We start from the raw sequence: 56,708 nt of genomic DNA on the forward strand, positions 1-56,708 counted from the left end.
CAAAATCAATATACTGCGCATGGCCGAGAGCAATCTTGTCATAGTCGGAATATTGCAAAGCCATCTCATCGCCACCGAGATGCGAAAAGACATAATCACGGCCATATTCCCAGGCGCTGGTGGTGTTAAATATATTGGATAGCTTATTTACCAGGGTCGACTTACCGCTCGACTCGCCGCCGAGAATCGCTACCGTGCGCACGAAAAACGGCTTCACCTCGGTAGGAATATATTCCCAATAGCGGAACGGGTTTTCACGAATCTGACCACCACTGATGCTCATAAAGGTGCGTTTCGGATCGACAAGTACGGTTTCGATGCCCAGATGCTCCAGATACTGCGACGCATCGGCCTCTTCCGAGGTGTAGATCCAGTTTGGCTCGATACCCTTCTCGCTCATAAAGGCGCGGATCCCACGGCTCCAGACATCCCAGCCGTGCGGATAAGGCTCCATGCCCTCTTCATTAAAGGCATGGATGCGAATATTTTTCTGATACTTAAAGGTTTGCAGCAGCCAACGCAGGCGATCGGGGACGGTCGGCTGCTGCGACATCGCGCTCTTTTCAAACAGTTCACGATCGCGAGGATCGTCGTAACCCATAATGATATGCAGCTCATCGACCTGGCTACAGGCGCGCTGAATCAAATAAATATGCCCGGTATGCAGCGGATAAAATTTACCAAAAACCACGCCCACGCTTTTTTGCCGACGCGGAAATTCCAGCCCCAGAAACCGGTGCAGCGCTTCCAGCTTCTGCGCGCTCGGGCTTTTAATTTTGGCGTTCAGCAACTGGCTCAAATAGCCTTTTGTCATCCCGCTGGCGTCCGCCACCTGCTGTAGCGTACAACCCTTCTGCTTAATGGCGCTTTTTAAATAGTCAAATGACGACATAGCGAGTCTCCTTTTAACTTATTATATGTCTATAAGTCGTCAAAGACGCTAAGTGCGTCCGCAAGCTTCTTCACGCCAAAGATTTGCATCCCTTCCGGCGCTTTTTTCGGCACGTTGGCCGCCGGAACAATAGCCCGACGGAAACCATGTTTAGCCGCTTCTGAAATACGCTCCTGTCCGCTCGGCACCGGGCGGATTTCGCCTGCCAACCCCACTTCGCCGAAGACCACCAGATCCTGCGGTAGCGGTCGGTCGCGCAAGCTGGAAACCATCGCCAGCAGCAGCGCCAGATCGGCGCTGGTCTCGGTGACCTTCACCCCGCCGACAACGTTGACGAACACGTCCTGATCGGCCATCTGCAGGCCGCCGTGACGGTGCAGCACCGCCAGCAGGATGGCCAGACGGTTTTGCTCCAGCCCCACCGCCACGCGGCGCGGGTTAGACATCATCGAATGGTCGACCAGCGCCTGGATTTCCACCAACAGCGGGCGAGTACCTTCCCAGACCACCATCACCGAACTACCGGAGGTCACTTCATCCCCGCGACTCAGGAAGATGGCCGATGGGTTACTAATCTCACGCAGGCCCTGCTCGGTCATGGCGAATACGCCCAGCTCATTGACTGCGCCGAAGCGGTTTTTATGGCTACGCAGAGTACGGAAACGGGAGTCAGCATCACCATCAAGGAGAACAGAGCAATCGATACAGTGCTCCAGCACTTTTGGCCCGGCCAGCGAACCATCTTTGGTGACGTGGCCGACCATAATAATCGCCACACCGCGAGTTTTAGCAAAGCGCGTTAAATAGGCTGCCGTTTCACGCACCTGGGCCACGCTGCCCGGCGACGACTGCACGTCGGCCATATGCATCACCTGGATGGAGTCGATAACCATCAGTTGCGGCTTTTCTTCGTCAGCAATCTGGCAGATTTGCTCAATGCTGGTTTCAGACAACATATTGAGATTCGCAGTCGGTAGCGCTAAACGATGAGCGCGCATCGCCACCTGCTGGAGCGACTCTTCCCCGGTGACGTACAACGTTTTCATGCCTTCTGACAGCTTGCACAGGGTTTGCAGCAGCAGCGTCGATTTACCCGCGCCAGGGCTGCCGCCAATCAGAATCGCGCTGCCCGGCACCACGCCGCCACCGAGCACGCGGTCGAACTCTTTAAAGCCAGTCGAAAAACGCGGCAGCGCTTCCAGGCTGATCTCAGAGAGTTTCTGCACTTTAGAGACGCCAGCATTCCCGGCGTACCCTGACAGACGCTCATTTCTTGCCACCTGCGGCGAAGCGGCAATGCGCATCTCGGTGATGGTATTCCAGGCATGACAGGCGCTGCACTGCCCCTGCCAGCGCGGATAATCCGCACCACATTCATTACAGACAAATGCGCGTTTTGGAGCTTTCGCCACGTTAACCTCTTACTTTTGATTCATGCTGCCGGAGAGAATACAGAACACCCCCATCAGGTCAGCATGGCGGATTGTCACTTCCGCCAGTTCATTCACTTTTGGTTTCGCATGATAGGCGATACCGAGGCCTGCCGCTTTAATCATCGGCAAATCGTTGGCGCCATCGCCAATCGCCACGGTTTGCGCCGACGGGATCTCATACTTTTCCGCCAGTTTGCGCAGCGTATTGGCTTTAAATTTGGCATCAACGATATCGCCAAGGACGTTGCCGGTCAGCTTCCCGTCCATGATCTCCAGCTCGTTGGCAAACACTGCATCGAGATGCAGCTTATCGCGCAGATACTCGGCGAAGAAGGTAAAGCCGCCAGAGGCGATGGCCACTTTCCAGCCGAGACTTTCCAGCTTCAATACCAGCTGCGTCAGCCCAGGCATCAGCGGCAAAGTCTCACGTACCTGGAACAAAATATTGGCGTCGGCATCTTTCAGCGTCGCCACGCGCTGGCGCAGGCTGGCGGTAAAATCAAGTTCGCCGCGCATGGCGCGTTCTGTCACTTCCGAAACCAGCTCACCGGTTCCTGCCAGTTTGGCGATTTCATCAATGCACTCAATCTGAATCGCCGTCGAGTCCATATCCATTACCAGCAAACCCGGCGTGCGCAAATGGGGGATTTTGCCCAGCGGCGCGACGTCCAGCCCGGCGTCATGCGCCAGACGGGTCGCTCGTAACGTTAACGAACCAGCCAGACGAATCACCTGGTAGTCATCAACCGTCCAGGAGGCAACGATAACCAGCGCTGCGCCCAGCTCACGCTGCCATTCCGTCAGACGACGCTTGTTAAGGCCGCGGCCATACAGCAGCCAGCCGCTGCGTCCAGCATGGTAATCCAACGGCATGACCTCATCACCGCTCAGGGAAAGCGGCAATCCAGGCCACTGGGAAACATCTTCAGGCAGGTCGCACCAGGTCAAACTGTTTGGCATCACGGCTCCACATCACTTCATTCAGGCGAGGAAAATAACGCATGAGGCTACCTTGTAACCAGCGCTTCTGGCAACATTAAGCTGCAAATTTTCAAAGGTGGAATATGGTACGCGCAAAACTTAAATTCCGGCTGCACCGCGCTGTTATTGTTCTGATCTGTCTCGCACTCCTCGTCGCCCTGATGCAGGGTGCGTCGTGGTTCAGCCAGAATAGTCAAAAGCAGCGCAACCCGCAGTTAGAAGAACTGGCTCGCACGCTCGCTCAACAGGTAACGTTAAACCTGGCACCGCTGATGCGTAACGAAACGCCCGATGAAAAGCGGATTAGCCAGCTGCTGGAGCAGCTTACCCACAAAAGTCGGATACTGGACGCTGGCGTTTATGACGAACAGGGCGACCTGGTCGCGCGTTCCGGCGAAAGCATCGAGGTGCGCGATCGGCTGGCGCTGGACGGTAAAAAAGCGGGAGGTTACTTCAATCAGCAAATCGTCGAACCCATTCAGGGTAAAAACGGCCCCCTCGGCTATCTGCGCTTGACGCTGGATACCCATACGTTAGCCACCGAAGCCCAGCAGGTGGATAATACCACCAATATCTTACGCCTGATGCTACTGCTGTCGCTGGCCATCGGCGTGGTGCTAACGCGCACTCTGCTGCAAGGTAAACGTACCCGCTGGCAGCAATCCCCTTTCCTGCTCACCGCCAATAAGCCGGTGCAGGATGAAGATAAAGATGAATCAGAATAAGGAAATCGCTATGTCCACGCTGCGCCTGCTGCTCTCCGACTCCTACGACCCGTGGTTCAACCTCGCGGTTGAGGAGTCGATTTTTCGCCAGATGCCCGCCACGCAACGGGTACTGTTTCTGTGGCGTAATGCCGATACGGTGGTTATCGGCCGCGCACAAAACCCATGGAAAGAGTGCAATACCCGACGCATGGAAGAAGACAACGTGCGCCTGGCGAGGCGCAGCAGTGGCGGCGGCGCGGTGTTCCACGATCTGGGCAATACCTGCTTTACCTTTATGGCCGGTAAACCGGAGTACGATAAGACGGTCTCCACCAATATTGTCCTGACGGCGCTGAATTCGCTGGGGGTCACGGCGGAGGCCTCCGGGCGCAACGATCTGGTGGTGAAAACCGCCGAGGGCGACCGCAAGGTCTCCGGCTCCGCCTATCGCGAAACAATGGATCGCGGCTTCCACCACGGTACCCTACTGCTGAACGCGGATTTAAGTCGTCTGGCTAACTATCTGAATCCTGATAAGAAAAAGCTACAGGCAAAAGGGATCACCTCCGTACGCGGGCGCGTGGCGAACCTGGTCGAACTGCTGCCAGGCATTACGCATCAGCGGGTCTGCGAGGCGATTCAGGAGGCATTCTTTGCCCACTATGGCGAACGCGTTGAGGCTGAAATTATCTCTCCTGACAAAATGCCGGATCTGCCGAATTTTACCGATACCTTTGCCCGCCAGAGCAGTTGGGAGTGGAACTTTGGCCAGGCCCCCGCCTTCTCTCACCTGCTGGACGAGCGATTTACCTGGGGTGGCGTAGAGTTGCATTTCGACGTCGAGAAAGGCCATATCACGCGAACTCAGGTCTTTACCGACAGCCTGAACCCGGCCCCGCTGGAAGCGCTGGCCGCCAGATTGCAGGGCTGCCTGTATCGCGCTGATATGCTGCAGCAGAAGTGCGATGCATTATTAGTGGATTTCCCGGAGCAGGAGAAAGAGCTGCGGGAGCTATCGGCGTGGATTGCCGGGGCGGTGAGGTAACGACTCTTCCAGCATGGCACCTTCATTCCTTGTCAGTTCATCATTTCTCCCACTTAAAGGAATGGCTGCATGATTGACGCGATAAAACAAGAGCAAGCTGTTGCGCTCGTCATGGCTCAGCAAAAAGTATCGTGGCTTGCTGCGGTGCGTATCTATAAACACTTATCTCGTACTGATGCAGCAAAAATGTTGAACATCACCCCGGAATCACTTGCTCGTATTGAAAAAAAAGAACAAATAAGCACTGCTGTGAGAAGCCGCATGGCTGAAATTTATGGATGCCCGGAGGCCCTGCTTGTATGTCCATCATGGATGCAAGGTCGAACTGCATGAATAGATACCTGGATAGATATCTGAATAAATTAAAATCACATCACAATGAAAAGTATGGATAAATATTAAGAATGCGAAGATTTATGAATAAATACTTCGATAAAAAAAGCCGGATGACGGCTACGCCTTATCCGGCCTACAGGTTTTTGCGCAGGCCCGGTAAATGCAGCGCTACCGGGCGACACAATACTTACTCTTTATCGCCCAGCAGAACGGATTCCAGCGCGATTTTGATCATATCGTTGAAGGTCGTCTGACGCTCAGCAGCGCTGGTCTGCTCGTGGGTACGGATATGGTCAGATACGGTGCAGATAGTCAGCGCTTTCGCCCCGAACTCCGCAGCGACGCCGTAGATACCGGCCGCTTCCATTTCTACGCCCAGAATGCCGTATTTCTCCATCACGTCGAACATCTCGCCGCCGTCCGGTGCATAGAACAGGTCAGCAGAGAAGATGTTACCGACGCGCGCGTCGACGCCCAGCGCTTTTGCCGCATCAACCGCGTTACGCACCATACCAAAGTCTGCGATTGCCGCGAAGTCATGGTCTTTAAAACGCATACGGTTAACTTTAGAGTCGGTGCAAGCCCCCATACCGATAACCACGTCACGCAGCTTAACGTCCATACGCACGGCACCGCAGGAGCCGACACGGATGATTTTCTTCACACCAAAGTCGGTGATCAGCTCTTTCGCGTAAATGGAGCAGGACGGGATACCCATGCCGTGGCCCATAACGGAAATTTTGCGGCCTTTATAGGTGCCGGTGAAGCCCAGCATGCCGCGCACGTTGTTCACTTCACGTACGTCTTCAAGGAAAGTTTCTGCAATGTGCTTCGCGCGCAGCGGGTCGCCCGGCATCAATACGACGTCAGCGAAATCACCCATCTCGGCGTTAATATGTGGAGTTGCCATCTTCAGTTCCTTTTTTAATTTTTTTGCCGGGCGGCGGCGAGCCTTGCCCGGCCGACATTCTTTTCTCCCTCTCCCCGTGGGAAAGGGCCGGGGGTGAGGGCACCAGGCCTCACCCAACCTGACTCAGAACATAGCCTTACCATATTCCATGTCGGAAGTGCCAAAGTATTTAGCAAGGGTCTGCCCGATATCCGCGAAGGTTTCACGGTGACCAAGCGAACCCGGTTTCACTTTCGGGCCATAAACCAGCACCGGAATGTGTTCACGGGTATGGTCAGTACCGGTCCAGCTTGGGTCGCAGCCGTGGTCGGCGGTCAGGATCAGAATGTCATCTTCACCCACCAGCTCCATCAGCTCAGGCAGACGGCGATCGAACAATTCCAGTCCGGCGGCGTAACCCGCGATATCACGACGATGGCCCCAGGAAGAGTCGAAGTCGACGAAGTTAGTGAAGACGATGGTCTCGTCACCCGCTTCTTTCATCTCTTTGATGGTGGCGTCAAACAGCGCATCCAGGCCGGTCGCTTTCACTTTTTTAGTGATACCGCAGTTGGCGTAGATATCGGCGATTTTACCGACAGAAACGACCTGACCATTTTTCTCGTCGACCAGCTTCTGCAGCACGGTCGCCGCAGGTGGCTCAACAGCCAGGTCATGGCGGTTGCCAGTACGCTGGAAGTTACCCGCTTTATCACCGATAAACGGACGTGCGATAACGCGACCGATGTTGTAGCCGCCTTCGGTCAGCTCTTCACGGGCGATTTCACACAGCTCGTAGAGTTTATCGAGACCATAAGTCTCTTCATGGCAGGCAATCTGGAATACCGAGTCAGCAGAGGTATAGAAAATCGGCTTGCCGGTTTTCATATGCTCTTCGCCCAGTTGGTCGAGGATAACGGTACCGGAAGAGTGGCAATTGCCGAGATAGCCCGGCAAATTAGCGCGCTTAACCAGTTTATCCAACAACTCCTGCGGGAAGCTGTTTTCATGCTCCGGGAAGTAACCCCAGTCAAACAGAACCGGCACACCGGCAATTTCCCAGTGGCCTGACGGCGTATCTTTACCAGAAGAGAGTTCATGCGCCCATGCGTAAGCGCCAATCACTTCCGCATTACCGTCCATTCCGGCGGCAATTTTGCCGGTAGAACCTTCATGTGCTTTCACCAGACCCAGACGAGTCAGGTTAGGCAAATTCAGCGGGCCTTTGCGACCGTTATCAGCCTCGCCTTTGGCGCAGGCTTCTGCAATATGGCCCATGGTGTCTGAACCTACGTCGCCAAAGCGATCCGCATCTTCAGTCGCACCGATGCCGAAGGAGTCCAGCACCATAATAAATGCACGTTTCATATTATTCTCCGTACCTTTTGCGCTGCAAAAAAGCGATCAGATCAGTATATAACTATTCAGTGATACGACGATAGACCGTTGGCGTAATTTCAGGCGCTTTATCGTCGAGTTTAATAGCCGCTTTGACTGCTTTGGCGGCTTCCTGCCAGCTGTTTTCATCCTTAGCATGGATAACTGCCAGCGGCCGCTGCGTGTCTACGCTGTCGCCAGGGCGGACCATATCGGTGAAACCCACGCTGTAATCAATCAAATCCGATGCCTGACGGCGACCGCCGCCCATGGATACCACCGCCATACCGAGTGCCCGAGTGTCCATTTCCGCGACAAAGCCAGCACTTTCGGCGTAGACCGCTTTGCTCAGCATCGCGGTTGGCAGGTAGTTGTCGTAGTTTTCGATAAAATCGTTCGGCCCTTTCTGCGCGGCGACCATTCGACCAAAGACTTCTGCAGCTTTACCGTTATCCAGTACCGTCTGCAGTTTTGCCCTCGCATCGGCGTCGTTATCCGCCAGCTTGCCGGAAATCAGCATTTCAACGCACAGCGCCATGGTGACATCGAACAGGCGCGGGTTGCGGTATTCACCCGTCAGGAATTGTACCGCTTCACGCACTTCCACCGCGTTACCGGCGCTGGAAGCCAGCACCTGGTTCATGTCGGTCAGCAGTGCGGTGGTGCGCACGCCCGCGCCGTTGGAAACGCCAACGATCGCTTCGGCCAGCGCAGCGGAAAGCTCATAGGTCGGCATAAACGCGCCGCTACCGACTTTCACATCCATGACCAGCGCGTCCAGACCTTCAGCCAGTTTTTTGGCCAGAATCGAAGCGGTAATCAGCGGGATGGAGTCCACCGTCGCGGTAATGTCACGGGTGGCATAAAAACGTTTATCCGCCGGTGCGAGTGAGCTGGTCTGCCCAATAATCGCCACGCCGACGTCTTGAATAATTTCGCGAAAACGGCTGTCGTCCGGGAAGATATCAAAGCCCGGAATCGCTTCCAGTTTGTCGAGGGTGCCGCCGGTATGACCGAGACCGCGCCCGGAAATCATCGGCACATAGCCGCCGCAAGCTGCGACCATAGGCCCCAACATCAGTGAGGTAACATCACCTACGCCGCCGGTGGAGTGCTTATCGACGATCGGACCGTTGAGATTAAGGCTCTTCCAGTCCAGAACGGTTCCTGAATCCCGCATCGCCATGGTCAGCGAAACCCGTTCTGGCATAGACATATCGTGGAAAAAGATGGTCATCGCTAGCGCGGCGATCTGGCCTTCTGAGATGGTGTTATCGCGGATGCCGTTGATGAAAAAGCGAATTTCTTCATCGCTCAGCGCATGACCATCACGTTTTTTACGAATTATTTCTTGTGCGAGAAACACGGTAACCCCCGATTAATCAGGTTAAATGCAGCGGAAAACCCACTGCAATGAATGATTACTCTAAATAATTCGAGTCGCAGGAAGGCGGCAAGGGAACTCATCCCCAGGAGCTTACTACAGTAAGTGATTGGGGTGAGAGAGTGCAGCTAACGCACCTGCGGCTTGAAGTATGACGAGTAATTAGTAGCTGCTTGCGCTCTTGCCGTCGCCATGGCCCAGCGCTTTCAGCAGGCTTGCCAGCAGGCTGGATGCGCCAAAGCGGTAGTGGCGAGAGTCAGCCCAGTCGGCCCCGAAAAGTTCGTCGGCAATCGCCAGGAATTGCTGCGCGTCTTCTGCACTACGCACCCCGCCAGCCGGTTTGAAACCAACGGTTTTTTCCACGCCCATATCACGGATGACTTCCAGCATGATGCGAGCACTTTCCGGTGTGGCGTTTACCGGCACTTTACCCGTTGACGTTTTGATGAAATCCGCACCGGCCTTGATAGCGATTTCAGAAGCTTTGCGAATCAGCGCTTCTTCTTTCAGCTCGCCGGTTTCGATAATCACTTTCAGCAGCACGTTTGCCGCCGCGCAGGCTTCTTTACAGGCTTTCACCATGTCAAAACCAACCTGCTCATTGCCCGCAATCAGCGCGCGATAAGGGAACACGACGTCTACTTCATCGGCACCGTAGGCAATTGCCGCACGGGTTTCCGCCAGCGCGATATCAATGTCATCGTTACCGTGCGGGAAGTTGGTGACTGTCGCAATGCGGATGTCCGGGGTACCCTGCTCGTTCAGCGTCTTACGCGCAATGGGGATAAAACGCGGGTAGATACAAACCGCAGCGGTGTTACCTACCGGAGTTTTTGCCTGATGACACAGGGCGATCACCTTTTCATTAGTGTCGTCATCATTCAGGGTGGTCAGGTCCATCAATTTCAACGCGCGCAGGCTGCTTGCAGATAAATCTGTCATTTCATACTCCGACGGCCTATTGCCGATTTAAAGTTTGTTCACCTTGCGAGTCTGTTACTATTGTAACATCACCTCGCAGTCACACTTCGATATACATCACAGTTAATGAAAACTCATTACTAATTTTCATTATTGTAATGTGATAAAAATCACATAATAAAACTCAACAGATACATCACAAGCCCGAAACTCTCTTTAAGCATAATCAGGATTCTTGAGCCTGCGATAATGTTATTATAATAACATAACAACGCACTACAACTCGACATCGGTGCGCACATTTTGTGCGAAAAAATACCATTAAATCCATTATCAATTGATAATTAATGATTTTATTTCAATTAAAAAATGATGGAATTTTAACAATCAGAAGAGAGATGCCAGCGGCGACATTGCCGCTGGCATCCTGGGAGTTAACAGCGAAGTTATAACGCGAGGAATACGCCGGCAATTGTGGCGCTCATCAGGTTAGAGAGCGTACCCGCCGCAACGGCCCGCATGCCTAATTGAGCAATTTCCTGGCGGCGGCTGGGAGCCATACCGCCCAACCCGCCAATCAGAATCGCTATCGACGACAGGTTGGCAAAACCACACAAAGCAAATGAGATGATGGCCTTAGTTTGCGTTGAAATCACCTGCAAGCCAGCAGCGGCCACCTCGGCATCAGCCTTGAGATATTCGCCAAAGTTCATATAAGCAACAAACTCGTTAATGATCAGCTTCTGGCCGATAAATGAACCAGCCACGGTTGCCTCGCTCCACGGTACGCCAATCACCCACGCCAGCGGCGAGAAGACCCAGCCAAGGATCATTTGCAGCGACAGGTCCGGATGGTTAAACCAGCCACCTACGCCGGAGAGAATACCGTTGACCAGCGCGATCAGCGCGATAAACGCCAGCAACATCGCGCCCACGTTAAGCGCCAGCTGCATCCCGGAAGCGGCACCGGACGCGGCAGCGTCCAGAACGTTTGCCGGAGCCTCTGGATCGGCGTCATTTTTTTCCAGCGCCGGATCATCATGAGGCTGCTCGGTTTCGGGCACGATAATCTTCGCGAACAGCAGACCACCCGGTGCCGCCATAAACGAAGCGGCAATCAGATATTCCAGCGGCACGCCCATCTGGGCATAACCTGCAAGAACCGACCCCGCAACAGAGGCCAGACCGCCACACATCACCGCAAACAGTTCAGAGCGGGTCATGGTCGCAATATAAGGACGTACCACCAGCGGCGCTTCGGTTTGGCCGACGAAGATATTCGCCGTCGCGGAGAGCGATTCCGTGCGCGAAGTTTTCAGCACCGCACGCAGCGCCCCGCCGAGAATGCGGATGACAAACTGCATAATGCCGAGATAGTAAAGTACGGCGATCAGCGAGGAGAAGAAAACGATGACCGGCAGAACGCGCAGAGCAAAAACAAACCCACCGCCACCGAATACCTCAAACATCTTATCGGAAACCAGCCCGCCAAAAATAAAGCTGATGCCCTCGTTGCCGTAAGCAATGACGTTAGCAACGCCGTTCGACATGGCCAGCAGCGCCGTGCGCCCGGCCGGTACGTAGAGAATTAGCGCACCGATCCCCACCTGGAGGATCCATGCACCGAGGACAGTACGAAGGTTGATGGCTTTTCGATTACTGGAGAGGAGCACAGCGATGGCTAACAGCACCACCATGCCGATAAGTCCCATGAGAATTTGCATACAGAGTCCCTGTGTATTGATAGTTCAGCCTTAAAACCTCGCGATTATAACGACATGAAACCATCACGCTCATCTCAGCTCACACATTTTAAGCAAAACAATGAGATAAAAAGGTAAGAATGAGATCTAAATCACTCAGTAGAGCATCACAGGATAGAAAAAACCTCTTTTGTATTATGAATCAGAGCATTAGCGATTTCATTCGCAGACTCCTGGCGCAGCTCACACAGGGTGGCGAAAACGCGAGCAGCCTGCTCAGGCCGGTTCGGGTGCCCCTGAAAGCCATTTAATGGCATATCCGGCGCATCGGTCTCCAACAGCAGCGCCGAAAGCGGCAGTTGCGCCATAACGTCGCGGGTTTTACTGGCGCGCGGGTAGGTAATCGTGCCGCCCACGCCAATTTTATAGCCGAGTTGCACAAAACGCTCCGCCTGCTGCAAGCTGCCAGCAAAGCCGTGCACCACGCCGGTTCGCGGCAAGGCATGTTTTTTCAGCAACATCGCCAGCTTATCGTGAGTACGCCTGGAGTGAAGGATTACCGGCAGATCATAGCGTTTCGCCAGGCGCAATTGCGCCTCAAATACGCTAAGTTGACGTTCAAATTGTGGATCTTCGCGATAGAGATCGAGGCCAATTTCACCGACTGCAACCAGCTTGCTGGGACGTTGAGCCAAATAGACCTCAAGTTGCTCCAGGCTACTCTCGTCATGCCGCTCAATCACGATGGGATGTAAGCCGAGCGCGGCATAGAGCGCATTATGTTGCTCCGCTAGCGCCAGGACGCGCTCAAAGTTGTCTGCTTCTATGGCCGGAACCACAATCTGCGTGACCCCAGCCTGCACCGCTCGGGCAATGCTGGCGGTTTCGTCGCCGGTAAAAGGGGGAAAGTCGAAGTGGCAGTGGGTATCAATAAATCGCAAGGTCACGCCAGATCCTCATTATTAAAGCTGGGGTCATTGGCCTGCGGTGCCGCAACAATCGGAGCCTGAAGGACCTCATTTGCTACCGGAGCCGGCGGGACTACCACCGTTTTGGGCACGGCAATTCGCGCCGCATGACGCAGCAGCGGCGGCCTGTCGGCCAGCAGTTTACCAACCGTAGCGAGGAAATAACGTCCGCATTGGCGTCCGGTCTTATAGTCCTCCAGCAAAGCGGGAAGGCGGCTTCCCAATGCCATACTTTTCAGTGGCTTCTGCGGATAAATCTCCAGAATGCGCAGCTTGCCCGGCGGTTTCTCAATAAACTGCTGCGTGGAACGATAAGTCGATTCATGATGCTGCACCAGATTCACGAACGGCTGTAGGCTGCTTTCCCCAAGCCAGCGCTCCATACGTTTGAACCACTGCGGGGTATAGTACATCTGGGAAGGAACCGTGCGGATCACCACGATAGTTTGCGCCCCGCGGCGGGCTGCTTCCTGAACAGGGATCGCATCGCTGACGCCGCCATCAAGATAGCTCACTCCATCCAGCATCACGCCGCTACGATAAAAACCCGGAATGGCGCTGGAGGCGCGAATCAGGTCAAGCCAGGTCTGCTGGGTTGGCGCAAAATAATTCGGCGTATAGTCATCACCGCGGCAGGCACACATCCAGAACTGTTTCCCTTGGGCAAAACGATCTTCAGCGTAGGTCATCGCCAGCGGCATCTTTTTCGCGGTGCTGTCCACCAGCCAGTCGAGGTCAATAAGGTTACCGCCGCGCACAAAGCGCATCGGGTCGAAAAACTCGCGGGCAGTGGTATAACGCGTGATGACTTTGCGGGCATAGCCAGGCTGGTTGCACATATAGGCCGACAGATTTTGCGCCCCGGCAGAGGTGCCAAACATCATGTCGAAAGGGTTGAATCCCGCGCGCATAAATTCGTCCAGAACCCCGGCGGTAAAAATCCCTCTCTGTCCACCCCCTTCGCACACTAGCGCAAGTTTGCCCGGCTGAAAGGGTTTTACAGATAATGGCGTGATATTGCCCAGCGTTACGGGAATGCGATGTCCCACCCTGCTTTCCTGTCTTACTTATTATATAAAATAAAGGTAACGCAATTTTTAACGCCCTGAAACTGCGAAAGCCAGTCACATTGACTGGCTTTATGTAAGACGGTATTTCACGGGTTAACGTCTAGGGACGCCGACGCCCGGTAAAAAGGCTGACCAGAAACAGAATAATACCGACGATGAAAACAATTTTAGCAGCCCAGGCAGCGGTACCCGCCAGTCCACCAAAGCCCAGAGCAGCGGCAATTAACGCGATCACCAGAAAAATAATGCCCCATCTAAACATACGTCTCTCCTTACCATAGTTAATGACGGTCGATTTTCTGCGCACTCAGGCCGCGCATACACAACCCTGTGGTGCTACACATCCTGCGGAAAGGCCGCAGAATAAATTCTTTTAATAATGGATTTATTTAACGCTAACATCGTTCTTCACGCTTTTGACGCCGGAAACGGCTTTAGCGATATCTTCCGCGCGGTCTGACTGTTTGCTGGAAGCCACTGTGCCGGATAAGTGCACAACGCCATCAGTGGTTTCCACCGTCACATTTCGTGATGGCACGATATCGTCAGCTAATAGCTTAGCTTTAATCTCGCTGGTCACCGCCGTGTCACCGGCATAGCCCTTCAGTGAAGCAGACTTTTCATTCTGCACGCTAAGTTTGTCGTTAACCGAGGTCACGCCTTCAACCCCTTTCGCCACGCTAACCGCCTGCTCTTGCTGCGTTGTGCTATCGACCGTACCGCTCAGCGTGACGACTTTGTTCTCGGTCTTCACAGAGATATCAGTACTGCGAATATCTTTATGATCGATAAGCGCCGCCTTCACTCTGGCAGTAATGGTGCTATCGTCCATAAAATTCCCGACTTTGTTCATCGAGCTATCAACAGCTTGCCCCGCGCTACTGGCAGCAGATTTTGCGCTATCAACCGTCGAGCTTTCCGCATATGCCGAGGCGCTGATGATGGCTGAGCCTAAGAGGAGGGCCAGTGCTGTCCTGGCGTTCTTTGGTCTTGTCATTGTGAGTTCCTCGTTATTTCTAAACAGGTAAAGCAAAATAAGTAGTCTATTAAGCTAAGTTTCCAAAAATTACTTATTAAATGTAGTAGAAACACGAGAGAGTGCGGCGGGAGAGCGTAAAAAAACGCGCAAAACGGTAAGAATTAAGAACTTTCCAGAAAGGTCAAACAGAAGGAAAAACAACGTGGAGCGCGGTGAAAGCCGCGCTCCTGAGTCAATTAGTGCTCGCGAGTTTTACGGAACTGAACGTCAGGATAACGTTCCTGCGTCAGATTCAGGTTAACCATTGTTGGAGCGATATAAGTGAGGTTATCACCGCCATCAAGGGCTAACTGAATTTCGTTCTTACGCTTGAATTCCTCGAATTTCTTCACGTCTGAACACTCTACCCAGCGCGCCGTCGCCACGTTAACGGACTCGTAGATAGCCTCAACGTTGTACTCACTCTTCAGGCGGGAAACGACCACATCAAACTGCAGCACACCGACGGCACCCACTATCAGATCGTTATTGGCAATCGGACGGAATACCTGCACCGCACCTTCTTCAGAAAGCTGTACCAGCCCCTTCAGCAGCTGTTTTTGCTTCAGCGGATCTTTCAGGCGGATACGACGGAACAGTTCCGGGGCGAAGTTCGGGATACCGGTGAACTTCATCATCTCACCTTGCGTAAAGGTGTCGCCGATCTGAATCGTACCGTGGTTATGCAGACCGAGAATATCGCCCGGATACGCCTCTTCAACATGCGAGCGGTCACCGGCCATAAAGGTCAGCGCATCGGAGATAACCACGTCTTTACCGATTCGAACCTGGCGCATTTTCATGCCCTTTTCGTACTTGCCGGAAACTACGCGCATGAAAGCCACGCGGTCACGGTGTTTCGGATCCATATTGGCCTGAATTTTAAACACGAAGCCACTGAACTTCTCATCCTGCGCTTCGACCAGGCGGGTATCGGTTTTGCGCGGCATCGGCGCAGGTGCCCATTCCACAAGGCCATCCAGCATATGGTCAACGCCGAAGTTACCCAAGGCGGTACCGAAGAATACCGGAGTAATTTCACCGGCCAGGAACAGCTCTTTATCGAACTCGTTGGACGCGCCCTGCACCAGCTCCAGCTCGTCGCGCAGCTGCTGCGCCAGATCGTCACCAACGGCCGCATCCAGTTCCGGATTGTTCAGGCCCTTAACGATGCGAACTTCCTGAATGGTATGGCCTTTACCGGTCTGGTACAGGTAGGTTTCATCTTTATAAAGATGGTAAACACCCTTGAATAGCTTACCGCAGCCAATTGGCCAGGTGATCGGCGCACAGCCGATTTTCAGCTCGCGCTCGACTTCATCCAGCACTTCCATCGGATCGCGGATGTCACGGTCAAGTTTGTTCATAAAGGTCAGGATCGGCGTATCGCGCAGACGGGTAACTTCCATCAGCTTACGGGTTCGATCCTCGACGCCTTTCGCGGCATCGATAACCATCAGGCAGCAGTCCACCGCCGTCAGAGTACGGTAGGTATCTTCCGAGAAGTCTTCATGCCCCGGGGTATCTAACAGGTTCACCAGGCAGTCGTGATACGGAAACTGCATTACGGAGGTGGTAATGGAGATACCACGCTGCTTTTCCATCTCCATCCAGTCGGATTTGGCATGCTGGCTGGAACCACGGCCTTTAACAGTACCGGCAGTCTGGATCGCCTGTCCGAATAACAGCACCTTCTCGGTGATGGTGGTTTTACCGGCATCCGGGTGAGAAATAATGGCAAAAGTGCGGCGCTTGGCCACCTCCTGCAAAAAAGGAGACAACGTCATAGTTCAATCTTCTTGAGTAAGCACGGCTATGCGCCACGCATGTTGAATACGAAAAATTGCGGCTATTTTACTCATCAATGAGGGGGAGGCAATCAGTGTTTACACAGGAGTTGCTCCAGTTCGCTTAAAGAGGTCACCGTCCAGTCAGGCTGAAGATCCGCAGGCAGTTCGCGCTGATGAGGATTGAACCAGCAGGTCGCCAGACCGGCGTTCACGCCGCCGCGAATATCAGACTCCGCCGTATCGCCAACCATCAGAACCTGCGAGCGCTCCGGGTTGCCCGCCTGCGTCAGCGCATAATCAAAGATGCGCGCATCCGGCTTCGCCACCCCAACCTCTTCGGAAATAATCAGTAAATCAAAGTGATCGCGTAGCCCGGTTCGTTCGAGACGCGTCTGCTGCAGCGAGGTAAAGCCGTTGGTGATGATGCCCATTTTTACCTTTCCCTGCAGCGCATTGAGCAGCGACACCGCGCCCGGTAGCGGCGAGCAGATCTCCGCCATCGCATTCATAAAAGCGGCATTCAGCTCACCTGGCGGCACGCTCAGGCGTTCAGCCCAACCATCAAAGCGCTGATGCTGAAGCTGAAGGGATGTGATGGCACCGTTTTGATAATCCACCCACAGCGGCTTATTCACGGCCTGGTAATCCTGAAAATCCTCAGCGGAGAAGGTCACGCTATAGTCGAGAAACATCCGCAGTAAGCCGGTAAACGAATCAAACGTAAACAGCGTTTCGTCGGCATCAAAGAAAATCCAGTCCCACTTCATCATCTCACCTTGTCTTACATACTGATTGGCAGTGCCATAATTATTGCGTCCTCACGTCCGTCGACCGTGGGGTAATAGTTGCGGCGAATAGTCGCCTCGTTAAAGCCTAAGCTTTCATAGAGCGCGATGGCGGCGACGTTAGACGCGCGCACCTCCAGCCACAGCGTGACGACGCCGCGTTTTTCTACTTCATCAATCACATGTTCCAGCAGTTCCCGACCCAGGCCACGACGCTGAAAAGCGGGGTCAACGGCGATATTGAATAGCGTCGCCTCGTCGAGCACAATTTGCGTAATCGCAAAAGCCGCCATCTCGCCGTCCACCACTAACTGAAGGTTCAGATAGCGCTCGCCCTGATTGCTGGCAAACGTCTGCTCGCTCCAGGGAAAGGCATGGGCGCGTGTTTCTATTTGCCAGGCACGGGGCAAATCAGCCGTGTTGAGGGTAGAAATCGTTTTCATGTGTGCAGATTTGTTGCCAGAGCGCCTGGCGTGCGGGCGTGCTGGTCTGAAGTTCATCGAAAGCGGGCGAGGATATCTGTGCGCCCGCCAACAGCAACGGCGCATCAGTACCCAGCCGCCAGCTATTACAGCGGGCATCCTGCGGCAACATCGCCACGCGTTCAGGAGTCAGTTGCATAACCTGCTCCGGCGTCAGGGCCAGCGCACGTAAAATATCGCTGATTAGCGGCTCAGTCAGTGATGGCAGAGCTTCCGCCACCATCACCAGACGGATATGTCCAGGAAGCGAGATAGCGATTTCACCCTGTAACGCCCCAGGACGACGTAGCGACCACTGGGTAATACCCAGTTGCTGTAATTGCCAGTCTCGTCGGGATGTCATAGCGAAACACTCCTGTTAATCAAGCGCGCAATATAGCAAATCCGTCGTATCTGCGCCAACAATCACGTGCCCAGCGGATTGCATATCGCCCCAACAAAGAGGCAGCCTGAAAGATAACGTGTATAATCGCCGCCAGTCTCAATGAAGGAGTGTTTCATGTCTGCTTTTACCCCGGCAAGTGAAGTCTTGCTGCGCCACAGTGATGATTTCGAGTCCGCCCGCGTTCTGTTTGCCGGTGATCTGCAGGATGACCTGCCCGCCCGTCTGGATACGGCTGGCAGCCGCGTCCATACCCAGCAGTTTCACCATTGGCAGGTACTGAGCCGCCAGATGGGTGAAAATGCGCGTTTTAGCCTGGTGGCTGAAGCCAGCGACGTTGCTGATTGCGATACGCTGATTTACTACTGGCCAAAAAATAAGCCAGAAGCTCAGTTTCAACTAATGAATCTGCTTTCGCTGCTGCCAACAGGTATCGATATTTTCGTGGTTGGCGAAAACCGCAGCGGCGTACGCAGTGCGGAGCAGATGCTGGCCGAATATGCGCCGCTGAACAAGATCGACAGCGCACGCCGCTGTGGGCTGTATCACGGCCGCCTGGAAAAACAGCCAGCATTTAATCCAGAGCAGTACTGGGGCGAATATCCGCTGGAAAACCTGACGATTAAAACGCTGCCGGGCGTGTTCAGCCGCGATGGTCTGGACATCGGTAGCCAACTGCTGCTCTCAACCCTGACGCCGCATACCAAAGGCAAAGTGCTTGATGTCGGCTGCGGTGCTGGCGTGCTGGCAACCGTGCTGGCAAGCCATTCACCGAAGGTTCGCTTAACGCTCTGCGACGTAAGTGCCCCGGCGGTAGAAGCCAGCCGCGCCACCCTTGCCGCAAACAGCATTGAAGGTGACGTTTTTGCCAGCAACGTCTTCTCTGAAGTGAATGGTCGCTTCGATATGATTATCTCTAATCCGCCGTTCCACGACGGACTGCAGACCAGCCAGGAAGCGGCGCAAACGTTGATTCGCGGGGCGGTTCGACATTTAAATAGCGGTGGTGAACTGCGTATTGTCGCCAACGCCTTCCTGCCTTACCCGGATATCCTGGATGAGACCTTCGGTTTCCACGAAGTGATCGCCCAGACTGGCCGGTTTAAAGTCTATCGTACGGTTATGACTCGTCAGGCGAAAAAGTAACGTTCTCCTGCTCCGGCGGCAGGCGATGCTTGCCGCCGGGATCGTATCTTCCTAAGCCGTCCATTTTTGCAACAATCAATCCAGCCTGTACAATTAAGTATTGACGAATAGCTGAAAACCACTAGAATGCGCCTCCGTGGTAACGATACTTTCATAGTGTCGATGGTATGCGAAGGTGGCGGAATTGGTAGACGCGCTAGCTTCAGGTGTTAGTGTCCTTACGGACGTGGGGGTTCAAGTCCCCCCCCTCGCACCATAAACCACGTTGATATTGCTCGCACTGTGCGAAGGTGGCGGAATTGGTAGACGCGCTAGCTTCAGGTGTTAGTGTCCTTAGGATGTGGGGGTTCGAGTCCCCCCCCTCGCACCAACGAGGCAATATCAAAATTAAGAATACTGTGCGAAGGTGGCGGAATTGGTAGACGCGCTAGCTTCAGGTGTTAGTGTCCTTAGGATGTGGGGGTTCGAGTCCCCCCCCTCGCACCAATATTCTTACCCTTCTGCATTATCCCATCAGCTTAAAATTCATCATCATCAGCATAATTCCACTTATCAGTGCAACGCATGATGGCAGCAAAACGAAATGCCGTAGCTGGCGATGCCAAATCATCAGTGCTGACGTAAGCATTCCCAATGTGACTAACCCGCGCCAGGCGTCCACCGACAAATCGGCAAACCCAAGGGCGGCAATCAACACGCCAGGGATCAAAACACCCCACCCACTCCCTAAAGTTCGCTGCAACATGTTTTCACCTCTCACAACGATAATGATAACCAATATCATATGATAATTTTTATCATTTGTCATGCCCGGTAAAACGTGACTCATTATTCTTTACGTTCGTGGTAATGACATACATTCATGAAGGTGATAAATTAAGCAAACGAAAACTATATATTAAATTATCTGATAATTTCGCAAAAACCTTATTTTGCGCATTGCTTTTTATTATTCTTTTTTGACACACATCATATTGAATTTTAACGATTAATAATGACAATTCCAACATGACTGCACAATCCTGGCGATCTCATTACGAACAAAAATATCAGTATTCCTTACGGCTTTTTTTACTGCTTAATTTTGTTTCAGCCCTCTTATCCCTGGTCAGCCCACTCTTTACTGTCATTAGTTTTACCCTGCCCTGCTTCCTGATTGTTATCTGCAGTTCAGTCCTGCTGTTATGGCACTGGAAATTCTCGCAACGCAAAATAAATATTTCATTTATTTCTCTGATATTTGGCCTGTTTTGGGCATGGCACGTTACGTTAAAAGCCATGATGCTGGGGCCACCACATTTTAACTATCTGGTGATCGCCTTATTAAGCGTGTTGTTTATTGGCACCATTGCTTTTTCCAGCAATATCATTGCGTTCACCTTGCACTCATTACCGACATTCGGTGCCTGCTTGATCCTGGCCGAAGGAGAACAATGGCTGCGCATGTCTTATTGTTTTATCCTGCCTATTGCTGGTATCACCCTCCAGAGCTTAATTCAGAAGCGTAGCGATGTATTCACTCAGGGACTGATGGATAAGCTATTGAAGGAGCGTAATACCCTTAACGATCTCAGTATGTTGGATCCCCTCACCGGTTTGTACAACCGCCGCGGTTTACAAAATCGCCTGGACACGATCCTTTCATTAGACAGCACTGAACATTACGTCCTGCTGCTGGATATTGACCACTTCAAAGCCTACAACGACCACTACGGCCACATGATGGGCGATCAGGCGTTAATTCAGGTTTCCGCGGCAATTCGCAACGCCGTGCGCTCACGCGATGTTGTTGCCCGCTTTGGCGGCGAGGAATTTATGGTGCTTTTAACCAGCAGTACGGCTGAAAATGCCCTTCTGGCCGCAGATCGTATCCGCCAGCGCGTCTACGATCTAAAAATTCCGCATATGTTTAACGAAAGCGTCGCCACCAATGTGACGATTAGCATCGGCATGACGCCGCTGGTTGATGCCGACATTGATGGCGCGCTGAAACGTGCAGATAACGCGCTCTATGAAGCGAAAAACATGGGGCGTAATATTATCCTCGCCAGCTAGCTTTATACCGCGCAGCAGAAACCTGCCGCGCGGACAAATCTCTTGCCATTCGGATATCGAACAACTAGTATCAGAAATCATTATCATTTAGATTTGTATCTGACATCCGATGGCTTACCGTTCACTATCCTTCAGCGATGACATCATCTGGCGGGCTCCGCTCCCTTCGGCTGAGCGTGAACTGGCAAATGCAATCCGCGAAAAAATCACTACCCTACGCCCACATCTGCTGGATTTTCTCCGTCTGAATGAAGAAGCGCCCCATCATGCATTAACATTGGCGGAATGGTCTCAGCCAATGGCGCTGAGTTCCCTGCTGGCGACGTATTCCGATCATATTTATCGCAACCAACCCACGCAGGTGCGTGAGCAAAAGCCACTGCTATCCCTTTGGGCGCAGTGGTACATCGGTTTACTGATCCCGCCGTTAATGTTGGCTCTGCTGAGCGAAGATCGCGTCATCAGCCTGACACCGGAACATTTCCGGGTTGAGTTTCATGAAACGGGCCGTGCCGCCTGTTTCTGGATTGATGTCCATTGTGCACAAGCTTCATCAGAGCAGTCTGCTCAATCGCGAATGGAAACCCTGGTCACCTGCGCTTTACAGCCCGTCATTCAGGCGCTTGAAGCCACTGGTGATATAAACGGCAAGCTTATCTGGAGCAATACCGGTTACCTAATCAACTGGTATCTGGGTGAAATGAAAGCGTTGCTGGGAGATGAGCAGGTCACCCTTTTGCGTCAGCACTGTTTCTTTGAAAAACAGCTTTCCGACGGCCAGGATAACCCGCTGTGGCGTACGGTTGTTTTACGTGAAGGGCAGCTCGTGCGCCGCACCTGCTGCCAGCGTTATCGTCTACCGGATGTTCAGCAGTGCGGGGATTGCACGCTAAAATGACATCGATTTATAGAGCAACGGGCGGCTAATTAAGCCGCCCGTTTACGTTTACGCGGTCTGCTGGCTTTCTTGTGCCAAACGCTGCGCTTCTTCCGCCTCTTGTTCTAACAGTTGCTTCTCATACACTTTAAAGAACGGGAAATAGATAACTGCCGAGACGCATGCCAGGATAATCACCAAAATCGCCGCCCGGAAATCCCACCCCAAGGCCCACGCACCGCCAATCGGTGCCGGGGCGGTCCACGGAACGACAGATATAACCCGGCCAATCAAATCCAGCTTCATTGCCGCCCAGGCCAGCACGGCGTTAACCATTGGTGCCAGCAGGAATGGAATAAAGAACACCGGGTTCATGACAATAGGCGTACCGAAAATAACCGGCTCGTTAATGTTAAACAGGCTAGGCACAACACTCAGACGACCGATTGAGCGCAGATGTGCAGATCGACTGCGCAGGTAGCAGAATACCAGCCCCATCGTTGCTCCTGAACCACCGATTACAATAAAGAATGTCCAGAACGCCTCCATAAAGATATGTGGCAACGGTGCGCCCTGAGCCAGGGCCTGCTGGTTCATCCCAAGGTTAGTCAGCCAGAACATCTGCAGCATACCGGAAACAATAGCCGCACCGTGGATACCCGCGAACCACAGCAAATGACCAACCAGCACCGCCAGTAAAATTGCCGGTAATGAATCCGCCGCAGAAACCAGCGGCTTAAAGATGGCCATGATAGCCTGCGGGATCAGCATATCGAAATGATGCTGGATAAACAGGCTCAGGGGATAGAGCGTTAGGACTACGACCAATACTGGAATCAATAGATCGAAAGAGTTTTTGATCATTGGCGGCACCTGATCTGGCAGGCGAATACCAATATTGTGCGCCTTAAGGAAACGCATCATTTCAACGCAATAAACAGCCACCAGAATCGCGGTAAAAATCCCCGTCCCGCCCAGGCTATCAACCGGCAAATTGCCGTTTGTCTTCGGCGCCGCTACGAGCAGGAAAGCCATAATTGACAGCATCGCGCACATGAAAGGGTCGAGCTGATTCGTTTTTTCGTAGTGTTTACCCAGGTTGTAGGCAATGGCGGCACAAATGTAGATAGACATGATGCCCATCGTCATATCGAAAGGCGTTAAAATGCGCCCTTCAAACTCTTTTGCTAAATCCAGCCACGCGCGAGCAAATCCCCATGTGGTATCCGGCGAAAACGGCGGATAAGCAAATACCAGGAGAAAGGAGCCAACGATCATAAACGGCATTGCAGAGATAAAGCCGTCGCGAATAGCCATAACATGGCGCTGAGACGAAATGCGTCCGGCGACCGGGCTGATGTAATTTTCTACAAAGCGGAATATCAGATTAAATGCAGCATGGTTAGCAGACATAGCAGCCCTCCTGACAGGCTATAGAAACAGGCCCAACAATGATTATCTTGCCGTTGTGGTAAACCTAATTCGGTGAGTGGATTAGCACGGCGGATAACCCACTGGCTATACTGCTCAAATAGGTATGACTCATACACGGCTCTTTTGTTATAGATGACGCAGGGAAGTTACTATTTCAGTATTCATCGCATGACGGATAACTGCAACCGGTTACAGTAACCGGTTGCAGTGATTGTGAAGAAGATCCAGGAATTAGAAAGATTCTTGATTGTCTGCCAACAATATTTACACTTTGCGAAGCTTATTACAGATTTTTAACAGACACTCTTCAGGAGATCGCAATGAGTCTGCAGTCCGTGCGGCAATTTTTTGCTGACCACGCCCCCGATATCGAAATCATCGAACTTAACCAGAGTACGGCTACGCTGGCACTAGCTGCTGCAGCGCATAACGTTGAGCCCGGGCAAATAGCGAAAACCCTGTCTTTAAAAGTAAAAGAACGGGTTGTACTTGTTGTCGCAAAGGGCGATGCGCGTCTGGATAACAAAAAGCTGAAGGAAGCGTTCGGTGCGAAAGCACGTATGCTGAGTAGTGATGAGGTAGTTACGTTAACCGGGCACCCCGTTGGCGGGGTTTGCCCATTTGGCCTGGAAATTCCATTGGCGGTTTACTGTGACATTTCGCTGAAACAGTACCCGGAAGTTCTACCAGCAGCAGGGTCAATCCATAGCGCCGTTCGTATTTCACCCGAACGAATGGCGCGGTTGACTGATGCAACCTGGATTGACGTTTGTCTTTAATAAACGGCTAACGCTACAGGGCGAGCCGCATACCTCTGGTATCATCGTTATTCGCTGACAAGCGCATCAGAATATCTGCTGCGCTCAGGAGGCCCATATCTGAACTGACGCCAAGTTTGGTCATAGCGTTAAATTTATGAGCGCGAATAGTTTTGATGTTTCGCTCCAGCTGTGTCGCAATTTCAGGCAACGAATAACCGTAAGACATATAGCGCAGAATAGTATGTTCCGTCGGGCTCAGAATTTGGTTACATAAACCTTGTTTTTGGTTTACAACGCTCTCATTGGCCTGATGACTATGGTCGAGGAGCTGAAGCAACCGTTCCTGTAACTGTATACGACAAGCTGATTTATTAAAAATACCATGCAAACGGGAAGGCGTAAGGTGACTAATCAGTCGCATTTCCGCTTCATCAGTAGCTAAGACAATTCTCTGCATTTCAGGACAATAACGCGCAATTTCGTGGAGAAAAAGTAAACTCTCCAGTCGGGACCTGCGATTACCAGAAAGTGAAAAAATAATCGCAGTAAAATCTTTAGATTTAAGTTCTCGCTTTAATGCCTGAGTATCTTTAAAGAAGCGGACACTATAATTCTTGCCGCTTTCACGAGTTAATATGTGGCGAAGAGCCACTTCAGTCATCGCGCATTTTTCTACGACAGCGACATATCGTGTTGTGAGATCTTTTTCCATTCCGATTGGTCTCCATAGGCTGAATAAATATTCAGCTCCTTCATTCCCTGTGCACTATTAATCCAGGCATACATCTCTGCATTACTGCGCAAAGACAAACGGCGCATCGCACTATTTTTTTGCGCGCTTATGGTTTTATTACTTTTTTTCAATAACGCAGCAATTTGATTAATTCCCCACCCTTTGGCAAGAAGCCTCAGGACCTTACGCTCAGAAAGCGTCAGAATGACCAACTTTTGCTGCTCTTCGCCAATATTCGCCACCTCTGGTGAGAATAAGGTCTGACTAATTCTCTCGGCGGCAAGGCCACCAGCACGAACGACTTCAATTAAACGCTTCACTGGTTCGCTATCAGATATTAATGTGCTTTCAGGCCGCATTAATAACTCAACAGCTAATGGGAAGCAGGCGCTTCCAACCATGAAGACCCAGTGTATATCCCTGTACTGAGTCATTAAAGAATAGTAATGTTCACAAATATTTCTTGGCTGCTCAATTTCGCCAGATAAATCGGCGATGACCAACACTGCGCGACGTAATTGAAGTAGGGTTAACTCGTCCTGGGAACGACAAAAACTCAGTTCATAATCAGGGAGATGCTCCCCAACGATTGCTTTCAATCCGGACTGCATGACCGGTATTCTGCTGATAGTGATGCCGAACTTACCCTGTCCTGGTAACATAAACCCTCCGCTTCCTGTCGAAGATTCACGCCCGGCAGAAAAATAACCTGATAGATAATTGAGTATCCATCTTAATTATTTTGCCAAAATGAATCTTTATCGTCCCTGGCAAGCGTGTTGACATCACGCTCTAAAGCCAATGTAATATTATGGTGAGCAACATATTGCTGTTATCCATGCCAATGATTAACATTAACACAGGTGATTGTCAGCAATAAATTAGAAATGATTAAAACCTTCGTTAGTTACACTAACTTAAGATAAATTAAATAAAGGTTTTTTTATTTTATATTTTTCCTAAATGCTTTAGGCGATTCACCGTTATAGCGCCGAAAAAAACGGGAGAAATAAGCGGCATCAGTAAATCCTAAATAATCAGAAAGTTGCGCAATAGTCATGCTGGTGTATTGCAGGTTACGGCGCGCCTCAAGCATCAACCTTTGATGTAAAACCCCCAGCGCGCTGCAGCCGTAAAATTCACGGCATAAATAATTCAGGTGAGTCGCAGAGAGCCCCACCAGCTTGGCATACTCTATTAAAGGCATATGTTCACGATAATGGCTTTCAATGAGGCGAGAGAAATGGCGCATAACGCTACGCTTACGTTCAGCTTTGTCCTCCGCTATCCGCGCTGGGAGATACTGTCGGTTCAGCCATACCAATAATGCACCCAGCAACGAATGCAGCATCATTTCGCGCGCATCATGATCCTCGCTGTACTCTTCCCGTAAAGCAGTAAACAGCGCCCGGATATGACTCCGGGACTCTTTCACCGACACGCATTGTGGCTGACCGAGTACATCCAACTGACGACCAAACTGGTTTTCAAAACGTCTGAGCAGCGGTAGCGCCAGTGACAAAACGTATCCTTCCGTGCCCGGAGAAAACCGAAACCCGTGAATACAAAGCGCAGGAACAACCTGAATGCAGGCTTCAGTCATCACCGCGGTTGCCCCTTCGATTTCGATTTCCGCCCGCCCTTTATGCAGATAAAGCAGCTGCACCAGCTCAGCATGCTGATGCACGCGGATATGCCATTCATACAGACGACTACGCTGAAGTATCGATTCGCAGTGCAGGAGGTCGGGAGTTGGCCAGCCGCGATCTTCGCCATACAGTTTAAAAACGGGAACGGTTTTCGCTGCCTGCATGACGCCTCCTACTCATTTCGCTTATGCCACGCGCTCGATCGGCAGACCGACGTAGTTTTCAGCGATAGTGGTGAGCCCAGCACGAGACTCAAGATAATAGCGACGATCTGCCGCCTGCATTTTTCTATCAAACTCGCTTTGTTGCGGGAAATCATGCAACAGGCGAGTCATAAACCAGCTGAATCGCTCACCTTTCCACACGCGGTCCAGGGCGAAGCGGGAGTAGCTTGCCAACAGGTCAGCGCGACCATGGTGGTAATATTCGCGTAGGATTCGCCACAAATAGTTCACATCAGATGCTGCCAGATTCAATCCTTTCGCCCCGGTAGGCGGAACGATATGCGCCGCGTCCCCTACCAGAAATAGCCTCCCATATTGCATGGGTTCCACCACATAACTGCGTAGCGGCGCAATACTCTTCTCAAGTGAGTGACCAGTCACTAACCTGGTAGCCAGCTCATCGGGCAAGCGCAGCTTCAACTCTTCCCAGAAACGTTCATCAGCCCAGTCATCAACCTTTTCGCTTAGCGGTACCTGTAAATAGTAGCGGCTTCGAGTTAGTGAGCGCTGACTACACAGTACAAAGCCGCGCTCATGATGGGCATAAATCAGCTCCGGGTTAACTGGTGGCGTATCGGCCAGCAGCCCCAGCCAGCCAAACGGCCAGACGCTTTCATACTCTTTAAGAACCCCTGACGGGATACTTTGTCGGGAAACGCCGTGAAATCCGTCGCAACCGGCAATAAAATCGCACTCCAGCAGATGTTTTTCGCCGTTGCTGACAAAAGAGACGGACGGCCGGTCACTTTTCGCATCATTAATCGTGACATCGCTGACGCCATAAATAATCGGTGCTCCGCATTCCGCCCGCGCCGCCATTAAATCCCGCGTCACTTCGGTCTGACCGTAAACCATCACGCTTTTACCTTGAGTAAGCTCCGTCAGAGCAACCGGCACGCGCTTGCCGTCAAACAAAAACTCAACCCCATGATGTACCAGCCCTTCCGCATCCATCCGCCGGGCAGCCCCTGCTTCACGCAGCAAATCCACCGTTCCACTTTCCAGAATCCCCGCGCGGATCCGCCCCAGCACGTACTCTGGCGTTTGCCGTTCGAGGATGACGGTTTGGATCCCGGCGCGATGTAATAACTGCCCTAACAGCAGTCCGGAAGGACTCGCTCCGATAATCGCAATCTGTGTTCTCATAGGGTCACCTCAGCATGGTTAATTATTTGTTTGTTTTTTGTTTATTAAAAGTTCCAATTTGCATTTTTGATAAGTCGGAGGGGAAAAAGAAGGGAAGAATGAGTACAAAAATTGCACTTTTCACCAATTTTACGAAAATGCGGCAGGGATCAAATTCCAGGAGGTCAGCAGGGCGGGTGATTTTTTACACATTGTTTGATCCTGACCGCTCAGATAAAGCAAGACTTCAGGTAAAAGTATCGACAGACACTACGGCATCGGGCATCACGGACAGCAGGTATTTATGCAAGCAGATAGGGCAACTCAGCGCGCAATCACGCGATTGTGCATTCAATGTGGTCTTTTCTTATTACAGCACGGCGCAGAGAGCGCACTGGTTGAAGAGCTTTCAACACGTTTGGGCCGGGCGTTGGGTATGGATAGCGTTGAAAGCGCGATTTCCTCTAACGCGATCGTGCTCACAACAATAAAGGATGGCGAATGCCTGACGTCAACGCGAAAAAATACCGATCGCGGCATCAACATGCACGTTGTCACGGAGGTTCAGCATATTGTCATCATGGCGGAGCATAAGTTACTGGATTATAAAGATGTTGAAAAACGCTTTGCTCAAATCAAACCGCTGCGCTATCCGCGCTGGTTGCTGGTTGTTATGGTTGGCCTTTCCTGTGCCTGCTTCTGCAAACTCAATAACGGCGGCTGGGATGGTGCTCTCGTCACCTTTTGCGCCAGTTCAGTAGCAATGTATATTCGCCAGTTGTTAACCCATCGCTCAATGCATCCGCAGATTAACTTCTGCCTTACTGCCTTTGTGGCGACCACAATTTCTGGGCTCATGCTGCGCCTGCCTATTTTCACCACGACGCCGACGGTAGCAATGGCCGCCAGCGTGCTATTGCTGGTACCCGGCTTCCCGCTGATTAACTCCGTTGCCGACATGTTTAAAGGGCATATCAATACCGGCCTGGCCCGCTGGGCTATCGCCAGTCTGCTCACCCTCGCCACCTGTATTGGCGTGGTAATGGCAATGACGATGTGGGGATTACGCGGATGGGCATAATCATGTATCTCTTCGCCCTGCTGCAGGATATGGCCCTGGCCGCTATTCCCGCCGTTGGCTTCGCCATGGTATTTAACGTACCGCAGCGCGCGCTGCGCTGGTGTGCTTTGTTGGGCGCTATCGGTCATGGTTCGCGCATGGTGATGATGACGGCGGGCTTTAATATCGAATGGGCGACTTTCCTTGCTGCTCTGCTGGTTGGCAGTATCGGGATCCAATGGTCCCGCTGGTATCTGGCGCACCCAAAAATTTTTACCGTTGCGGCGGTCATTCCGATGTTTCCCGGTATCTCCGCCTATACCGCGATGATCTCGGCGGTAAAAATCAGCCATTTTGGTTACTCAGAAGAGATGATGATTATGCTGTTGAGTAACTTTCTCAAAGCCTCATCTATTGTTGGCGCGTTATCTATCGGTCTTTCTATTCCAGGGCTTTGGCTGTATCGCAAGCGCCCGCGCGTATAGCCGAGCGCGCCGCGGGGTCACCTGCGGCGCTCCTTCCAGAGCGACCTCTGTGCTACTATGTGTGCAGTTACCCCCTTTCTATATTAGTTGTTCAGAGTTGAGATTGATTTATGTCTTCACGAGTATTAACTACCGATTTTAGCGGTCTGGATGACTTCATGCAGGATCACGCAGCGGTACTGGCAAAATCGACCAGCGGCGCCGTCGCAGTATTTGCCAACAACGCCCCCGCATTCTATGCGCTGACGCCGGAGCGTCTGGCTCAGTTGCTAGAGCTGGAAGCAAAACTCTCGCGCCCCAATAGCGACATTGCCCTGGACGCGCAGTTTTTTGATGAGCCAACGGCGGTCCCTGTTGCGGTACCGATGGGAAAATTCCCGATGTACGCCGACTGGCAGCCGGATGCAGACTTTCAGCGCCTGGCCGCGCTCTGGGGTATCGCCCTGAGCCAGCCGGTCACGCCGGAAGAACTCGCCGCGTTTGTCACCTACTGGCAGGCGGAAGGTAAAGTCTTCCATCATGTCCAGTGGCAGCAGAAGCTGGCGCGCAGCGTGCAGATTGGCAGAGCCAGCAACGGCGGCCAGCCGCGACGCGACGTCAACGCGATTAGCGAACCTGATAACCATATTCCACGAGGATTCCGAGGATGAGCATGAAAAATGTCGGCGATTTAATGAAGCGCCTGCAAAAGATGATGCCAGCCCATGTCGAACCCGCGTTTAAGACAGGTGAAGAGCTACTGGCATGGCAAAAAGAACAAGGCAAGCTGCGTTCGGAAGCACTGGAGCGTGAAAACCGCGCCATGAAAATGCAGCGAACGTTTAACCGCTCCGGTATCCGCCCACTGCACCAGAACTGCTCTCTGGATAACTATCGGGTGGAATGTGAAGGCCAGATGATCGCACTTTCCCGAGCGCGCCAGTACGTCGAAGAGTTCGACGGCAATATCGCCAGCTTTATTTTCTCGGGCAAGCCTGGCACCGGTAAAAATCACCTCGCCGCCGCCATCTGCAATGAGCTGCTGCTGCGGGGCAAGTCGGTGTTGATTATTACCGTCGCCGATATTATGTCTGCGATGAAAGATACATTCGGCAATCGGGAAACCAGCGAAGAGCAGCTTCTCACCGACCTGAGCAAGGTCGATTTACTGGTGATAGACGAAATTGGTATGCAAACGGAGTCACGCTACGAGAAAGTCATCATTAACCAGATTGTCGATCGCCGCTCCTCGTCGAAGCGCCCTACCGGCATGCTCACCAACAGCACTATGGAAGAAATGAATAAGCTGCTCGGCGAACGTGTCATGGATCGTATGCGTCTGGGAAATAGCCTATGGGTCAATTTTAACTGGGATAGCTATCGCGATCGCGTGACCGGAAAAGAGTATTAAGATATTTCTTAACTCCGCCAGCGTTATACTGAAAACATTATTCCGTTACGGCGAAGAGTATGTCTATGAAATCTGCAAAAATGTTGTTCCGCACGGTAGTGGCGGCGGGTGCTTTAATGACTTTCGGTGCCCACGCCACCTCCTGGCAGGATTCTCTTTCCAGCGCCGCTAACCAGCTCAGCAGCCAAAGCGGTAGCCAGCAAAGCGGCGGCATGTCGCTCTCATCGCTCACCAGCCTGTTGAACGGTGGCAACCAGTCGCTAACCTCCAGCAGCATGAATAATGCCGCCGGGATTATGTCTTACTGCGCGAAACAGAAGCTGGCCTCGGTGACAAATACCGAAAACGTCAAAAATCAGGTTCTGGATAAACTGGGTCTGAGCACGCCAGAAAAACAAAAAGAAGATACCAGCTATCTTGATGGTCTTCAGGGGCTGTTGAGTAATAAAGACGGCCAGCAGTTGAATTTAAATACCCTCGGCAGCAGCCCGCTGGCGGAGAAAGTAAAAACTAAAGCCTGCGATCTGGTATTAAAACAGGGCGTTAGCTTCCTCTCCTGATCCTCCTCTTAATGCCGCGTTTGGCACTGTTGTTCCGCCAGCGCGGCCACAGCGCTGATTTTTAACATCTCTGCTCCTTGAGCCCCCTTCATATATGATATGAGGCGAGTCAAAAACGGCGATTTCTAAACCAATTCTGAACCACAGCACAAATTCATGACGATACAATTGCGGCGATATGGCGCTGCAATTACAGTGTAGCGTGAAAAAAGATCTATCTGGCCAGCCGACAACTGGCGTGAATGAGGATGAGCTGTGTCAGAGTTGTTATCCATCGCCCTGTTTCTTGCTTCGGTGATGATTTACGCATTAAAAGCCGGTCGTAATACCTGGTGGTTCGCCGCCACGCTCACGGTGCTGGGCCTGTTCGTTATTCTCAACATTACCCTCTACGCCAGCGATTACTTCACCGGCGACGGTATTAATGACGCGGTACTCTATACGTTGACCAACAGCCTGACGGGCGCAGGCGTGAGCAAATATATTCTGCCGGGCGTTGGTCTGGTCGTGGCGCTGGTCGCCGTATTCGGCGCGCTCGGCTGGGTACTGCGCCGCCGCCGGCATCATCCTCATCATTTTGGTTATAGTCTGGTGGCGCTGGTTCTGGCACTGGCGTCAGTGGATGCCAGCCCGGCCTTCCGCCAGATTAGCGAGCTGGTCAAATCCCAGTCGCGCGATGGCGATCCGGATTTCGTGGCTTACTACAAAGAGCCCGCGAAGAGCATAGCTAATCCGAAGCTGAACCTGGTATATATCTACGGTGAAAGCCTTGAGCGCACTTATTTTGATAACGATGCGTTCCCCAATTTGACTCCTGAACTCGGCAAACTCAAAAACGAGGGGCTGGACTTCAGCAATACCGCTCAGCTTCCGGGTACCGACTACACCATTGCCGGAATGGTTGCCTCCCAGTGCGGAATCCCACTGTTTGCGCCGTTCGAAGGTAACGCCTCCGCTTCGGTCTCCAGCTTTTTCCCACAGAATATCTGCCTGGGCGATATCCTGAAAAACTCCGGCTACGAAAACTACTTCGTCCAGGGAGCGAACCTGCGCTTCGCCGGAAAAGATGTGTTCCTGAAATCTCACGGCTTCGATCACCTGTACGGGGCGGAAGAGCTGAAATCAACGGTTGCCGATCCAACTTACCGTAACGACTGGGGTTTCTACGACGACACCGTCCTTGATGAAACGTGGAAAAAATTCGAAGAGCTTTCGCAATCCGGGAAGCGCTTTTCGCTGTTTGCTCTGACGGTCGACACTCATCATCCGGATGGCTTTATCTCCCGTACCTGCCAGCGCAAAAGCTACGACATGGACGGCAAAAAGAACCTTTCGTTCAGCGCCGTTTCCTGCAGCCAGGAGCATATCGCAGCGCTAATTGAGAAAATTAAAGCCTCGCCGTGGTTCAAAAATACGGTCATCGTGGTTTCTTCCGATCACCTGGCGATGAAAAACAGCGCCTGGGATTATCTGAATAAACAGGATCGCAGCAACCTGTTTTTCGTCCTGCGCGGTGATGAACCCCAGCAAGATACGCTGGCGGTTAAGCGTAATACCATGGACAACGGCGCGACGGTGCTGGATATCCTCGGCGGCGATAACTTTATTGGCCTCGGACGCAGCAGCCTGTCCGCAGAGTCGCTTTCGGCGATTTTCCTCAATATGAAAGAGAAAGTACTGGCGTGGAAGCCCGACGTCATCCGCCTGTGGAACTTCCCTAAAGAGATGAAGAATTTCACCGTCGATTCGCAGAAGAATATGATTTCCTTCTCCGGCAGTCATTTCCGCCTGCCGCTACTGCTGCGGATTTCAGATAAGCGCGTTGAGCCGCTGCCGGAAAGCGAATACTCCGCCCCGCTGCGCTTCCAGCTGGCAGATTTCGCCCCTCGCGATAACTTTGTGTGGGTTGATCGCTGCTACAAGATGGGCCAGCTATGGTCGCCGGAGCTGGCGATCTCCACCGACTGGTGCGTATCGCAGGGCCAACTGGGCGGCGAACAGCAAGTCCAGCGCGTAGACAAAGCCCAGTGGCAAGGCAAGACGGCGTTCAAAGATACCCTTATCGATATGGAGCGCTATAAAGGCAATGTCGATACCTTGAAAATTGTCGATAACAACATCCGTTACAAGGCCGACAGCTTTGTCTTCAACGTCGCCGGTGCGCCTGAGGAAGTAAAACAATTCAGCGGTATTTCCCGCCCGGAATCATGGGGACGTTGGTCCAACGCGCAGCTCGGCAATGAAGTGAAAATTGAATATAAAGAGCCGCTGCCGGAGAAATTCGATCTGGTCATTACCGCCAAAGCCTACGGACCGAATGCCAATAAACCGATTCCGGTACGCGTCGGCGATAGCGAGCAAACGCTCACTTTGGCCAATGATGTCACCACAACTACCCTGCACTTCGATAATCCGTCGCGCAGCAATACCTTAACTATTGCGCCGCCGGATCCGCAGTCAACCAACGAGGGCAATATTCTCGGCCACTCCCCACGCCAGTTGGGTATCGGCATGGTTGAAATCAAAGTGGTGAAAAGCGAAGGGTAAAACAAGCGCGCCCGGCGGTTTTTAAGCCGGGCTATTGTTTTAGGGTCAGGACATCAACAATGCAGCGGCTTTAGCTCATCCGCCGAAAGCCCAGTGATCCGCTGCACCGTCTCTTTATCTAAGCCGTCTTGCAGCATACTGCTGGCAATGCGCAGCGCCTCGCGTCGGCTCCCTTCCTCTAAGCCCTCCAGGTGTCCTTCTTCCCGGCCTTCCTGACGGCCTTCTTGCTTAAGTTGTTGAGCGATAGACATCAACCTCTCCTCATACTGTGGCAGACGGCGGGCCAGCCGGCGGATAAACACGCTCGGATCGGTGGTATTACCGTACTGCAGCATATAGTGAAACAGCATTCTCAGCTGCCGACGGTTAGTGTATCCCAGCATCACAACAGCCGCCAACGACTCTGTGATCCCAGTGAGATCGCGCTGGCGAATATGCTTTTGCATTAGCTCAAGTAATAGCGCGGCGGCCAGCAAGCTGACCGCCATAGACAAGACTTAGTAATCAAACTGTCGGTAATAACGGCGGATATTCAGGTCGTGACCAGTGTGGTGTTCAAAGTGGGCCGCCAGCCTGTCCACCAGCAGGGTGGACACCACGCACGGCGCCATAATCCAGCGGAAAGCGTCATCAATGCCGTTCAGCGGATAGTCGCGCGGGTCGATAACCACCAGGTGATCGGTTATCTTCTCAGCAAAGCGTTCGACGCGCTCGTCCAGCGCCCGGCATTTGCCCTCGCCCTTCACCAGGAACAGCGGAACCTCTTTCTCCAGCAGCTCCAGAGTGCCGTGGAAAAACTCGGCCGAACTCACCGACTTGGTTCGCTTCCACTGCATCTCTTCGAGAATACACATCGAGAACAGGTAGACTTCCCCCCACATCTCCGCCCCGCCAATCCACATCATGTAATCGCTGGTATGATATTGCGCAGCGATTTTATCCGCCTGCGGATCGAACTGGCGCTTGGCCTGCAGCAGATTTTCCGGCAGCAATTCCAGTTGGCTGGCAAAACGGTCATAATCAGCAAACTCGCCATGACGATAAATCACGCGGAAGAATAACCAGTACAGCAGCATATATTCATATTCCACGCCGTTCTTGTGGCACATCGGAATATGCCAGCTGGCGGCCTCAGCTAATGGTGAATCAGCATTACGTGTAATCGCCACGACGCGAATTCCCTGCGCCTTGCACCATTCAGCAATCGCTACCGACTCTTTGGTATCGCCCGATTTTGATAACGTCACAACAACCGCATCTTTATTTAATTTTTTATGTCCGTGATGAATTAATTCCGCCGCTTGTTCAAGATAAACCGGCAGCCCGGTTAATTCTTTAGCAAACTCATTAATGGCCATCATCGGAGCTAAAGAACCGCCTACTGAAACAAAAAATAATGCACTACAGCCACTCTGATAAATATCGTCGGCGACGTTTTCTGCCTGTTGGCGCGCAGAGATTATCTCGCGAGCACTGGTCAGGTACTCGTCCTGATTAAAACCCAACATAGTTTTCTCCTGAATAATCAGATTTTACTTTTTAATACGCGGTCAAAATCGTCAAAAATACGTATTGCAAGATCGATGCCCTTGAGTCCGGCGGTATGCCAGGCGAGCATTTGGATCGGCACAATCAGCAGCAACGGCGCCAGGTGATGTTCACACGGACAGTTTAGCGCCAGCGTTTGCCCATCTTCCTCACCGTTCAGCGTCAACGTAAAGGCCTGGGCAATGGACGGCGCCATATAATCGCGCAGCGCGCGGGTGCGCTCATCCGGCGCGTCTTCAATAAACAGCATCACATGATGGGCATTGGCCTCCAGATAAGGGCCGTGCATATACGCTTCCAGCTCAAAACCGCTGGAAGGCGCGCGTACCGTCTCGGTAAATTTGGTTTCGAACTCCTTCGCCACCCCAACCAGCGCGCCATAGCCAGTGGCGACAAAGCGCTCGCCGCCGCGCAGCGTTTCACCATGCAGGTCGATAAAACGCGAAGTGCGGACAATCACATCCGGGATCGCCGCCGCCAGACGCTGCAATTCGGCAAGATAGCGCTGCTCCTCAGCCTCGCTAGCTTTCCCCTGGCTGCGGGCAATTATCAGCGCCATCAGCAGCAAATTCAGCACCGTGGCGCTAAATCCTCGAGTGACAAACCCCACGCTCTCGATGCCGGTATTGATATCCAGCACCCCGTCGCAGGCCAGTGCTATCGGGCTTTGCGGATCGGAGGTCAAAGCAAAAACCGGTAGATTCGCCGCCTGCACTTTACGCATCGCCTCCAGCGTCGAGGCGCTTTTTCCGCTCTGCGAAATCGCCACCACCAGGTCGGTATGCGGGTCGATAGCTTCGTAATGGGTGAAGTTGTACGGCTCTTTAATTTCAACCAGCACGCCGAAGCGTTGTTCAAAAAAATAGCGTGCACAAAGGGCGGCATTTAGCGACGATCCGGTCGCCAGCAGCAGAATACGCCGCACCGGGTACTGGCGAGCAAAGGTGTCAATCGCCGCCAGCTTTTGCCGGTAGTCGCGAAGGATCTGCGTCAGGCAGGCGGATTCTTCACTGATGTAAGTCATCATCGTTGGTTTCATAGCTCACTCCCGTTAAAACAATCCAATCCACGAGCCCGCAATACCCACCAGCGCCATACCGCCGATGATAGAGAGCGGCTTAACCTTGCGCCCCAGCAGCCAGTAGACAATGCCGAAACTCACCAACGGCAGCATGCAGGGCATAATGTCGTTGATAATGTCCTGCACCTGCGTCTTCGCCTCCCCGGCGCCGAAAGAAATGGGGATGGTGATATCAATCATTGAAGCGGTCATCGCCCCCACCACCATCAGACCGATAATCGACGCCCCGTAGGTCAGGCTCTCCATCATTCCGCTCTTCTGGATCCGCTGTAGCACCCCGGTTCCCAGTACATAACCCCAGCGCGTAAACAGCCAGCGCACCAGAATATGCGGCACGTTAAACACCAGCAGAAATAGAATCGGCCCAAGAATGTTGCCCTTCAGAGCCAGGCTGGTGCCAATACCGGTGGCGATCAGGCGCAGAGTGCCCCAGAAGAAGGAGTCCCCCAGCCCGGCCAGCGGCCCCATCAGCGACGCTTTGACGTTATCAATCGCGTTGGCATCCATGTTTTTCTGCTGGCTATTTTTCTCCTCCATCGCCGTGGTGATCCCCAGCAACAGGGTGACGATATGCGGCGTGGTATTAAAGAAAACCAGATGCCGTTTTAATGCTCCAGCCAGCTCCTCTTTGCGCGGATAGAGCTTTTTCAGCACCGGAATCAGCGCGTAAACAAAGGCGAGATTCATCTGCCGCTCATAGTTCCAGGAGAACTCCATCTGGAAGGAGCGCCAGAACACCCGGCGTAAATCACGCGGCGTAATACGGGTTTCTTCCTGCTCCTGCGGCGGTAGGGTCTCTTCAGAAATCATCTTCGTCGTCATCGCTGACTCCTTGTTCTGTCGTCGTACGAGGTGAGCTAAACGCGGTGACGTTAACCATCACTACCGCCACGATGGCGCCGAGAATGGCGATGCCGGTCACCGGGATTTTCAGGTAGGCCATCAGCACGAAGCCGAGGAAAAAGTACGGCGCGACCTTCTTATTAATCAGTAATCTGGCGAGCATCGCGAAGCCCAGCGCAGGAATAATTCCGGTCGCCACGCTCAGTCCGTGTTTGATAAATTCCGGGATCGTATCGAGCAGGGATTTCACCGCATTGCTGCCGACCAGGAACGACACGGTCACCACCGTCGCCAGCATCAACGACAACCCAAAACCGGCAATCAGATGCATTCGTTCAATGCCGCGCGTATCCGCTTGTTCCGCATAGCCGTCAGCCTTCTGGCTAAGCATCGGAATAAACATCCCCAGATAGACGTTTTTCAGGATCAACGTCAGGGTGGCAATCGGCAGGCCGAGCAGCAGCGCCGTTTCCGTTCCCGCGCCGGAGGTAATGGCGAACGCCACCCCAAGAATGCCGCCGGTGACCACATCAGGCGGGATCGACGCGCCGACGGAGAAGGAGCCAATAAAGGCCAGCTCCAGCGTCGCACCCATGATCACGCCGGTCTGCACATCCCCGAGCACCAGCCCGGTCAGCAGCCCGGTGACGATAGGCCGTGAAATCAGCGACGTCCCCAATGCGTATTCTGATTGCGCAATAAACGCCACCAGACCGAGTAACAGAGCCTCTACCATAATCTGTCCTCCGGAATTAAACACATTCCGCAAAAAGCTGTTTGCGATCGTTAGGGACCTGGCGAATTTCAACCTCAACGCCATTCCCAACCAGTTGTTGCAGCTGTTCTATTTCTTTTGGCAGTAAATTAATTGCCTTAGAGATATTCTGGCTGCCCTCTTTCGCTTTAATCCCGCCAAGATTAATGCTCTTGATATTTCCCACCGCATTGGCAATACGCCAGGCATCGTCCACCGATTCAACAACAATAAATAAATTATATTTATCGGTAACGCCGCTTTTAATTGCCTCAATGGAGTCATCAATATTTTTAATCACCAGTTTTACCGACGGCGGCTTAGCGAGTTTAATCGTCGTTTTACGCAGTTCATCGTTAGGGACATTATCGTTAGCGATCAAAATACAATCGGCACCGACATATTGCGTCCAGGAAAAGGCTACCTGTCCGTGAAGTAATCGATGGTCTACCCTTAAAAGCGTAATCATAGTGTTCCCTCATTTCAGAAGTCTTTATCAGTGGTCATCGCACTGGCAATCGTCTGATTGCAGTACTGAATGCTCTCTTTGGCGCTTATTAATGCTTCAGAAATTAGCTTTTCGGTATTTTCTTCCCCTGCCGAAATAAGCAGGTCAATAATTAATGGCAGATTTAAACCGGACAATAAATGAAAGTGTGGGCGCGATAAAAAGCGCACAAACTCATTATTGACGCTACCGGCGAAGATATCCGTAATCACTATCAGTTCATCCTCGGCGGGAAAACGCGCCAGCAGCGTCTCCACCTGCTGCGTCAGATCGACTTCCTCCTCCACATAGGCGCACAGGGTATAAATATTCGGCTGTTTACCGAGGATCAGCTCCACGGAGTTCAACAGACCGTTAGCAAAGGTGCCATGGCTGGCAAAAATATAGTGTCGTTTCATCCTTACCTCGAAAGCGCATTCCACTGCTTTCTTAATTGCAACCGGCGTGCCAGAAACAGTGGCGCGCCGGTTAACGTAAGAACGAAAAGACGAAAGGAATTAAAACTCTTGATCTTCCTGAATAAATTCCGTTTCCCGCGTCAGGATATCGTGAATGTAATACAGCTCAACCGGGGGGATTTTGACACTATACCCACTCTCAATGACACTAAAGGCCTCGCGTAGAATAACCAGCTCACTCTGCGGACACTGCCTTCCCGAGTAATGGGTCGGTGAAGCGTTGCGAATTAACCGCTCAATCAGACAGCTTATATGCACATACAGCGCCACCTTACGATCGTTGGGCACATCGCAGCCGGCCAGGTGCTCATAGCGCAGTAAAAACTGCTCAACCTGATTGATCACCTTCCCGGTATCGAGGATCGTCACCGACTCGATCACCCTGCGCAGCGAGAAATTCTTCAGGATCAGGTTATTGATTTCGCTGACCTGCTCCGCTGTCGCCAGTTCGCCGAAGATACGCATCAGCGGCCGGCTTCCTTCGCCTGAAATCAGCGAATCGAGCGAGATCCACGGCAGTTCGGCCAGATGCGGATCCAGGGTGCCGACGATCGCCAGCACCTCGTAGCGGCTCAGCATCGACTCCCGCCGTGCGGGATCGGCGAGCGTTTCCACATCGCAGGCGACAATATCAATGCCGAGGGATTCAGGAATGCTGGCTTTTAACAGCGCCGACAAGTTAGCTGCCGCGCCCAGACCGGTGGCGCAGGTCGTGAGAATCGCCCGCGGTTTGTCGGTTTGCGGGTAATAGAGCTGATGCTCAACCGCGAGGTCATCGCCAATCTCACGGACGATATCCTCCAGCATATCGCCCTGTAAAATGCGCTCGCCAACGTACATCGCCATCCCGGTCGAGACGTTATTAATAATCGCCATCGGGGTGGTCAGGCGGCGGTTAAAGTGGCTATGAATCGCCTTCAGAGAACCCATATCGACCAGAATGATCAGCCCGGAGGCCAGCGCGTGGCTCTCAATGTAGCTTATCACCTGGTCAGCGATAGCCTCCGGCGTGACGTCGAGCGGCATATCAAATGACTCAAACAGCTGGTTTTTCAACAGCCGGTTCGCCACGTTAGCGATACTGCTGGCGGTGGCGTAGCCGTGGGCCACAATTATCGCGCGAGTCACCTGCTGCTGGCTGATTGCGCCGGTTTTTTGCAGCCACAACACCAATAACAACAGGTCAATGCGCCGGGGCTCGATATCCAACTTCAGCGCCAGCGCGGCGAGGATCTCTTCGCAAAAGCGATATAGCAGCGGGAATTTCTGCGCCAGAAAGTCCTCCAGTTGGCGGCTTTTCTCGCTGCTCATCCGGGACTGTGCCTGGCGGGAACGATGTATCAGGTAGTGGCTCAGGGCGTAGATACAGTTGCCGTTAAACTGGATATTGAAACGCTTTTCAAGGCGATAAAACTCTTCCCGCACCTGGTGGGTGATCAGCAACAGCATATGCGAGCTGTTGGCATCGTGATTATCAAAAATTAGCCGGTCAAAGAGGGTTTCAATCTCCTCGCCCATGCTTTTTTGCGCCTCTTCCCAGTGCATTTTTTTACTCAGCACCGCCTCGTACAGCGCCAGAACGCGGCATTGAGTATCGTAAATCAGCCCCTGCACCGGGTCGCGCGCGCGCAGCAGCCAGACCAGGCTGGTCTGCGGTTCGACGAGCAGCGGCTCCTCCTGGCCCATCGGTTCACTCAGCGCAGGCGTTGCGGCCATGATATTTTCCGGCAGGTCATGCAAAGTGACGTTAAGCACCTCGCTACCGGGGCATTTAGCCCATGCCGACGCCACCGCGTACTTAATCACGTTCTTCAGTTCACCCACGTTGCCGCGATAAACATAGTGAGCCAGCACCTGTAAAAGCCGCGGCGTCAGCTGGAGCCGGGCGGCGAGCGTGCGCGCCTCCTGCCAGAAAAACTGCAACGTTAACGCTTCTTTCTCGTGACGACTGCGGTTTTGCAAATCCGGCAGGCTGACGAGGATTGGAATGCGGCGAATAAAAGTGGTCAGAAAGGTGCTGTGAATATCTTCGGTGGTGGCAAATACCAGCCGCAGCGAAATCGGCAGTCCCTGCGCCGTTTCCCCCACCCGATAGATCTCCTTGCGGTCCAGCCAGGTGAAAAGCTTTTCCTGCCCCTGCGCATCCAGGCGATGGACTTCATCAAGAAACAGCATACCGCCGTTTGCCGCCTCAAACGCCCCGGCTTTATCGCTCTGCGCGCCGGTAAACGCGCCTTTGACATAACCAAACAGGTTGGCGGCCAGCAGCTCCGGGTTGCTGGCATACTGGGCGCAGTTAAAGCTGATAAACGGCGCATCCGGCTCCAGCAATCCCTGAGCGATAGCGAACTCGTGCATCAGCTCCGCCATATAGCTTTTGCCGGTGCCGCTGTCGCCGGTAATCAGCAGCGGTAGCCCGCCGTTGGGATAAAACAGCGCGGTTTTCATCTGCTCAATGGGCTTACGCAGGCTGCCATCATGGCCGGTCAGTAGTGAAAAATGATCCGCCTGCTCCGGCTGCCGGTCGCTTTCAGCAAGCAGCTCCGCCATGCTGGCGTACTCGCAGCGGGAAAGGGGGAAGAACTGCTGGCGAAAGGCTTTTTTATGCAGAAAATAGACCGGGCGAGTGTTGATCTTCACCAGCACATCCTGGGTAACCAGCTGGTTCAGATAGTGGCTGGCGGTATTTCTTTGCATCGCAAAACGCTGGGCCAGATAGCTGGCCGTGAAGACTTCGCTCAGGTTATCCGGATCAAAAAAATCCGTCTGATTTTGCAGAAAAGCCAACAGTTCTGTTTTACGCATGCATCCCCCATCATCGCCATCGCAGGCTCTTATGATGAGGGAAATCCGTCAACCATTGGCGCTTAATTCATTTTTTGCGGTTCAGAGCACAAAAAAAACGGCGTCCAAATCCGCGGACGCCGCACAACAAACCGGCTACAGCCGCGCCAGGGCCTCGCGCATTCCTGCGCTCAACATCACTTCCAGATACCGCGTGACTTGTTCAGCCAGTCCGGGAATCACCGTTAAATCCTCGCCCCAGTGCTTTTTATCCTGTAACACCTCCACCACCAGTTCATGCAGAGCACGACCGTTCGCCACCTGCGTCCAGCCTTCAGCAAAGCGGGTTAACCAGACGTCATCATCCTGTAGCGGATACGTCTGCCCGTCACGCTGGCCGCGATAGAAGGCAATCAGCGCCGCCAGAGCGAACGTCAGGCGCGGCGGAATCGCACCATGCTGGCGAATATTCGTCAGCAGCTGCGGCAGGATCCGGGTACGGAATTTGGTCATACCGTTAAGCGCAATCGACAAAAGCTGATGGCGGATATACGGATTAAGAAAGCGCCCGGTGACGGCATCAGCAAACTGCCGTAGCTCGTCGGCAGGTAAATCGAGCGCCGGAATAATCTCTTCGCCGATGGTTTGTTGCACATAATGGCGAATGGCTTCGTCCTGCATCGCTTCGCCAACGGTATCCACGCCACATAGCCACGCCACGGGAACCAGCGCGGTATGCGCACCGTTGAGAATGGCGACTTTGCGCTCTTTGTAGGGGCGAATATCGTCGACGATGCGAATATTGAGCGGGCAGCGGTCGAGCCGCAGTTTCTCCGCCAGCGTCTGCGGCCCCTGAATAACGAACAGCCAGAAGTATTCGGCGGTATCAAGGAACGCATCGTGATAGCCCAGCTCCGCTTCCAGCTTTTGCGCTTCATCGCGCGGGTAGCCGGTCACGATACGGTCAACCAGCGTGGAACAGAAGGTATTGGCCGTTTCAATCCAGTCGCTAAAAGCCGCAGGCAACTGCCACTCTTGGGCATAGCGCAGCACCAGCGCCTTCAGCGCCTCGCCGTTATAATCAATCAGCTCGCAGGGAATAATCATCCAGCCCTTATCTGCTGCGCCGTCGAAATGGCGGAACCGTTCGAGCAGGAGCTGGGTCAGCTTCGCCGGGAAGCTCACTGGCGGCATATCGTCAGGCCGGTCTCCGGCATGGTAGCTAATACCCGCTTCGGTGGTATTCGAAAATACGAACTCAATTTCCGGGTTACGGGCCAGCGCGAGATAACCGGCAAAATCCTGCCAGGGGTTGATCTCGTTATTAACGGAGCGAATAACCCGCGCCTCGCTCACCGCCTCGCCGCGTTCATCCAGTCCGCGGATCACCGTGGTGTAAAGCCCGTCCTGGGTATTGAGCGACGGCGGAAACTCGGTGTTGATCGGGCGAACAATAGTCACCCCGGCGGCCAGATCGGTTTGCTCATTCAGCAGATCCAGTTGCCAGTCGATGAACGCCCGCAGGAAATTGCCCTCGCCGAACTGAATCACCCGCGTCGGGTACTGAGCCCCCGGAAACTCTTTTCTGTTTAACGTTTTCATGGACTTCCCTGCTAAAAATGAATGACGCCTTTGATCAGCTGGCGATTGTTAATCACTTCGCTTTCATAGATTTCAGCCAACGATTTGAAATCGTAACGGTGGGTCAGCATCATACTGGCGGTCACTTTCCCCTCAGCCATCAGCCGACCAACTTTGGCAAAATCCTCTTCCGTCGCGTTACGGCTCCCCATCATGGTCGTCTCTTTTTTATGAAACTCCGGGTCCGAGAACTGCAGTTCGCCTTTAAACAGGCCGACGAAAACAATGCTGCCGCCGTGGCGAATTAAATTCACGGTGTTATTCATCGCATGCTGGTTCCCCGTCGCGTCGATCACCTTCTGCGCCAGAGAGCCGCCAAACGTCTCACACAACTGCTCGGTAAACTGCGGGTCAGAAGGGTCGAGGGTAGTCAGGCCAAGATGCTGCGCCACATGATCGCGCCGCGCCGGGCTGGTATCCGCCACCACGACCTGCGCACCGTCGGCTTTGGCGATTGCCGCCGCGCCCAGGCCAATCGGTCCCGCCCCGACTACCAGCACCTGCTCTCCCGGCTGAATAGCCGCGCGGCGCACCGCATGGGCGCTAATGGCGAACGGCTCAATCAGCGCCACCGCCTCAGGATCAACGTCATCAACCACCAGCAGGTTCTTCACCGGCACGCTGAGATACTCGCTAAATCCGCCGTCGCGATGCACGCCGATCACCGAAATCTTCTCACAGCAGTTTGTCCGCCCGCTCAGGCAGGCCGGACACTGACGACAGGCCACGTAAGGAATAACCGCAACCTGCTGTCCGCTCTTCAGATTAAGAATATTTTTACCGAGTCCAATTATCTCGCCGCATATTTCATGGCCAAGTACTCGCGGGTAGCTAAAAAAGGGTTGATTACCGCCCCACGCATGAATATCCGTCCCACAAATCCCCACCGCTTTTATTTTAATCAGAACTTCATCATTGCCAGGAATGGGAATCTGGCGTTTTTCCCAGTTAAGTTTTTTGGGTTCCTGACACACTAATGCATTCATCGACGTCATAATTATTGCCTCCGTATTTGTTGGCTTAGATATCGATGAAAAAAACAATCCAGGATAAAGTCATTGCCAAAATTGTGAAACCTCGCGCACAAAACCGTTTTAAATCCGGTTTTAATATCTAAAAAACAGGGAGTCTATGTATGAGCCGTTCACAAAACCTTCGTCATAACGTGATTAACCAGGTCATTAACGATATGGCGCGCGGCTTTATCCCCTCGCCGCTGCCCTCGCAAAGCGCGCTGGCGGAGATGTACAACATCAGCCGCACCACCGTGCGCCATATCCTCAGCCACTTATGCGAGCGCGGCGTGCTGAGCCAGGTCAATCAGGATTACCTGATCCTCCGCCTGCCCGAAGTGCAGGACGGCTTCGACGGTTCCAGCGCCTCGCTGGCCGAACAAAATCGCCTCTTTGAGCAGGCATTTTTCACCATGATCAACCAGCGCCAACTGCGCGCTGGAGAGATGTTTTCCGAGCTACAGCTGGCGCGGGCCGCGGGCGTCAGCCCGGTGGTGGTCAGAGAGTTTTTATTGAAGTTCAGCCGCTACAACCTGATTGAAAGCGAAAAACGCGGTCAGTGGAATATGAAGAAGTTTGAGCAATCCTGGGCGGAGCAGCTGTTCGAGCTGCGCGAAATGCTGGAAACCCACGCGCTCCAGCACTTCCTCAACCTGCCGGATAACGATGCCCGCTGGCTACAGGCGAAAACCCTGCTTGAGCGCCATCGGGCGCTGCGGGACAGCATCGGCGACAGCTTTCGCATGTTCTCACAGCTCGATCGAGATTTTCACACGCTACTGCTTTCCGCTGCTGATAATATATTTTTTAATCAATCACTTGAAATCATTTCCGTTATCTTCCACTTCCACTACCAGTGGGATGAGAGCGACCTTAAGCAGCGCAATATCATCGCCATTGATGAACACATGACTATCCTGAGCGCGCTCATCTGCCGCAGCGATCTGGATGCCAACCTGGCGCTACGTAACCACCTGAACTCCGCGAAACAATCAATGATTAACTCCCTCAAGCAGAATGAATCCCTGCTTTATTAAGTACCGATTAAAAACAGCAAATGATTATCAGGAGCACAAATCTAAAAATGTAATCCAATGAGATGGAAAAGGTTATTTATGCTGATAACAAGTCGACTTACTTTACTGTTAAATGTGTGGGTGGTGTTTAAAACCGCTCAATGTCACTTGTCGTTCAAATAGAATAGCCAGGAGTCCGGCGTGGAACCCAAAAATATAGCTATCGACCCGCAAACCACCTTTGAAAAAGGGAAAGCGGAGACAATTTCAGTTCCGTTAAATAATACATTGCAGCGTAGCGCTCGCATTAAGAAAATTCAGACCACGGCAATGATTCTGTTATTTCTGGCGGCGGTTATTAACTACCTTGACCGAAGCTCATTATCCGTCGCTAACCTGACCATCCGCGAGGAGCTGGGATTAAGCGCCACCGAAATAGGGGCTCTGCTGTCGGTCTTCTCTCTGGCCTACGGTATCGCACAGCTCCCCTGCGGGCCGCTGCTGGACCGCAAAGGTCCGCGCATCATGCTGGGGCTGGGGATGTTTTTCTGGTCACTGTTTCAGGCCGTTTCGGGGATGGTGCACAGCTTTACCCAGTTCGTCCTGGTGCGCATCGGCATGGGGATCGGCGAAGCGCCGATGAACCCTTGCGGCGTCAAGGTGATCAACGACTGGTTTAATATTAAAGAGCGCGGGCGTCCGATGGGCTTCTTTAACGCCGCCTCAACTATTGGCGTCGCCATTAGCCCGCCGATCCTCGCCGCGATGATGCTGGTGATGGGCTGGCGTTGGATGTTTATTACCATCGGTGTGCTGGGGATTTTTGTCGCTATCGGCTGGTATATGCTCTATCGCAACCGGGAAGATATCAATCTCACCGCCGATGAGCAGGCATACCTGAATGCCGGAAGCGTGAACGCTCGCCGCGATCCATTAAGTTTCGCCGAATGGCGCAGCCTGTTCAAAAATAAAACCATGTGGGGAATGATGCTGGGCTTCAGCGGCATCAACTATACCGCGTGGCTGTATCTGGCCTGGCTGCCGGGCTATCTGCAAACGGCGTATAATCTCGATCTGAAAAGTACCGGTTTTATGGCCGCGATCCCGTTCCTTTTCGGTGCCGCAGGCATGTTAATCAACGGCTATGTTACCGACTGGCTGGTTAAAGGCGGCATGGCCCCGATCAAGAGCCGCAAAATTTGTATCATTGCCGGTATGTTCTGCTCTGCGGCCTTTACCCTTGTTGTACCGCAGGCCACCACCTCAATCGTCGCGGTGCTGTTAATCGGTATGGCGTTGTTCTGTATTCACTTTGCCGGAACCTCCTGCTGGGGATTGATTCACGTCGCGGTGGCCTCACGAATGACCGCTTCCGTCGGCAGCATTCAAAACTTCGCCAGCTTTATCTGCGCGTCCTTTGCCCCAGTGGTGACCGGATTTATCGTCGATACCACCCACTCATTCCAGCTGGCGCTGATTATCTGCGGCTGCGTCACCGCCCTCGGCGCGCTGGCCTATATTTTCCTGGTTCGCCAGCCGATTAGCGACCCGCGTAACGGCTAGACCTTACTGCCCTGCTGACGATGGGGCGCTAAATTCCACGCTCATCTCATACTGCTTTAAGGCCAATGGCGCATAGCCTGCGGCTTTAAACAGCGGGGTAAAGGTTTCCGGGATGGTCACCGACGTGCCGAGCCCCGGAAACTGGCGGGCAAGAGCAATCAGCATTTCCCGTCCCAGCCCGCGCCCGCGGGCGGCGGGTTCAACCCACAAAAACTGGAGCTGCGGCCTGCTGGTTAACGTCGCCAGCACGGCAAAGGCCCGCTGATTGAGGGTGAACGCCCGGCATGGCAGGGTGCTGAAGGTGAGCGGGTCCATCAGCCACGGCAGCTGGCCGTTGACCTCGGCACCGGCCCTGCGCGTCAGGGCCAGCACATCACAATCTTGCAACACGGGCGGCTCATCACTTCCGACCTGTGAACTTAAATAGCCACACAGCCCGTGCCGCACCTTGAAGCCCAGCGATTGATACAGCGCCATCGCAGCGTGATTTTCACGGATCACCTCCAGCCACATCCGCCGTATCCCCTGAACCTGCAAAGAGGCAATCAGCGGAGTCATTAACCGACGCCCAAGCCCTTTACCGCGATACCCGGACCGCATCCCGAAAGCCGCTAACCGGGCTTCATCGCCGCGTCGGGCGACAACGGCCATCGCTGCGGGTACATCACCATCCAGCCAGACGCGGGAATCCAGCAGGCTCAGCCCTTCGGCGCTGAAGCGCTGGACAAAAACCTCCACCGACAGCACGACGGGAACCAGGTAATCCTCAAAACAGTCGCTAAGGATAGTCGCCAGTTGCTCGATACTGAACTGGGTAGCCGGAACGGCGGTAAGCTCCATGTTTTTCTCCCGAAGGCTGCTATGCTGAGGTGATGAAAAATACCACTATAACCGCCACCACTACATTACGCCTGACTCAGGAGAGCGATATCCCTCTCCTGCCCGCTATTGAGCGCTCTGCCGCCCAGGCTTTTCGCCAAATCCCGGCGCTGGCCTGGCTGGCGCAAAGCGAGGTGATAAGCGCCGATCGCCACCGGCTGTTTCTTGAAACCGAACACAGCCTGTTGGCCGTGGCCGATGAACAACCGATAGGCTTTCTGCTCACCGAACCACTGGATGATGCGCTGTTTATCGTCGAGATTGCTGTCCATCAGGCGTGGCAAGGACGAGGCATTGGCCGCATGATGCTGGAGCAGGTGATTGAGAATGCCCGAAGAGCGGAATATCCAGCGGTCACGCTCACCACTTTTCGCGAAGTGCCGTGGAACGCGCCGTTTTATACCCGCCTGGGCTTTTCGATGCTGGACGAGCTGACGCTGCCGTCAGGGCTGGCGGCAAAAAGGGAGCTGGAAACGGAACATGGACTGGCACCAGAAACGCGTTGCACCATGCGGCTGGCGCTGTGACCTCCGGCGCTGCTTTCATCGCCTGAATATGGTACAAAGTATCATTCAAAACTTACCCGCTGATACCCGTATGTCCTGGTCAATCGATATCATTTCCTGCATTACCGATCGCTTTGTTGAGCTGACGGCGACCGAAAAGCGCATCGCGCAATTTATTCTCGATGATGTCGCGGCGGCGGCGGAGCTGCCTATCGCCGAGATGGCGCGGCTGACCAACACCAGCCAGGCCTCGGTCACCCGCTTCGCACGGGCGCTGGGCTGCAAAGATGTTCGCGAACTGAAGATGAAGCTGGCGCAATCTCTGGCGATCGGCCAGCGGTTTATTCTCGATGTCCCGGACCTTGAAGGCGTGCAGGGGATCTATGAATCGATTATCGGCGTGCTGGAAACCAACCGCCGGGCGCTGGATATCGAAGCGCTGAAGCGCGCGGTCAGCTGGCTGAGCGACGCGCGGCAGATCCTGGCCCTCGGCATGGGCGGCGGCTCCACCATCTGCGCCCAGGAAATTCAGTATCGTCTGTTTCGCCTCGGCCTGCCGGTAGTCAGCCAGAACGACGGCCTGCTGGTGCGCATGATGAGCTCGGCGGTGACGCCAAAGGATGTGGTTATCGTGCTGTCATTAGGCGGCTATACCCAGGAAATTATTGAAAGCGCGGCGATCGCCAGCCAGTACGGTGCGAAGGTGATCGCGATTACCCCCGCCGGAACGCCGCTGGCGGAGCAGGCGGATCTGGTACTGCCGCTGCTGGTACGCGAAAACGACTATATCTTCAAGCCCAGCACCTCACGCTATGCGATGCTGGCGATGGTTGATGTGCTGGCCACCGAACTGGCGATGGCCAACAAAACCCAGGCCAAAGGCCGGCTGCGGCGTATTAAGCTGGCGCTCGACAGCCACCGCGGCGGCGTCGACCGCCAGCCGCTGGGTGACTAAACCGCGCTAGCGGCGATAAACCTCCCCGCCTGCTGGCGGGTGCGTTCCACCGCTTGTCCGGCGCGATAAAGATCGCTCCCCAACCCGGCTCCGGCACACCCGGCCTGCACCCAGGTCGTCAGATTCTCCGGCGTCACGCCGCCTACCGCCAGCACCGGCACTTCCGGCGGCAGCACCGCTTTCAGCGCGCGAATATAGTCCGGGCCAAAAGCGGAAGAGGGAAAAATCTTCAGCCACTGCGCCCCGGCATCCAGCGCGCTAAACGCCTCCGTCGCCGTCGCGCACCCGGCGCAGACCAGCATCCCGCGCGCCACCGCCTGGCGGATAACCGCAGGCTGGGTATTCGGCGTAACGATAAGCTTCGCTCCGGCATCGGCCAGAAAATCGACCTGCTCAACCTTCAGTACCGTCCCTGCACCAATCACCGCCTGCTCGCCAAACTGCGCCACCATCTGCGGGATACTTTGCTGCCAGTCCGGCGAATTGAGCGGGATTTCAATATAGCGAAACCCTGCGCCAATTAGCGTATCAATATGCTCTGCCGCTTCTGCGGGGCGGATGCCGCGCAAAATCGCCACCAGTTTAAGCTTGTCCATTCATTATCCTCGCCATGCCGCTCAGCAATGCCTCATCGCCGCTACAGCTGTTGACCGTCATCCCGCACGCCGCAAGCGCCCGACGGTAGCGGGCATTCAGCGCCAGGTCCCCCACCAGGGTGACAGTTGATGTACGGTAACGCTGACCCAGAGTTGCGACCTCAGCGCCAATCAGCAGCCCGGAGAGATAGTCGCTGACCGATGTCGCCGCCAGCGCCCCCAATACCCGCGCCGCCCTGGCGACAAACAGTTCGCTAATTAACGAGGGCTGCGCCAGCCCCTTTTCCAGCCCCAGTTCAAAAGCGGCGTCGTCCGGCAACTGGGCCGTAAGCCCCTTGCCAAGCAGCGATTGCGTCATCAGCAGATGATGCAGCTCGCCGGTCATCGCGGTAGCAAAGTGGCGCACCACGCCGCGCTCTACTTGCACCCATTTACAGTGGGTGCCCGGCATCACGTAGCACTCCGCCGGGGCCAGTTGCCACGCGCCCAGCAGCTGCGTCTCTTCCCCGCGCATCACGTTGTACTCCCCGACCTGTTCAATCTTGAGGCCGGGAATAATCCACACGCCTTCGGCAACGGCAAACAGCTGTTGCCCTGGGGCATCAATCGCCGCCGGACAAGGCAAGTACGGCACCGATTGCCAGCCCGCGTCGCTGCCGATCATCCCGGCCATCAGCACCGGAAGCTTCTCTGCGCCGCGCCAGGGAGCCAGGTGCTGCTGGAATACCTCCTCAGGCAGCTGTCCGTTGAGGCGAGTCACGCCCAGCGGCAGCTGCTTCGTCTCGACGCACTGGCCGTTGCGAATCAACCAGCCGCGCAGCTGGGTGGAGCCCCAGTCGACGGCAATGTAGTTATTTATCCCCATTTCCTTAGCCCCGCGACGTATTGCGTTTGCCAATCGGCAGCGGCGGCGCAGATGGGCGACTTTCACGTTCCTGGGTGATCATCTCCAGCGCTTCCTCACGGCTCATCTTGCTGGCAGGCGTAAGCAGTGTGACCACCACTGAGGCCACCAGGCTGGTCAGCACCGACGGAATACATGGATTGCCCCAGAAAGCCATCCAGTCGCTGTCCATCAGTACCACCACCGATGCCCCTGCGCCGCCTGCCAGCGCGGCAACCGCGCCCTGCCAGTTAAAGCGATTCCAGAAGCGGCCAAGCATGGTGCAGATAAACATCCCGGACATAATCATCGAGATCATTTTGGTGATATAGCTGATGATGTCGTTAGAGGTCAGCGCGAACAGCAACGCCAGCGCGATAACCAGCACGAGGAACATCCGCGACAGGCGAATCGCTTTTTCCGGCGCAGGCATATGCCCGGTGACGAGGGTATAGAGGTCGCGCAGCATGATGGACACCGCGGCAATCGCGTCGGAGCTGCCTGACGACATATTGGCCGACATCCCGGCAATCAGAATTGCCATCGCCAGCACCGGCGGCAATACCTGCGTGGCAAACAGGAAGGCGAAACCGCTGTTTTCCAGGTTCGCATTCATGGTCCACACCGCCATGCCGATAATCGCTGGCAGGAAGGAGAAGCCAAGGTACAGCAGACCCGTGATGGTGAAAGACTGACGTACCGAGGAGACCGTCTTCGCCGAATAGATTCGCTGACGGTAAGAAGGTGTCGCCAGCACGCCAACGCCGATGACTATCGCCAAAGAGAACGCAGGCAGAATACCCAGTTTATCCACGGCAAATAAACTTTGCGCCGCCGGGTCAACCGCTTGCTGAATATGGCTCCAGCCGCCAACGTGATGCACCGCCAGAATCGCCATCAGAATAAAACCGACAAACAGCACGATGGATTGAATGGTATCGATCCAGACTACCGCCGAGTAACCGCCGATACCGACATACACCACAAAGGCCAGGGCGATAATGATTTTGGCAACGTTAATATCGATACCACTGGCCCAGGCAAGATACAGACCGCCCCCTAAAATATGTGCACCAAGCCAACCAATTGAGGCAATAAAAATAAGGATAGCGACCAGGTTTTTAATTATTTTGCTGCCGCCGGTATAATAAGACATCTCTTCGCTCATGGTCATAAAGCGAAACTTACGTACCGGAGCAAATAGCCACGCCACCAGCAGGATCCCTACCGCGCCGCCAAGACCATACAGCATCCCCGCCCAGCCGTTAGTGTAGCCAAAGCCCACCGCACCAACGCTTGAGCCGGTACCGACCATGGTACCGACGGTTGAACCCAGAGTCAGGATCATCGGCAGAGAACGGCCGCCCAGTAAAAAATCTTCACCCGTCTTTTGCTTACGCGACACATACCAGCCTAACGTAATCATGGCGCAGGCATAGACCGAGAACCAAATCAAAAAGGACATATTATTCATTGCTCACATCCAGACGTAATAAATAATACTCGTACTGCTGAATATTATAAGTTGATAGAAACAATGCCTGAAAAAAGGCAAAGCGACACCGCTGGTGCCAGCCTGTTTATTCAGTCTGGCGCCAATATCACACTTTTTTGCTTATTCCTCCCCGAGCGGAGAAGAATGTTATTTTTCTCGCGCGGTTTTACACGCGCGCCGCGTTATAACAGGTCACATCTACTTCGACTTTGCAATCCACCACCAGGTCCGCCACGCAGCAGATGCGGGCTGGCGGGTTATCGCCAAAGAACTCGCGGAACACTTTGTTGAAGGACTGGAAATAGCGCGAATCGGTGAGGATCACTTTGACGTGTACGACGTCGGCGAGGGTATAGCCCGCTTCGGTCATGATATCCACGCAGTTCTGAATCGCCAGACGCGCCTGGTCGATAATCCCCCCTTCCACCACTTCACCATCTTTCATCGGCGTCTGACCGGAGACGTACAGCCAGCCACCCGCTTCCACCGCGCGGGCGAACGGCAGATGCTGCCCGCCGGTGCCGGTTCCGCCTTCCACACCATAACGTTTAATACTCATCTTTCACTCCTTAGCTCATTCGGCGGCGCAGGAAACGCCCTGCGCGCCCGGTAATCTTTTTATCGCTGCCGTAGCTCATCACGCCGTTGACCATCACCGCTTCTATGCCGTCCGCCGGTTGTTTCGGGTCGGAGAAGCTGGCGACATCGCGCACCGTTTGCGGGTCAAACAGCACCAGATCGGCGAAGTAGCCCACTTTCACCAGCCCACGATCCGCAAGCTGAAAGCGTGCCGCCGAGAGTCCGGTCATTTTGTGAATGGCGGTGGTCAGCGGAAACAGCTGTTCATCGCGACTGTAGTGGCCCAGTACCCGAGGGAAAGCCCCCCACAGCCGGGGATGCGGCATCGGGTCGTTCGGCAGGCCATCGGAGCCGATCATGGTGACCGGATAACGCAGCACCCGCCGCACGTCCTGCTCGTCCATGTTGTAATAGATTGCACCTGCGGGCATTAGCCGCGCCGCCGCATCATGGAGGCTCACCTGCCAGCCATCGGCAATTTGCTTGAGGGTTTTACCGGCCTGTTCCGGCTGCGCTTCGGACCAGGTGATAACGATGTCGAACTCATCGGTCACCTGCTTCATATCCAGCGTCGACGAACTGGCGGAATAGGGGTAGCAGTCGCAGGCAATCTCCTGGCGCTGGCGCATCTCATCGAAAAAAGCCAGCGTCTCCTTCGTACGGCCCCAGTTTTTCGCCCCGGCGCACTTGTGATGCGAGACCACCACCGGCACGTTGCCGTGGCGACCAATGCGGAACGCTTCGTCGAGCGCTTCCAGAATCGGTTCAAACTCCGAGCGCAAGTGGGTGGTATAAATTCCCTTCTCCGCCGCCAGCTCTTCCGCCAGCGCCATCACCTCTTCAGTGGTGGACTGGAATGCGCTGGCGTAGGCCAGACCGGTACTCAGCCCCAGCGCCCCCTGACGCAATGCGTCGCGCAGTTGAACACGCATCCCGGCGATTTCGCTTTCCGTCGCCGGGCGGAACAAATCATCCATATGATTGTTGCGCAGCGCGGTATGACCAATCAGCGTGCCAACGTTCAGTGACGGCTTCGCCGCCTCCACCGCGTGGGCGTAAGCCTCAACGGTGGGATAAATAAATTGCTCCTGCTCGCCCAGCAAGTTCATCGGGTCCGGCACGCCGTCGCGCATGGTTGCCGTCGCCGCGCTGATCCCGCAGTTGCCGACAATCACCGTCGTCACCCCCTGGCTCAGCTTGGGCAAATACTCCGGCATACGGATGACGTTGATATCGTCATGGGTATGCACATCGATAAACCCGGGGGCCAGTACACGCCCCAGCCCCTCAACCACCTGCTCCGCCGCCAGATTCAACGCCGGGGCCATATCCACAATCCGATCGCCCTTCACCGCTACGTCACCACGAAACTGCGGCCCGCCGCTGCCGTCGATGACGGTGACGTTTTTGAAAAGCCAGTTAACTTTCATCGCAATTACTCCCTTTCAACTCTGCCGACAAGTTAACCATTTACAAGGCGGAAAAACAGTGGAAAACTACGCAAAAACCAGATAAATTTATGATACTTTTATTCATTAAACATAACGATCACATATTAAATTTATATTTATCAATAAATTAAAATTGATACCCAACTTTTATCCGAGCATAAACCCTGAAAGGATAGTGTTATGAAATACCATTCCGATACGCTTGTCCCGCACAAAGCCGCCGTGATGTCCGCCCCGGCAAATCTGCTGGCAGAGGATATCTGCCTCCCCGCCGCGCTGCTGAAAAAAACGGCACTGGAAAATAACATCGCCTGGATGCAGCGCTACGCCGATGCGCGCGGCGTCTCGCTGGCACCGCACGGTAAAACGACGATGACGCCGTGGATTTTTCAGGCGCAACAGCAGGCGGGCGCATGGGGGATCGGCGTGGGTAGCGCCTGGCAAGCCAGCGCGGCGATGGCCAGCGGCGTGCAGCGCGTTTTGATGGTCAACCAACTGGTCGGCAAGGCCAATATGCAGGTGGTATCGCGCCTGAAAGGGCATTATCGGGCGGCGGATTTTATCTGCTGCGTGGATAGCCTTGCCAATGCCCGCACGCTGTCGGCGTTTTTCAGCGAGCGGCGGCAAACGCTGGATGTGCTGATTGAGCTGGGCGTGCAGGGCGGGCGCTGCGGCTGTCGCAGCGTTGAGGACGCGCTGGCGCTGGCACAGGCGGTGGCGGAGCTGCCGGGCCTGAAGCTGCGCGGTCTTGAGCTGTATGAAGGGGTTTTGCACGGCGACGATCCGCAGCCGCAGGTTGAAGCCCTGCTGCGCCAGGCCGCCGAACTGGCCTGTCGAATGGCACCGCTGGTTGAGGGCGAGTTTGTGCTGACCGGTGCCGGTACCGTTTGGTACGACGTGGTGTGTAACATCTGGCTGGCGGCGGAGAAACCGGCGAACTGCCGGATCGTTATCCGCCCCGGCTGCTATATCACCCACGACCGGGGGATCTACGATATCGCGCAGCAGGAGCTGGTGGCGCGGGATCCGATCGCCTGCGATCTGGGCGGCGACTTAACCTCGGCGCTGGAGCTGATGGCGATGGTCCAGTCGGTGCCGGAAGCGGATCGCGCGGTGGTTAACTTCGGCAAGCGCGACTGTGCCTTCGACGCCGGACTGCCGCAGCCCATCGCCCTCTATCGTCACGGTGCGCAGCTATCCGCCGAGGGGATCGCGAGCGTGGGGATTATGGATCAGCACTGCATGCTGCACCTTGCACCGGGCAGCGACGTGCAGGTCGGCGATATTCTGGTGTTTGGTACCTCGCACCCGTGCCTGACGTTTGATAAATGGAAAACGCTGCTGCTGGTGGATGACCAATACAACCTGCTGGAAGAACTGGATACGCTGTTCTAAATGGTGCCTTTCCCGGAGGCGGCGCGCTGCGCCTGTCCGGGCTACCAGCCCGTAAGCGGCTGTGGATCGTAGCCCGGACAGGTGCGCCAGCACCGCCTCCGGGGATTTTCACGTTTTCACGGCTCCGGGCCATCTTACGACGCCTCTTCCTCTCCTCTCGCCCCGTTACCCAGCGCAATAAACTCCTCCAGCAGCGCGGTCAGTTGCTGCATTTTCTCTGCGGTGAACTCGGCTTCAATCAGGCGATAAGCCTCTTCTACCTGGGTCTGCGCACTGTCATATAGCTTCAAACCCGCTGGCGTCAGCGAAACGTACAGTTTGCGCTGATCGTTAATCGGCTTTAGGCGCAACACCAAACCGTCTCGCTCCATGCGGGTGAGAATACCGGTCAGGCTCGGGCGTAAAATACAGGCGCGAAAAGCCAGGTCGTGGAAATCCATCGACGGATTTTCGGCAAGAATGCGCACGATACGCCACTGCTGCTCGGTAAGATTATGACGTTTAACGATCGGCCTGAAATGGGCCATCGCCGCTTCCCGCGCCTGCAATAG

At 53.8% G+C, this 56,708-nt stretch carries 56 protein-coding genes, 3 tRNA genes and 1 pseudogene (2 of these 60 cut by a window edge); 21 read left to right on the forward strand and 39 right to left on the reverse strand.

What is annotated here, in order from left to right; translation table 11 throughout:
* The 3 genes in view from nadR to serB are tightly spaced (at most 29 nt apart) and all read right to left on the reverse strand, a layout consistent with a single transcriptional unit that may run on beyond the window.
* On the reverse strand, positions 1-892 hold the 5' portion of the coding sequence (gene nadR, locus AC07P6_RS25885) for a multifunctional transcriptional regulator/nicotinamide-nucleotide adenylyltransferase/ribosylnicotinamide kinase NadR (RefSeq protein ID WP_181483698.1). The gene continues 341 nt to the left of window position 1, outside the view; the window shows 892 of its 1,233 coding nt (coding positions 1-892); its start codon is at positions 890-892; its stop codon lies off the left edge, out of view.
* 29 nt (positions 893-921) lie between these two features.
* Positions 922-2,304 (reverse strand): DNA repair protein RadA, encoded by a 1,383-nt coding sequence (radA, locus tag AC07P6_RS25890; RefSeq protein WP_110272687.1) that lies wholly within the window; start codon positions 2,302-2,304, stop codon positions 922-924.
* A 9-nt stretch (positions 2,305-2,313) separates the two neighbouring features.
* Positions 2,314-3,285, reverse strand: a complete 972-nt coding sequence (gene serB / locus AC07P6_RS25895; protein WP_478314999.1) for a phosphoserine phosphatase — start codon at positions 3,283-3,285, stop codon at positions 2,314-2,316.
* A gap of 104 nt (positions 3,286-3,389) precedes the next feature.
* Between serB and AC07P6_RS25900 the strand changes: the two genes are divergently transcribed.
* From AC07P6_RS25900 to AC07P6_RS25910, 3 genes are all read left to right on the forward strand, one after another.
* On the forward strand, positions 3,390-4,031 hold the full coding sequence (locus tag AC07P6_RS25900; RefSeq protein ID WP_110272689.1) for a YtjB family periplasmic protein: 642 nt from the start codon (positions 3,390-3,392) through the stop codon (positions 4,029-4,031).
* A gap of 10 nt (positions 4,032-4,041) precedes the next feature.
* Positions 4,042-5,058, forward strand: coding sequence for a lipoate--protein ligase LplA (lplA, locus tag AC07P6_RS25905; protein ID WP_434664256.1), 1,017 nt, complete (start codon positions 4,042-4,044; stop codon positions 5,056-5,058).
* A 69-nt stretch (positions 5,059-5,127) separates the two neighbouring features.
* Positions 5,128-5,391, forward strand: a complete 264-nt coding sequence (locus tag AC07P6_RS25910; RefSeq protein WP_182207132.1) for a helix-turn-helix domain-containing protein — start codon at positions 5,128-5,130, stop codon at positions 5,389-5,391.
* A gap of 190 nt (positions 5,392-5,581) precedes the next feature.
* Here AC07P6_RS25910 and deoD read toward each other — a convergent pair whose 3' ends face one another.
* The 13 genes from deoD to AC07P6_RS25975 form a co-directional block, all read right to left on the reverse strand.
* Entirely contained in the window at positions 5,582-6,304 is a 723-nt protein-coding gene (deoD, locus tag AC07P6_RS25915) for a purine-nucleoside phosphorylase (RefSeq protein WP_182236147.1), read from the reverse strand.
* A 123-nt stretch (positions 6,305-6,427) separates the two neighbouring features.
* The gene (gene deoB / locus AC07P6_RS25920; protein WP_182236145.1) at positions 6,428-7,651 is read right to left on the reverse strand and encodes a phosphopentomutase; all 1,224 of its coding nucleotides are present in this window, start codon (positions 7,649-7,651) and stop codon (positions 6,428-6,430) included.
* Between the two features lie 52 nt (positions 7,652-7,703).
* A complete protein-coding gene (gene deoA, locus AC07P6_RS25925; RefSeq protein ID WP_434660224.1) occupies positions 7,704-9,026 on the reverse strand; it encodes a thymidine phosphorylase in 1,323 nt (440 codons plus the stop codon).
* Positions 9,027-9,206: 180 nt separating this feature from the next.
* On the reverse strand, positions 9,207-9,986 hold the full coding sequence (gene deoC / locus AC07P6_RS25930; protein WP_478315000.1) for a deoxyribose-phosphate aldolase: 780 nt from the start codon (positions 9,984-9,986) through the stop codon (positions 9,207-9,209).
* A 425-nt stretch (positions 9,987-10,411) separates the two neighbouring features.
* Positions 10,412-11,689 (reverse strand): NupC/NupG family nucleoside CNT transporter, encoded by a 1,278-nt coding sequence (locus AC07P6_RS25935; RefSeq protein WP_182236139.1) that lies wholly within the window; start codon positions 11,687-11,689, stop codon positions 10,412-10,414.
* Positions 11,690-11,835: 146 nt separating this feature from the next.
* Positions 11,836-12,615: a metal-dependent hydrolase gene (locus AC07P6_RS25940; RefSeq protein WP_304255761.1), complete on the reverse strand. Its 780-nt coding sequence runs from the start codon at positions 12,613-12,615 to the stop codon at positions 11,836-11,838.
* Complete coding sequence (locus AC07P6_RS25945) at positions 12,612-13,685, reverse strand: patatin-like phospholipase family protein (protein ID WP_478315001.1); 1,074 nt, start codon at positions 13,683-13,685, stop codon at positions 12,612-12,614. The genes AC07P6_RS25940 and AC07P6_RS25945 overlap by 4 nt, the downstream gene beginning before the upstream one ends.
* Before the next feature lie 121 nt (positions 13,686-13,806).
* On the reverse strand, positions 13,807-13,968 hold the full coding sequence (locus AC07P6_RS25950) for a DUF1328 domain-containing protein (protein WP_071200058.1): 162 nt from the start codon (positions 13,966-13,968) through the stop codon (positions 13,807-13,809).
* A 123-nt stretch (positions 13,969-14,091) separates the two neighbouring features.
* Complete coding sequence (gene osmY / locus AC07P6_RS25955; protein ID WP_478315002.1) at positions 14,092-14,703, reverse strand: molecular chaperone OsmY; 612 nt, start codon at positions 14,701-14,703, stop codon at positions 14,092-14,094.
* Positions 14,704-14,921: 218 nt separating this feature from the next.
* Complete coding sequence (gene prfC, locus AC07P6_RS25960; RefSeq protein ID WP_110272698.1) at positions 14,922-16,511, reverse strand: peptide chain release factor 3; 1,590 nt, start codon at positions 16,509-16,511, stop codon at positions 14,922-14,924.
* A 92-nt stretch (positions 16,512-16,603) separates the two neighbouring features.
* Entirely contained in the window at positions 16,604-17,281 is a 678-nt protein-coding gene (gene yjjG, locus AC07P6_RS25965) for a pyrimidine 5'-nucleotidase (RefSeq protein ID WP_478317093.1), read from the reverse strand.
* Between the two features lie 14 nt (positions 17,282-17,295).
* The gene (rimI, locus tag AC07P6_RS25970) at positions 17,296-17,742 is read right to left on the reverse strand and encodes a ribosomal protein S18-alanine N-acetyltransferase (protein WP_110272700.1); all 447 of its coding nucleotides are present in this window, start codon (positions 17,740-17,742) and stop codon (positions 17,296-17,298) included.
* The gene (locus AC07P6_RS25975; RefSeq protein WP_304255754.1) at positions 17,711-18,124 is read right to left on the reverse strand and encodes a DNA polymerase III subunit psi; all 414 of its coding nucleotides are present in this window, start codon (positions 18,122-18,124) and stop codon (positions 17,711-17,713) included. The genes rimI and AC07P6_RS25975 overlap by 32 nt, the downstream gene beginning before the upstream one ends.
* Positions 18,125-18,280: 156 nt before the next feature.
* Here AC07P6_RS25975 and rsmC point away from each other — a divergent pair, with 156 nt between their 5' ends.
* The 4 genes from rsmC (at position 18,281) to AC07P6_RS25995 (ending at position 19,795) form a co-directional block, all read left to right on the forward strand.
* Positions 18,281-19,309, forward strand: coding sequence for a 16S rRNA (guanine(1207)-N(2))-methyltransferase RsmC (gene rsmC / locus AC07P6_RS25980; protein WP_434660232.1), 1,029 nt, complete (start codon positions 18,281-18,283; stop codon positions 19,307-19,309).
* 169 nt (positions 19,310-19,478) lie between these two features.
* Positions 19,479-19,565, forward strand: a tRNA-Leu gene (locus AC07P6_RS25985).
* Positions 19,566-19,593: 28 nt separating this feature from the next.
* A tRNA-Leu gene (locus tag AC07P6_RS25990) sits at positions 19,594-19,679 on the forward strand.
* A 30-nt stretch (positions 19,680-19,709) separates the two neighbouring features.
* Positions 19,710-19,795: transfer RNA gene (locus AC07P6_RS25995), tRNA-Leu, on the forward strand.
* 19 nt (positions 19,796-19,814) lie between these two features.
* On the opposite strand, the gene AC07P6_RS26000 is transcribed toward AC07P6_RS25995, so the two are convergent.
* A complete protein-coding gene (locus tag AC07P6_RS26000) occupies positions 19,815-20,054 on the reverse strand; it encodes a DUF1435 domain-containing protein (RefSeq protein ID WP_110272793.1) in 240 nt (79 codons plus the stop codon).
* Between the two features lie 263 nt (positions 20,055-20,317).
* Here AC07P6_RS26000 and AC07P6_RS26005 point away from each other — a divergent pair, with 263 nt between their 5' ends.
* Both AC07P6_RS26005 and fhuF read left to right on the forward strand, forming a co-directional pair.
* Positions 20,318-21,364: a GGDEF domain-containing protein gene (locus tag AC07P6_RS26005; protein ID WP_182236129.1), complete on the forward strand. Its 1,047-nt coding sequence runs from the start codon at positions 20,318-20,320 to the stop codon at positions 21,362-21,364.
* Between the two features lie 109 nt (positions 21,365-21,473).
* The gene (fhuF, locus tag AC07P6_RS26010) at positions 21,474-22,262 is read left to right on the forward strand and encodes a siderophore-iron reductase FhuF (RefSeq protein ID WP_182236127.1); all 789 of its coding nucleotides are present in this window, start codon (positions 21,474-21,476) and stop codon (positions 22,260-22,262) included.
* Positions 22,263-22,310: 48 nt separating this feature from the next.
* Here fhuF and AC07P6_RS26015 read toward each other — a convergent pair whose 3' ends face one another.
* The gene (locus AC07P6_RS26015) at positions 22,311-23,654 is read right to left on the reverse strand and encodes a PTS sugar transporter subunit IIC (RefSeq protein WP_182236125.1); all 1,344 of its coding nucleotides are present in this window, start codon (positions 23,652-23,654) and stop codon (positions 22,311-22,313) included.
* 341 nt (positions 23,655-23,995) lie between these two features.
* On the opposite strand from AC07P6_RS26015, the gene AC07P6_RS26020 reads away from it, so the two are divergent.
* Positions 23,996-24,454: a YbaK/EbsC family protein gene (locus AC07P6_RS26020; RefSeq protein ID WP_478315003.1), complete on the forward strand. Its 459-nt coding sequence runs from the start codon at positions 23,996-23,998 to the stop codon at positions 24,452-24,454.
* A 13-nt stretch (positions 24,455-24,467) separates the two neighbouring features.
* Here AC07P6_RS26020 and bglJ read toward each other — a convergent pair whose 3' ends face one another.
* The 4 genes from bglJ to pobA all read right to left on the reverse strand — a co-directional run bounded on the left by bglJ (position 24,468) and on the right by pobA (position 28,188).
* The gene (bglJ, locus tag AC07P6_RS26025; RefSeq protein WP_112215088.1) at positions 24,468-25,148 is read right to left on the reverse strand and encodes a DNA-binding transcriptional activator BglJ; all 681 of its coding nucleotides are present in this window, start codon (positions 25,146-25,148) and stop codon (positions 24,468-24,470) included.
* Entirely contained in the window at positions 25,109-25,831 is a 723-nt protein-coding gene (locus AC07P6_RS26030; protein WP_478315004.1) for a helix-turn-helix transcriptional regulator, read from the reverse strand. Before AC07P6_RS26030 ends, bglJ begins: the two co-directional genes overlap by 40 nt.
* A gap of 281 nt (positions 25,832-26,112) precedes the next feature.
* Positions 26,113-26,982, reverse strand: a complete 870-nt coding sequence (locus AC07P6_RS26035; RefSeq protein WP_478315005.1) for a helix-turn-helix domain-containing protein — start codon at positions 26,980-26,982, stop codon at positions 26,113-26,115.
* A gap of 21 nt (positions 26,983-27,003) precedes the next feature.
* On the reverse strand, positions 27,004-28,188 hold the full coding sequence (pobA, locus tag AC07P6_RS26040) for a 4-hydroxybenzoate 3-monooxygenase (protein WP_478315006.1): 1,185 nt from the start codon (positions 28,186-28,188) through the stop codon (positions 27,004-27,006).
* Between the two features lie 283 nt (positions 28,189-28,471).
* On the opposite strand from pobA, the gene AC07P6_RS26045 reads away from it, so the two are divergent.
* The 6 genes from AC07P6_RS26045 (at position 28,472) to opgB (ending at position 34,209) form a co-directional block, all read left to right on the forward strand.
* Positions 28,472-29,248 carry a threonine/serine exporter family protein gene (locus AC07P6_RS26045; RefSeq protein ID WP_478315007.1) on the forward strand — a complete coding sequence of 259 codons (777 nt, stop codon included), beginning with the start codon at positions 28,472-28,474 and terminating at the stop codon, positions 29,246-29,248.
* A complete protein-coding gene (locus tag AC07P6_RS26050; protein WP_110272712.1) occupies positions 29,239-29,712 on the forward strand; it encodes a threonine/serine exporter in 474 nt (157 codons plus the stop codon). The genes AC07P6_RS26045 and AC07P6_RS26050 overlap by 10 nt, the downstream gene beginning before the upstream one ends.
* Before the next feature lie 110 nt (positions 29,713-29,822).
* Complete coding sequence (gene dnaT, locus AC07P6_RS26055) at positions 29,823-30,362, forward strand: primosomal protein DnaT (RefSeq protein WP_182236117.1); 540 nt, start codon at positions 29,823-29,825, stop codon at positions 30,360-30,362.
* A gap of 2 nt (positions 30,363-30,364) precedes the next feature.
* On the forward strand, positions 30,365-31,102 hold the full coding sequence (dnaC, locus tag AC07P6_RS26060) for a replicative helicase loader DnaC (RefSeq protein ID WP_181486499.1): 738 nt from the start codon (positions 30,365-30,367) through the stop codon (positions 31,100-31,102).
* Positions 31,103-31,167: 65 nt separating this feature from the next.
* Positions 31,168-31,662: a YjjA family protein gene (locus tag AC07P6_RS26065; RefSeq protein WP_478315008.1), complete on the forward strand. Its 495-nt coding sequence runs from the start codon at positions 31,168-31,170 to the stop codon at positions 31,660-31,662.
* A 255-nt stretch (positions 31,663-31,917) separates the two neighbouring features.
* Entirely contained in the window at positions 31,918-34,209 is a 2,292-nt protein-coding gene (gene opgB, locus AC07P6_RS26070; protein WP_478315009.1) for a phosphatidylglycerol--membrane-oligosaccharide glycerophosphotransferase, read from the forward strand.
* Between the two features lie 53 nt (positions 34,210-34,262).
* Here opgB and AC07P6_RS26075 read toward each other — a convergent pair.
* The 10 genes and pseudogenes from AC07P6_RS26075 to AC07P6_RS26120 all read right to left on the reverse strand — a co-directional run.
* Positions 34,263-34,667, reverse strand: a pseudogene (locus AC07P6_RS26075) (Rpn family recombination-promoting nuclease/putative transposase); the annotation flags it as partial.
* A 39-nt stretch (positions 34,668-34,706) separates the two neighbouring features.
* Complete coding sequence (locus AC07P6_RS26080; RefSeq protein ID WP_478315010.1) at positions 34,707-35,717, reverse strand: SIS domain-containing protein; 1,011 nt, start codon at positions 35,715-35,717, stop codon at positions 34,707-34,709.
* A 17-nt stretch (positions 35,718-35,734) separates the two neighbouring features.
* Complete coding sequence (locus AC07P6_RS26085) at positions 35,735-36,796, reverse strand: SIS domain-containing protein (RefSeq protein ID WP_478315011.1); 1,062 nt, start codon at positions 36,794-36,796, stop codon at positions 35,735-35,737.
* Positions 36,797-36,808: 12 nt separating this feature from the next.
* Entirely contained in the window at positions 36,809-37,660 is an 852-nt protein-coding gene (locus AC07P6_RS26090; RefSeq protein WP_182236105.1) for a PTS system mannose/fructose/sorbose family transporter subunit IID, read from the reverse strand.
* The gene (locus AC07P6_RS26095; RefSeq protein WP_181483727.1) at positions 37,638-38,417 is read right to left on the reverse strand and encodes a PTS mannose/fructose/sorbose/N-acetylgalactosamine transporter subunit IIC; all 780 of its coding nucleotides are present in this window, start codon (positions 38,415-38,417) and stop codon (positions 37,638-37,640) included. Before AC07P6_RS26095 ends, AC07P6_RS26090 begins: the two co-directional genes overlap by 23 nt.
* A 16-nt stretch (positions 38,418-38,433) precedes the next feature.
* Positions 38,434-38,904 (reverse strand): PTS sugar transporter subunit IIB, encoded by a 471-nt coding sequence (locus tag AC07P6_RS26100; protein ID WP_182236101.1) that lies wholly within the window; start codon positions 38,902-38,904, stop codon positions 38,434-38,436.
* A gap of 14 nt (positions 38,905-38,918) precedes the next feature.
* Positions 38,919-39,341, reverse strand: a complete 423-nt coding sequence (locus AC07P6_RS26105; protein WP_304255729.1) for a PTS sugar transporter subunit IIA — start codon at positions 39,339-39,341, stop codon at positions 38,919-38,921.
* A 99-nt stretch (positions 39,342-39,440) separates the two neighbouring features.
* A complete protein-coding gene (locus AC07P6_RS26110) occupies positions 39,441-42,206 on the reverse strand; it encodes a sigma-54-dependent transcriptional regulator (protein ID WP_478315012.1) in 2,766 nt (921 codons plus the stop codon).
* 135 nt (positions 42,207-42,341) lie between these two features.
* Positions 42,342-43,787 carry a tagaturonate reductase gene (locus AC07P6_RS26115; protein WP_478315013.1) on the reverse strand — a complete coding sequence of 482 codons (1,446 nt, stop codon included), beginning with the start codon at positions 43,785-43,787 and terminating at the stop codon, positions 42,342-42,344.
* 11 nt (positions 43,788-43,798) lie between these two features.
* Positions 43,799-44,821 (reverse strand): zinc-binding alcohol dehydrogenase family protein, encoded by a 1,023-nt coding sequence (locus tag AC07P6_RS26120; protein WP_478315014.1) that lies wholly within the window; start codon positions 44,819-44,821, stop codon positions 43,799-43,801.
* Between the two features lie 140 nt (positions 44,822-44,961).
* Here AC07P6_RS26120 and AC07P6_RS26125 point away from each other — a divergent pair, with 140 nt between their 5' ends.
* Positions 44,962-45,876, forward strand: a complete 915-nt coding sequence (locus AC07P6_RS26125; protein ID WP_112215104.1) for a GntR family transcriptional regulator — start codon at positions 44,962-44,964, stop codon at positions 45,874-45,876.
* Between the two features lie 180 nt (positions 45,877-46,056).
* Complete coding sequence (locus tag AC07P6_RS26130) at positions 46,057-47,418, forward strand: MFS transporter (protein WP_304255723.1); 1,362 nt, start codon at positions 46,057-46,059, stop codon at positions 47,416-47,418.
* Positions 47,419-47,421: 3 nt separating this feature from the next.
* On the opposite strand, the gene AC07P6_RS26135 is transcribed toward AC07P6_RS26130, so the two are convergent.
* Positions 47,422-48,258 (reverse strand): GNAT family N-acetyltransferase, encoded by an 837-nt coding sequence (locus tag AC07P6_RS26135; protein ID WP_478315015.1) that lies wholly within the window; start codon positions 48,256-48,258, stop codon positions 47,422-47,424.
* 32 nt (positions 48,259-48,290) lie between these two features.
* Here AC07P6_RS26135 and AC07P6_RS26140 point away from each other — a divergent pair, with 32 nt between their 5' ends.
* Positions 48,291-48,824: a GNAT family N-acetyltransferase gene (locus tag AC07P6_RS26140; RefSeq protein ID WP_478315016.1), complete on the forward strand. Its 534-nt coding sequence runs from the start codon at positions 48,291-48,293 to the stop codon at positions 48,822-48,824.
* A gap of 70 nt (positions 48,825-48,894) precedes the next feature.
* Entirely contained in the window at positions 48,895-49,758 is an 864-nt protein-coding gene (locus AC07P6_RS26145) for a MurR/RpiR family transcriptional regulator (protein ID WP_182236087.1), read from the forward strand.
* Here AC07P6_RS26145 and AC07P6_RS26150 read toward each other — a convergent pair.
* From AC07P6_RS26150 to AC07P6_RS26170, 5 genes are all read right to left on the reverse strand, one after another.
* Entirely contained in the window at positions 49,755-50,354 is a 600-nt protein-coding gene (locus AC07P6_RS26150) for a 2-dehydro-3-deoxy-6-phosphogalactonate aldolase (RefSeq protein WP_434660248.1), read from the reverse strand. The two genes, AC07P6_RS26145 and AC07P6_RS26150, sit on opposite strands and share 4 nt — an antisense overlap.
* Positions 50,341-51,213, reverse strand: a complete 873-nt coding sequence (locus tag AC07P6_RS26155; protein ID WP_478317094.1) for a 2-dehydro-3-deoxygalactonokinase — start codon at positions 51,211-51,213, stop codon at positions 50,341-50,343. The genes AC07P6_RS26150 and AC07P6_RS26155 overlap by 14 nt, the downstream gene beginning before the upstream one ends.
* Positions 51,214-51,223: 10 nt before the next feature.
* Positions 51,224-52,711: a sodium:solute symporter family protein gene (locus AC07P6_RS26160; RefSeq protein ID WP_139539311.1), complete on the reverse strand. Its 1,488-nt coding sequence runs from the start codon at positions 52,709-52,711 to the stop codon at positions 51,224-51,226.
* Positions 52,712-52,898: 187 nt separating this feature from the next.
* Positions 52,899-53,291 carry a RidA family protein gene (locus AC07P6_RS26165; protein ID WP_478315017.1) on the reverse strand — a complete coding sequence of 131 codons (393 nt, stop codon included), beginning with the start codon at positions 53,289-53,291 and terminating at the stop codon, positions 52,899-52,901.
* A gap of 10 nt (positions 53,292-53,301) precedes the next feature.
* The gene (locus AC07P6_RS26170) at positions 53,302-54,741 is read right to left on the reverse strand and encodes an N-acyl-D-amino-acid deacylase family protein (protein ID WP_434660250.1); all 1,440 of its coding nucleotides are present in this window, start codon (positions 54,739-54,741) and stop codon (positions 53,302-53,304) included.
* A gap of 201 nt (positions 54,742-54,942) precedes the next feature.
* On the opposite strand from AC07P6_RS26170, the gene AC07P6_RS26175 reads away from it, so the two are divergent.
* Positions 54,943-56,157 (forward strand): amino acid deaminase, encoded by a 1,215-nt coding sequence (locus tag AC07P6_RS26175; RefSeq protein WP_478315018.1) that lies wholly within the window; start codon positions 54,943-54,945, stop codon positions 56,155-56,157.
* A gap of 134 nt (positions 56,158-56,291) precedes the next feature.
* Here AC07P6_RS26175 and hpaR read toward each other — a convergent pair whose 3' ends face one another.
* Positions 56,292-56,708, reverse strand: the 3' portion of a protein-coding gene (hpaR, locus tag AC07P6_RS26180; RefSeq protein ID WP_478315019.1) for a homoprotocatechuate degradation operon regulator HpaR. Its footprint extends 24 nt past the window's final position; only the last 417 of its 441 coding nucleotides appear in the window; its start codon lies beyond the right edge, outside the window; its stop codon occupies positions 56,292-56,294.

The sequence above is a fragment of the Klebsiella sp. GFKo11 genome, assembly GCF_056490265.1.

Excerpts from the sequence above, each read along its gene's own strand:
- serB (WP_478314999.1), bottom strand. The coding sequence starts at position 3,285 with ATGCCAAACAGTTTGACCTGGTGCGACCTGCCTGAAGATGTTTCCCAG.
- AC07P6_RS25900 (WP_110272689.1), top strand. The coding sequence starts at position 3,390 with ATGGTACGCGCAAAACTTAAATTCCGGCTGCACCGCGCTGTTATTGTT.
- lplA (WP_434664256.1), top strand. The coding sequence starts at position 4,042 with ATGTCCACGCTGCGCCTGCTGCTCTCCGACTCCTACGACCCGTGGTTC.
- AC07P6_RS25910 (WP_182207132.1), top strand. The coding sequence starts at position 5,128 with ATGATTGACGCGATAAAACAAGAGCAAGCTGTTGCGCTCGTCATGGCT.
- deoD (WP_182236147.1), bottom strand. The coding sequence starts at position 6,304 with ATGGCAACTCCACATATTAACGCCGAGATGGGTGATTTCGCTGACGTC.
- deoB (WP_182236145.1), bottom strand. The coding sequence starts at position 7,651 with ATGAAACGTGCATTTATTATGGTGCTGGACTCCTTCGGCATCGGTGCG.
- deoC (WP_478315000.1), bottom strand. The coding sequence starts at position 9,986 with ATGACAGATTTATCTGCAAGCAGCCTGCGCGCGTTGAAATTGATGGAC.
- AC07P6_RS25935 (WP_182236139.1), bottom strand. The coding sequence starts at position 11,689 with ATGCAAATTCTCATGGGACTTATCGGCATGGTGGTGCTGTTAGCCATC.
- AC07P6_RS25950 (WP_071200058.1), bottom strand. The coding sequence starts at position 13,968 with ATGTTTAGATGGGGCATTATTTTTCTGGTGATCGCGTTAATTGCCGCT.
- osmY (WP_478315002.1), bottom strand. The coding sequence starts at position 14,703 with ATGACAAGACCAAAGAACGCCAGGACAGCACTGGCCCTCCTCTTAGGC.
- prfC (WP_110272698.1), bottom strand. The coding sequence starts at position 16,511 with ATGACGTTGTCTCCTTTTTTGCAGGAGGTGGCCAAGCGCCGCACTTTT.
- yjjG (WP_478317093.1), bottom strand. The coding sequence starts at position 17,281 with ATGAAGTGGGACTGGATTTTCTTTGATGCCGACGAAACGCTGTTTACG.
- rimI (WP_110272700.1), bottom strand. The coding sequence starts at position 17,742 with ATGAAAACGATTTCTACCCTCAACACGGCTGATTTGCCCCGTGCCTGG.
- AC07P6_RS25975 (WP_304255754.1), bottom strand. The coding sequence starts at position 18,124 with ATGACATCCCGACGAGACTGGCAATTACAGCAACTGGGTATTACCCAG.
- rsmC (WP_434660232.1), top strand. The coding sequence starts at position 18,281 with ATGTCTGCTTTTACCCCGGCAAGTGAAGTCTTGCTGCGCCACAGTGAT.
- AC07P6_RS26000 (WP_110272793.1), bottom strand. The coding sequence starts at position 20,054 with ATGTTGCAGCGAACTTTAGGGAGTGGGTGGGGTGTTTTGATCCCTGGC.
- AC07P6_RS26005 (WP_182236129.1), top strand. The coding sequence starts at position 20,318 with ATGACTGCACAATCCTGGCGATCTCATTACGAACAAAAATATCAGTAT.
- fhuF (WP_182236127.1), top strand. The coding sequence starts at position 21,474 with ATGGCTTACCGTTCACTATCCTTCAGCGATGACATCATCTGGCGGGCT.
- AC07P6_RS26015 (WP_182236125.1), bottom strand. The coding sequence starts at position 23,654 with ATGTCTGCTAACCATGCTGCATTTAATCTGATATTCCGCTTTGTAGAA.
- AC07P6_RS26020 (WP_478315003.1), top strand. The coding sequence starts at position 23,996 with ATGAGTCTGCAGTCCGTGCGGCAATTTTTTGCTGACCACGCCCCCGAT.
- bglJ (WP_112215088.1), bottom strand. The coding sequence starts at position 25,148 with ATGGAAAAAGATCTCACAACACGATATGTCGCTGTCGTAGAAAAATGC.
- AC07P6_RS26030 (WP_478315004.1), bottom strand. The coding sequence starts at position 25,831 with ATGTTACCAGGACAGGGTAAGTTCGGCATCACTATCAGCAGAATACCG.
- AC07P6_RS26035 (WP_478315005.1), bottom strand. The coding sequence starts at position 26,982 with ATGCAGGCAGCGAAAACCGTTCCCGTTTTTAAACTGTATGGCGAAGAT.
- pobA (WP_478315006.1), bottom strand. The coding sequence starts at position 28,188 with ATGAGAACACAGATTGCGATTATCGGAGCGAGTCCTTCCGGACTGCTG.
- AC07P6_RS26045 (WP_478315007.1), top strand. The coding sequence starts at position 28,472 with ATGCAAGCAGATAGGGCAACTCAGCGCGCAATCACGCGATTGTGCATT.
- AC07P6_RS26050 (WP_110272712.1), top strand. The coding sequence starts at position 29,239 with ATGGGCATAATCATGTATCTCTTCGCCCTGCTGCAGGATATGGCCCTG.
- dnaT (WP_182236117.1), top strand. The coding sequence starts at position 29,823 with ATGTCTTCACGAGTATTAACTACCGATTTTAGCGGTCTGGATGACTTC.
- dnaC (WP_181486499.1), top strand. The coding sequence starts at position 30,365 with ATGAAAAATGTCGGCGATTTAATGAAGCGCCTGCAAAAGATGATGCCA.
- AC07P6_RS26065 (WP_478315008.1), top strand. The coding sequence starts at position 31,168 with ATGAAATCTGCAAAAATGTTGTTCCGCACGGTAGTGGCGGCGGGTGCT.
- AC07P6_RS26080 (WP_478315010.1), bottom strand. The coding sequence starts at position 35,717 with ATGTTGGGTTTTAATCAGGACGAGTACCTGACCAGTGCTCGCGAGATA.
- AC07P6_RS26085 (WP_478315011.1), bottom strand. The coding sequence starts at position 36,796 with ATGAAACCAACGATGATGACTTACATCAGTGAAGAATCCGCCTGCCTG.
- AC07P6_RS26090 (WP_182236105.1), bottom strand. The coding sequence starts at position 37,660 with ATGACGACGAAGATGATTTCTGAAGAGACCCTACCGCCGCAGGAGCAG.
- AC07P6_RS26095 (WP_181483727.1), bottom strand. The coding sequence starts at position 38,417 with ATGGTAGAGGCTCTGTTACTCGGTCTGGTGGCGTTTATTGCGCAATCA.
- AC07P6_RS26100 (WP_182236101.1), bottom strand. The coding sequence starts at position 38,904 with ATGATTACGCTTTTAAGGGTAGACCATCGATTACTTCACGGACAGGTA.
- AC07P6_RS26105 (WP_304255729.1), bottom strand. The coding sequence starts at position 39,341 with ATGAAACGACACTATATTTTTGCCAGCCATGGCACCTTTGCTAACGGT.
- AC07P6_RS26110 (WP_478315012.1), bottom strand. The coding sequence starts at position 42,206 with ATGCGTAAAACAGAACTGTTGGCTTTTCTGCAAAATCAGACGGATTTT.
- AC07P6_RS26115 (WP_478315013.1), bottom strand. The coding sequence starts at position 43,787 with ATGAAAACGTTAAACAGAAAAGAGTTTCCGGGGGCTCAGTACCCGACG.
- AC07P6_RS26120 (WP_478315014.1), bottom strand. The coding sequence starts at position 44,821 with ATGACGTCGATGAATGCATTAGTGTGTCAGGAACCCAAAAAACTTAAC.
- AC07P6_RS26125 (WP_112215104.1), top strand. The coding sequence starts at position 44,962 with ATGAGCCGTTCACAAAACCTTCGTCATAACGTGATTAACCAGGTCATT.
- AC07P6_RS26135 (WP_478315015.1), bottom strand. The coding sequence starts at position 48,258 with ATGGAGCTTACCGCCGTTCCGGCTACCCAGTTCAGTATCGAGCAACTG.
- AC07P6_RS26140 (WP_478315016.1), top strand. The coding sequence starts at position 48,291 with ATGAAAAATACCACTATAACCGCCACCACTACATTACGCCTGACTCAG.
- AC07P6_RS26145 (WP_182236087.1), top strand. The coding sequence starts at position 48,895 with ATGTCCTGGTCAATCGATATCATTTCCTGCATTACCGATCGCTTTGTT.
- AC07P6_RS26150 (WP_434660248.1), bottom strand. The coding sequence starts at position 50,354 with ATGGACAAGCTTAAACTGGTGGCGATTTTGCGCGGCATCCGCCCCGCA.
- AC07P6_RS26160 (WP_139539311.1), bottom strand. The coding sequence starts at position 52,711 with ATGAATAATATGTCCTTTTTGATTTGGTTCTCGGTCTATGCCTGCGCC.
- AC07P6_RS26165 (WP_478315017.1), bottom strand. The coding sequence starts at position 53,291 with ATGAGTATTAAACGTTATGGTGTGGAAGGCGGAACCGGCACCGGCGGG.
- AC07P6_RS26170 (WP_434660250.1), bottom strand. The coding sequence starts at position 54,741 with ATGAAAGTTAACTGGCTTTTCAAAAACGTCACCGTCATCGACGGCAGC.
- AC07P6_RS26175 (WP_478315018.1), top strand. The coding sequence starts at position 54,943 with ATGAAATACCATTCCGATACGCTTGTCCCGCACAAAGCCGCCGTGATG.